Annotated in this window: 55 protein-coding genes and 2 pseudogenes (1 of these 57 cut by a window edge); 18 read left to right on the top strand and 39 right to left on the bottom strand. The window is 70.9% G+C overall.

Going from position 1 to position 55,822, the window contains the following annotated elements:
• Positions 1–357 precede the first annotated feature (357 nt).
• On the top strand, positions 358–1,446 hold the full coding sequence (locus HHX41_RS38395) for an AI-2E family transporter (RefSeq protein WP_182909874.1): 1,089 nt from the start codon (positions 358–360) through the stop codon (positions 1,444–1,446).
• Positions 1,447–1,600: 154 nt separating this feature from the next.
• Positions 1,601–2,011 (top strand): hypothetical protein, encoded by a 411-nt coding sequence (locus tag HHX41_RS38400; protein WP_169981886.1) that lies wholly within the window; start codon positions 1,601–1,603, stop codon positions 2,009–2,011.
• Positions 2,012–2,044: 33 nt separating this feature from the next.
• On the opposite strand, the gene HHX41_RS38405 is transcribed toward HHX41_RS38400, so the two are convergent.
• From HHX41_RS38405 to HHX41_RS38435, 7 genes are all read right to left on the bottom strand, one after another.
• A complete protein-coding gene (locus HHX41_RS38405; protein ID WP_182909875.1) occupies positions 2,045–3,418 on the bottom strand; it encodes a hypothetical protein in 1,374 nt (457 codons plus the stop codon).
• A 379-nt stretch (positions 3,419–3,797) separates the two neighbouring features.
• Positions 3,798–5,273, bottom strand: coding sequence for a carbohydrate-binding protein (locus HHX41_RS38410; RefSeq protein ID WP_182909876.1), 1,476 nt, complete (start codon positions 5,271–5,273; stop codon positions 3,798–3,800).
• 38 nt (positions 5,274–5,311) lie between these two features.
• On the bottom strand, positions 5,312–6,907 hold the full coding sequence (locus HHX41_RS38415) for a chitinase (RefSeq protein WP_182909877.1): 1,596 nt from the start codon (positions 6,905–6,907) through the stop codon (positions 5,312–5,314).
• Between the two features lie 5 nt (positions 6,908–6,912).
• Complete coding sequence (locus HHX41_RS38420; protein WP_182909878.1) at positions 6,913–8,247, bottom strand: cellulose binding domain-containing protein; 1,335 nt, start codon at positions 8,245–8,247, stop codon at positions 6,913–6,915.
• A gap of 562 nt (positions 8,248–8,809) precedes the next feature.
• On the bottom strand, positions 8,810–10,009 hold the full coding sequence (locus tag HHX41_RS38425) for a glycoside hydrolase family 18 protein (RefSeq protein WP_220504817.1): 1,200 nt from the start codon (positions 10,007–10,009) through the stop codon (positions 8,810–8,812).
• Positions 10,010–10,310: 301 nt separating this feature from the next.
• Positions 10,311–10,910, bottom strand: coding sequence for a hypothetical protein (locus tag HHX41_RS38430; RefSeq protein ID WP_169981893.1), 600 nt, complete (start codon positions 10,908–10,910; stop codon positions 10,311–10,313).
• A complete protein-coding gene (locus HHX41_RS38435) occupies positions 10,907–12,295 on the bottom strand; it encodes a selenium-binding protein SBP56-related protein (protein ID WP_169981894.1) in 1,389 nt (462 codons plus the stop codon). Before HHX41_RS38435 ends, HHX41_RS38430 begins: the two co-directional genes overlap by 4 nt.
• 121 nt (positions 12,296–12,416) lie before the next feature.
• Here HHX41_RS38435 and leuE point away from each other — a divergent pair, with 121 nt between their 5' ends.
• Positions 12,417–13,103: a leucine efflux protein LeuE gene (gene leuE / locus HHX41_RS38440; protein WP_182909879.1), complete on the top strand. Its 687-nt coding sequence runs from the start codon at positions 12,417–12,419 to the stop codon at positions 13,101–13,103.
• A 7-nt stretch (positions 13,104–13,110) separates the two neighbouring features.
• Here leuE and HHX41_RS38445 read toward each other — a convergent pair whose 3' ends face one another.
• Entirely contained in the window at positions 13,111–13,956 is an 846-nt protein-coding gene (locus HHX41_RS38445; RefSeq protein WP_169981896.1) for an LLM class F420-dependent oxidoreductase, read from the bottom strand.
• 285 nt (positions 13,957–14,241) lie between these two features.
• Here HHX41_RS38445 and HHX41_RS38450 point away from each other — a divergent pair, with 285 nt between their 5' ends.
• The gene (locus HHX41_RS38450; RefSeq protein ID WP_169981897.1) at positions 14,242–14,883 is read left to right on the top strand and encodes a VC0807 family protein; all 642 of its coding nucleotides are present in this window, start codon (positions 14,242–14,244) and stop codon (positions 14,881–14,883) included.
• Here the strand turns inward: HHX41_RS38450 and HHX41_RS38455 are convergent.
• Positions 14,880–15,341 carry a nuclear transport factor 2 family protein gene (locus tag HHX41_RS38455; protein ID WP_182909880.1) on the bottom strand — a complete coding sequence of 154 codons (462 nt, stop codon included), beginning with the start codon at positions 15,339–15,341 and terminating at the stop codon, positions 14,880–14,882. The genes HHX41_RS38450 and HHX41_RS38455 overlap by 4 nt on opposite strands.
• Before the next feature lie 44 nt (positions 15,342–15,385).
• Here HHX41_RS38455 and HHX41_RS38460 point away from each other — a divergent pair, with 44 nt between their 5' ends.
• The 3 genes from HHX41_RS38460 to HHX41_RS38470 all read left to right on the top strand — a co-directional run bounded on the left by HHX41_RS38460 (position 15,386) and on the right by HHX41_RS38470 (position 18,094).
• Positions 15,386–16,111, top strand: coding sequence for an SDR family oxidoreductase (locus HHX41_RS38460; RefSeq protein ID WP_182909881.1), 726 nt, complete (start codon positions 15,386–15,388; stop codon positions 16,109–16,111).
• 76 nt (positions 16,112–16,187) lie between these two features.
• The gene (locus tag HHX41_RS38465; protein ID WP_182909882.1) at positions 16,188–17,060 is read left to right on the top strand and encodes an aryldialkylphosphatase; all 873 of its coding nucleotides are present in this window, start codon (positions 16,188–16,190) and stop codon (positions 17,058–17,060) included.
• A gap of 164 nt (positions 17,061–17,224) precedes the next feature.
• Positions 17,225–18,094, top strand: coding sequence for an alpha/beta fold hydrolase (locus HHX41_RS38470; RefSeq protein WP_182909883.1), 870 nt, complete (start codon positions 17,225–17,227; stop codon positions 18,092–18,094).
• Here the strand turns inward: HHX41_RS38470 and HHX41_RS42550 are convergent.
• Both HHX41_RS42550 and HHX41_RS42555 read right to left on the bottom strand, forming a co-directional pair.
• Positions 18,057–18,242, bottom strand: a complete 186-nt coding sequence (locus tag HHX41_RS42550) for an ATP-binding protein (RefSeq protein WP_396795884.1) — start codon at positions 18,240–18,242, stop codon at positions 18,057–18,059. The genes HHX41_RS38470 and HHX41_RS42550 overlap by 38 nt on opposite strands.
• Before the next feature lie 25 nt (positions 18,243–18,267).
• Positions 18,268–18,870 (bottom strand): annotated as a pseudogene (locus HHX41_RS42555) (winged helix-turn-helix domain-containing protein); the annotation flags it as partial.
• On the opposite strand from HHX41_RS42555, the gene HHX41_RS38480 reads away from it, so the two are divergent.
• On the top strand, positions 18,809–19,234 hold the full coding sequence (locus tag HHX41_RS38480; protein WP_182909884.1) for a hypothetical protein: 426 nt from the start codon (positions 18,809–18,811) through the stop codon (positions 19,232–19,234). The pseudogene HHX41_RS42555 and the gene HHX41_RS38480 overlap by 62 nt on opposite strands.
• Positions 19,235–19,312: 78 nt before the next feature.
• Here the strand turns inward: HHX41_RS38480 and HHX41_RS38485 are convergent, their stop codons facing one another.
• The 6 genes from HHX41_RS38485 to HHX41_RS38510 all read right to left on the bottom strand — a co-directional run bounded on the left by HHX41_RS38485 (position 19,313) and on the right by HHX41_RS38510 (position 26,342).
• The gene (locus HHX41_RS38485) at positions 19,313–20,707 is read right to left on the bottom strand and encodes an FAD-binding oxidoreductase (RefSeq protein ID WP_169981905.1); all 1,395 of its coding nucleotides are present in this window, start codon (positions 20,705–20,707) and stop codon (positions 19,313–19,315) included.
• A gap of 55 nt (positions 20,708–20,762) precedes the next feature.
• Positions 20,763–21,548 (bottom strand): ABC transporter permease, encoded by a 786-nt coding sequence (locus tag HHX41_RS38490; RefSeq protein WP_169981906.1) that lies wholly within the window; start codon positions 21,546–21,548, stop codon positions 20,763–20,765.
• The gene (locus HHX41_RS38495) at positions 21,545–22,408 is read right to left on the bottom strand and encodes an ABC transporter permease (protein ID WP_169981907.1); all 864 of its coding nucleotides are present in this window, start codon (positions 22,406–22,408) and stop codon (positions 21,545–21,547) included. The genes HHX41_RS38490 and HHX41_RS38495 overlap by 4 nt, the downstream gene beginning before the upstream one ends.
• On the bottom strand, positions 22,405–23,622 hold the full coding sequence (locus HHX41_RS38500; RefSeq protein ID WP_182909885.1) for a spermidine/putrescine ABC transporter substrate-binding protein: 1,218 nt from the start codon (positions 23,620–23,622) through the stop codon (positions 22,405–22,407). Before HHX41_RS38500 ends, HHX41_RS38495 begins: the two co-directional genes overlap by 4 nt.
• A gap of 86 nt (positions 23,623–23,708) precedes the next feature.
• Positions 23,709–24,857: an ABC transporter ATP-binding protein gene (locus HHX41_RS38505; protein ID WP_169981909.1), complete on the bottom strand. Its 1,149-nt coding sequence runs from the start codon at positions 24,855–24,857 to the stop codon at positions 23,709–23,711.
• Positions 24,858–24,908: 51 nt separating this feature from the next.
• The gene (locus tag HHX41_RS38510; RefSeq protein ID WP_310742368.1) at positions 24,909–26,342 is read right to left on the bottom strand and encodes a gamma-aminobutyraldehyde dehydrogenase; all 1,434 of its coding nucleotides are present in this window, start codon (positions 26,340–26,342) and stop codon (positions 24,909–24,911) included.
• 224 nt (positions 26,343–26,566) lie between these two features.
• Between HHX41_RS38510 and HHX41_RS38515 the strand changes: the two genes are divergently transcribed.
• Positions 26,567–27,058 (top strand): Lrp/AsnC family transcriptional regulator, encoded by a 492-nt coding sequence (locus tag HHX41_RS38515; protein WP_169981911.1) that lies wholly within the window; start codon positions 26,567–26,569, stop codon positions 27,056–27,058.
• Positions 27,059–27,111: 53 nt separating this feature from the next.
• Here HHX41_RS38515 and HHX41_RS38520 read toward each other — a convergent pair whose 3' ends face one another.
• A complete protein-coding gene (locus HHX41_RS38520) occupies positions 27,112–27,765 on the bottom strand; it encodes a cyclase family protein (protein WP_169981913.1) in 654 nt (217 codons plus the stop codon).
• A 44-nt stretch (positions 27,766–27,809) separates the two neighbouring features.
• Positions 27,810–28,658 (bottom strand): nitrilase-related carbon-nitrogen hydrolase, encoded by an 849-nt coding sequence (locus HHX41_RS38525; protein WP_182909886.1) that lies wholly within the window; start codon positions 28,656–28,658, stop codon positions 27,810–27,812.
• 104 nt (positions 28,659–28,762) lie between these two features.
• Here HHX41_RS38525 and HHX41_RS38530 point away from each other — a divergent pair, with 104 nt between their 5' ends.
• A complete protein-coding gene (locus tag HHX41_RS38530; RefSeq protein WP_310742369.1) occupies positions 28,763–30,220 on the top strand; it encodes a PucR family transcriptional regulator in 1,458 nt (485 codons plus the stop codon).
• Positions 30,221–30,236: 16 nt separating this feature from the next.
• On the opposite strand, the gene HHX41_RS38535 is transcribed toward HHX41_RS38530, so the two are convergent.
• On the bottom strand, positions 30,237–31,652 hold the full coding sequence (locus HHX41_RS38535; protein ID WP_182909888.1) for a M1 family metallopeptidase: 1,416 nt from the start codon (positions 31,650–31,652) through the stop codon (positions 30,237–30,239).
• A 69-nt stretch (positions 31,653–31,721) separates the two neighbouring features.
• A complete protein-coding gene (locus HHX41_RS38540) occupies positions 31,722–32,549 on the bottom strand; it encodes a DivIVA domain-containing protein (protein WP_182909889.1) in 828 nt (275 codons plus the stop codon).
• An 89-nt stretch (positions 32,550–32,638) separates the two neighbouring features.
• Here HHX41_RS38540 and HHX41_RS38545 point away from each other — a divergent pair, with 89 nt between their 5' ends.
• Both HHX41_RS38545 and HHX41_RS38550 read left to right on the top strand, forming a co-directional pair.
• A complete protein-coding gene (locus tag HHX41_RS38545; RefSeq protein WP_182909890.1) occupies positions 32,639–33,397 on the top strand; it encodes an ATP-binding cassette domain-containing protein in 759 nt (252 codons plus the stop codon).
• Positions 33,394–34,065, top strand: a complete 672-nt coding sequence (locus HHX41_RS38550) for a hypothetical protein (RefSeq protein ID WP_182909891.1) — start codon at positions 33,394–33,396, stop codon at positions 34,063–34,065. Before HHX41_RS38545 ends, HHX41_RS38550 begins: the two co-directional genes overlap by 4 nt.
• A 7-nt stretch (positions 34,066–34,072) precedes the next feature.
• Here the strand turns inward: HHX41_RS38550 and rlmN are convergent, their stop codons facing one another.
• Positions 34,073–35,188, bottom strand: a complete 1,116-nt coding sequence (gene rlmN / locus HHX41_RS38555) for a 23S rRNA (adenine(2503)-C(2))-methyltransferase RlmN (RefSeq protein ID WP_169981920.1) — start codon at positions 35,186–35,188, stop codon at positions 34,073–34,075.
• A gap of 104 nt (positions 35,189–35,292) precedes the next feature.
• Here rlmN and HHX41_RS38560 point away from each other — a divergent pair, with 104 nt between their 5' ends.
• On the top strand, positions 35,293–36,327 hold the full coding sequence (locus HHX41_RS38560; protein ID WP_169981921.1) for a suppressor of fused domain protein: 1,035 nt from the start codon (positions 35,293–35,295) through the stop codon (positions 36,325–36,327).
• A 7-nt stretch (positions 36,328–36,334) separates the two neighbouring features.
• Here HHX41_RS38560 and HHX41_RS38565 read toward each other — a convergent pair whose 3' ends face one another.
• The 6 genes from HHX41_RS38565 to HHX41_RS41520 all read right to left on the bottom strand — a co-directional run bounded on the left by HHX41_RS38565 (position 36,335) and on the right by HHX41_RS41520 (position 42,838).
• Positions 36,335–37,174: a phosphatidate cytidylyltransferase gene (locus tag HHX41_RS38565; RefSeq protein ID WP_182909892.1), complete on the bottom strand. Its 840-nt coding sequence runs from the start codon at positions 37,172–37,174 to the stop codon at positions 36,335–36,337.
• Between the two features lie 360 nt (positions 37,175–37,534).
• A complete protein-coding gene (gene frr / locus HHX41_RS38570; protein ID WP_182909893.1) occupies positions 37,535–38,092 on the bottom strand; it encodes a ribosome recycling factor in 558 nt (185 codons plus the stop codon).
• A 9-nt stretch (positions 38,093–38,101) separates the two neighbouring features.
• Positions 38,102–38,872, bottom strand: coding sequence for a UMP kinase (gene pyrH, locus HHX41_RS38575; protein ID WP_169953526.1), 771 nt, complete (start codon positions 38,870–38,872; stop codon positions 38,102–38,104).
• A 53-nt stretch (positions 38,873–38,925) separates the two neighbouring features.
• Positions 38,926–39,759 carry a translation elongation factor Ts gene (gene tsf, locus HHX41_RS38580; protein ID WP_169981924.1) on the bottom strand — a complete coding sequence of 278 codons (834 nt, stop codon included), beginning with the start codon at positions 39,757–39,759 and terminating at the stop codon, positions 38,926–38,928.
• Between the two features lie 192 nt (positions 39,760–39,951).
• Positions 39,952–40,857, bottom strand: coding sequence for a 30S ribosomal protein S2 (rpsB, locus tag HHX41_RS38585; RefSeq protein ID WP_169981925.1), 906 nt, complete (start codon positions 40,855–40,857; stop codon positions 39,952–39,954).
• Between the two features lie 313 nt (positions 40,858–41,170).
• Positions 41,171–42,838: a CoA transferase gene (locus tag HHX41_RS41520; RefSeq protein WP_310742370.1), complete on the bottom strand. Its 1,668-nt coding sequence runs from the start codon at positions 42,836–42,838 to the stop codon at positions 41,171–41,173.
• A 307-nt stretch (positions 42,839–43,145) separates the two neighbouring features.
• On the opposite strand from HHX41_RS41520, the gene HHX41_RS38595 reads away from it, so the two are divergent.
• The 4 genes from HHX41_RS38595 to HHX41_RS38610 all read left to right on the top strand — a co-directional run bounded on the left by HHX41_RS38595 (position 43,146) and on the right by HHX41_RS38610 (position 47,701).
• Positions 43,146–43,499 (top strand): YraN family protein, encoded by a 354-nt coding sequence (locus tag HHX41_RS38595; RefSeq protein WP_169981926.1) that lies wholly within the window; start codon positions 43,146–43,148, stop codon positions 43,497–43,499.
• A gap of 1 nt (position 43,500) precedes the next feature.
• Complete coding sequence (locus tag HHX41_RS38600) at positions 43,501–45,057, top strand: YifB family Mg chelatase-like AAA ATPase (RefSeq protein WP_182909894.1); 1,557 nt, start codon at positions 43,501–43,503, stop codon at positions 45,055–45,057.
• Positions 45,057–46,403, top strand: coding sequence for a DNA-processing protein DprA (gene dprA / locus HHX41_RS38605; RefSeq protein WP_259401655.1), 1,347 nt, complete (start codon positions 45,057–45,059; stop codon positions 46,401–46,403). The genes HHX41_RS38600 and dprA overlap by 1 nt, the downstream gene beginning before the upstream one ends.
• 377 nt (positions 46,404–46,780) lie before the next feature.
• Positions 46,781–47,701 carry a tyrosine recombinase XerC gene (locus HHX41_RS38610; protein ID WP_182909895.1) on the top strand — a complete coding sequence of 307 codons (921 nt, stop codon included), beginning with the start codon at positions 46,781–46,783 and terminating at the stop codon, positions 47,699–47,701.
• 259 nt (positions 47,702–47,960) lie between these two features.
• On the opposite strand, the gene HHX41_RS38615 is transcribed toward HHX41_RS38610, so the two are convergent.
• The 10 genes and pseudogenes from HHX41_RS38615 to rpsP all read right to left on the bottom strand — a co-directional run bounded on the left by HHX41_RS38615 (position 47,961) and on the right by rpsP (position 54,469).
• Positions 47,961–48,662, bottom strand: coding sequence for a M23 family metallopeptidase (locus HHX41_RS38615; protein WP_259401656.1), 702 nt, complete (start codon positions 48,660–48,662; stop codon positions 47,961–47,963).
• A gap of 73 nt (positions 48,663–48,735) precedes the next feature.
• Complete coding sequence (locus tag HHX41_RS38620; protein ID WP_036327164.1) at positions 48,736–49,059, bottom strand: DUF2469 domain-containing protein; 324 nt, start codon at positions 49,057–49,059, stop codon at positions 48,736–48,738.
• Between the two features lie 54 nt (positions 49,060–49,113).
• Positions 49,114–49,839 (bottom strand): ribonuclease HII, encoded by a 726-nt coding sequence (locus HHX41_RS38625; protein WP_182909896.1) that lies wholly within the window; start codon positions 49,837–49,839, stop codon positions 49,114–49,116.
• 78 nt (positions 49,840–49,917) lie between these two features.
• Complete coding sequence (gene lepB / locus HHX41_RS38630; RefSeq protein ID WP_310742371.1) at positions 49,918–50,622, bottom strand: signal peptidase I; 705 nt, start codon at positions 50,620–50,622, stop codon at positions 49,918–49,920.
• A gap of 20 nt (positions 50,623–50,642) precedes the next feature.
• Positions 50,643–51,491, bottom strand: a complete 849-nt coding sequence (lepB, locus tag HHX41_RS38635; protein WP_169981930.1) for a signal peptidase I — start codon at positions 51,489–51,491, stop codon at positions 50,643–50,645.
• A gap of 108 nt (positions 51,492–51,599) precedes the next feature.
• Positions 51,600–51,965, bottom strand: a complete 366-nt coding sequence (rplS, locus tag HHX41_RS38640) for a 50S ribosomal protein L19 (protein WP_169981931.1) — start codon at positions 51,963–51,965, stop codon at positions 51,600–51,602.
• Between the two features lie 335 nt (positions 51,966–52,300).
• Positions 52,301–53,065: pseudogene (trmD, locus tag HHX41_RS38645) on the bottom strand (tRNA (guanosine(37)-N1)-methyltransferase TrmD); the annotation flags it as partial.
• Positions 53,066–53,074: 9 nt separating this feature from the next.
• On the bottom strand, positions 53,075–53,593 hold the full coding sequence (gene rimM / locus HHX41_RS38650) for a ribosome maturation factor RimM (RefSeq protein WP_182909898.1): 519 nt from the start codon (positions 53,591–53,593) through the stop codon (positions 53,075–53,077).
• A 176-nt stretch (positions 53,594–53,769) separates the two neighbouring features.
• Positions 53,770–54,012, bottom strand: a complete 243-nt coding sequence (locus HHX41_RS38655) for an RNA-binding protein (RefSeq protein WP_079320659.1) — start codon at positions 54,010–54,012, stop codon at positions 53,770–53,772.
• Between the two features lies 1 nt (position 54,013).
• Positions 54,014–54,469: a 30S ribosomal protein S16 gene (gene rpsP, locus HHX41_RS38660; RefSeq protein ID WP_169981934.1), complete on the bottom strand. Its 456-nt coding sequence runs from the start codon at positions 54,467–54,469 to the stop codon at positions 54,014–54,016.
• Positions 54,470–54,735: 266 nt separating this feature from the next.
• On the opposite strand from rpsP, the gene HHX41_RS38665 reads away from it, so the two are divergent.
• Positions 54,736–55,428, top strand: coding sequence for a DUF4232 domain-containing protein (locus tag HHX41_RS38665; protein ID WP_182909899.1), 693 nt, complete (start codon positions 54,736–54,738; stop codon positions 55,426–55,428).
• Between the two features lie 208 nt (positions 55,429–55,636).
• Here the strand turns inward: HHX41_RS38665 and ffh are convergent, their stop codons facing one another.
• Positions 55,637–55,822 carry the 3' end of a signal recognition particle protein gene (gene ffh / locus HHX41_RS38670; protein ID WP_169981936.1) on the bottom strand. 1,362 nt of this gene lie beyond the right edge of the window, so 186 of the gene's 1,548 nt are visible here — the last part of the coding sequence; the start codon falls outside the window, past its right edge; its stop codon occupies positions 55,637–55,639.

The raw sequence follows: 55,822 nt of genomic DNA on the forward strand, positions 1-55,822 counted from the left end.
CCACCGACCCAGACAACCCGGAAAGAGAGAAGGACACCGGCGACCAGCCCGCGCACAGCCAACACAACCACCGAAGTGATCGAAGAGGAGTGCGCCGAACCGCGCCGACACCACAAGATTACCAGGGCCTGCCGACAGCTTGGCCCGGCTAAGCTCCAACGCACCGGCCCGGAGACCTATTCCCGCAGGTCACCCATCAGATGGAAGTTCTGCGCCTGTGCCTGCGCTCCAACGGCATCGACCCCGGGCTTCATTCCCGTCACGACTCGCGCACGTGCACAGGGGTAGAGGGCCGTACGTGCTAGGACTTGATCCACCTTGCGCAGCCTTGCCAAGAAGAAGGGGTAGGAACGGGACGTGATTCGACAGGGGTTACCTCGCGCCCTGCTCGTGCTGGCCGGCACCGCCGCCGCGGTGATCACTCTCGCCGGTGTCCAGGCGGTGGGCTCCATCGTCGGCCCGGTCGTCCTGGCTCTGACCCTCGTCATCGCCGTCTCCCCGGTGCGCGCCTGGCTGGCCCGGCGTAAGGCCCCGGTGTGGCTGCAGGTCGCCGTCCCGCTCGCCGTAGTGCTCCTGGTCCTGCTCGGCATGGTCGCGGTCCTCAGCCTCGCCGCCGCGCAGCTCGCCATCCTGGCCCCCACGTACGCGGTCCAGTTCAACGCCATGGTGGCCGACCTCCAGCACTGGGCGGCGGGCCTGGGCTACGGCAGCGAGCAGCTCAACAAGGCGCTTTCGTCGCTCGATCCCGGCAAGTTCATCGGCGTCGCCCAGAGCGTGCTGAGCAGCCTGCTGGGAGTGCTGTCGAGCCTGTTCCTGATCGTCGTGCTGCTGCTGGCCATGAGCCTCGACGCCCCCGTGTTCGCCCGGATCGTGGACGCCGCCTCGGCCGAACGGCCCGCGCTCGCGCGCGCGCTCAAGACCTTCACCTACAAGACCCGCCGCTACCTGATCGTCTCGACCGTCTTCGGCCTCGTCTGCTCGGTCCTGGACGTCACCGCGCTGTACGTACTGGACGTGCCGCTCCCCCTGCTGTGGGGAGTGCTCGCCCTCATCACGAACTACATCCCCAACATCGGCTTCATCCTGGGCCTCATCCCGCCGGCGCTGCTCGGGCTGCTGGAGGGCGGGCCCAAAACCATGCTGCTGGTGATCGTGGCCTACATGGCGATCAACGTGGTGATCCAGTCGTTCATCCAGCCGAAGTTCCTGGGCGACGCCGTGGGGCTGTCGACCACGGCCACGTTCCTCTCGCTGATCGTCTGGGCGTGGGTGCTCGGGCCGCTCGGCGCGCTGCTGGCGATTCCGCTGAGCCTGCTCGTGCGTGCCCTGCTCGTCGACAGCGATCCGAACGGCACCTGGGCCGCCGCGCTCATCTCCGGGCGGTTGCCGGAACGCGCCCAGGCGTCCAGCGCCGACCCACAGCCGGAGCAGTCCGAGCCTCGGTGAGGCGGTCCGGCCGCCCGTGATCAGCGGTGCGGGCGGAGACGCCAGCGACCATGAGGGACGTTTCTGGCAAACGCCTGCCCGAGGGCCGTCGGACTGTCCTCGACACGGGACCTTTCGCGGGGTGCCGCGCGGCGCTCCGGCTTAGGGTCGGACCATGCGGCGATGGGACAACGACGAGCGGTTCACCGGGATCGCGGACGCCTCGGCGATGGAGCCACAGGTCTCCGCCCTGCTGGATGCGATGGCACGGGACGGATGGGTGACGGAGCAACCCGAGGCGCACCTGCTCCCCCACCTGCGCCGGGCATGTGGGCCGGAGTGGCTGCTGACCGGCGAACGCCTGCTCGACGACGGCGTGTACGAGGTGACGGTGTCACTCGCCGGCGACAGGGAGGGCGTCCACGTGCATCGTGACGTGATACGGCTGCTGTCGGCGATCGCCGAGACCGTCTTCTTCGTACGGCAGGCCGCGCCGGGCGTGTTCGAGTGCGTGACCGGAGTGCTCGACGGAGACCCGCCCGGTTTCGCGAGCCACGGTCACATGGTCCGCCTCATCGTGACCTGAGTTGCCCCTCCCGCGCGTGGGAGGGGCGCGGGCTCAGGTGGCGGGAACAGTCTCCTTCTCCTCCGGGCTTGGCGCCGGTGCGGTCTCCGTGTCCCTGCGCCGCCACGGGATGGCCGCGATCAGCAGCGGGAACAGCACCAGCGAGCTGATCGCCCACGGCGCGTGCAGCTCACCCCACTTGGCCCCGTGGAACTGGGTGAGCACGATGTATCCGATCGCCGCCCACAGCGAGCTGCCGAGGATCGCGGGCCAGGCCCAGCGGGTGGGGCGGGCGACCAGGAACGGCATGAACCACAGCAGGTACTGCGCGCCGAGACGCGGCGTGAAGATCATGAAGGACAGCAGGATGGCGATCGTGACGTCGACCGGGTCGGCTCTGCGCCACCAGATCAGACACGCGACGATCGCAGCGTAGATCATGTACTGGCCGATCCTCGCCGGGGTCGGGTCGAGGTTCCAGTTGCCGCCGCTGACCAGGGCGGTCCAGCCCCAGTCGCCCGTGATCGGACGGACGTCGCTGGGCCGCAGCCCGATGGTGTTGAGCACCTCGGGCAGCTGCCGCCACTCCGTCCAGCCGCCGATCGGGAGCGTCAGCAGGAAGAACACCGGCGAGACGCCGACGGCGACCAGCGAGACCAGGCGGCTGCGCAGCCCCGGCAGGAACATGAGCAGGGCCGGCACGAGGATCACCGGCCAGCTCTTCGCGCAGAGCGCGAGCCCCATGAGCAGGCCCGCCCACACGGCCCGGCCCGTCGCCGCGCGGTCCTCCTCCGACGGGCGCACGATGCGCCGCACGATCTCGCCCGGCGGGATCCAGGGCAGCGGCAGGTCACGGTTCGCGAGCCGCACCCTGGCCCACGGCAGCGGCACCGGCCGCCGCCAGTCGCCCGGGCCGCGCGCCACGACGTACGCCGCGACGGCGAAGACCAGGGAGACCGGCTCGACCTGGCCGTGCACGGAGGCGACGAGGATCGCGAGGGGGTTGCAGGCGTACTGGAAGGCGCGCAGCTTCTCGGTCCGGCCCCCGGCCAGCTTGCCGACCAGCGGGATCAGCACGACGTCCGCGACCACCGTGACGATGCGTCCGGCGTACTCCCACGGGATGCCGAGCCACAGCAGCAGCCCGTACATGTACGGGATCGTCGGGAGGAAGTGCCATCCGCCGTTGCTCTCGAGCACCGGGTCGCGGCCCTCCCGGATCGCCTCGCCGGCGGGCTGGAAGCTGTTGACGTAGTCGACCGGCTGCCAGTGGCTGTCCTTGGCCGACAGAACCATGATCAGCACGCGTACGGCGATGCCGAGCGTGAGCGTGACGGCCAGGGATGGCCGCCAGCCCTTCCATTGGGCGACGAGCGCGAGCGCGACGCCGGCGACGAGGACGATGCTGGTGGGGATCGCGTATTCCATGACGGTGCCAAGACTGCCTGACGAAGGGCACAACAGGCGACTCGATCCCCGATTCGGTGACCGCACCGTCGCGATCCGTCACGATTCGAGGTATTGTGACCACGGAGCGTTACATCCAGGAGACTTCGATGAAAATTCGCCTGTGGATCACCCTTGCCGTGGCCGTGATCGTCGGAATGCTGATCGGCCTGCTCGCCCCGACGCATGGAGGCGACCGGTCCGGCGGATAGGGGGGTCGTCCCCGCCGGACCGGCCGCCTGCTCATGGGCGCCCGGCTCGAAGCGGCGCGCGCCCGCGTCCCGGGCGCCGCGCGGCGACGGCGAGGGATCCGGCCCGGCGGGCCGTGGCCGGGTCCCTCTTACCGTGGGTAGGACGCGGGTCAGAAGCCCGCGGTGACCCGGGTGAAGTCCCAGTCGTTCTGCGCGATGCCGCTGCAGTTCGACACCACGCCGCCGCCCGGGCAGCCGCGGTCGCGGTTGACCGACCAGAAGGCGAGCCGGCCCAGCCCCTTCGACTTGGCCCAGTCGCGGATCTGCGTCCAGGTGGACAGCGAGGTCAGCTCCTGCTGGTCGGACAGGCCGTTCATGCCCGAGATGCCCATGTGCGCGTACGCCTGGGCGTCGCTCCAGCCCCAGGCCGCCTTGAGCGCGTTCTTCAGGCCCTCGGACGCGTTGACCGTGTTCTGGTACATGTTCGCGCCGCCGCCGAAGTCGAACGGCATAATCGTGTAGTTGTCGATGTCGACGCCGAGCGCCTTCGACTGGTTGATCAGCCGCGTGCCCCACCAGCTCGGGCCGGTCGTGCTGGTGCCGAAGGTGACGACGACCTTGACGTTCGGGTTGTTCTGCTTGACGATCTTCAGTCCGCCGAGGATCCGGTCCTGGACGGCCTCGTTCTCGAACTCGTCGCTGTTCTCGATGTCGAAGTCGACCGCGGCCGGGTTGTAGGCGTTGATGACCTGCTGGACGGCCGAGGCGAAGGCCGACGAGCTGGCGCAGTTGGGGCCGAGCTTGTTGCCCTGCCAGCCGCCGAAGGAGATCTGGACGTTGCCGCCCGCGGCCTTGATCTGCGAGATCGCGGTGGCGTCGGGGCTGCCGGACAGCGGGCGGGAGCCGTCCCACGCCGGGGTGCAGCCGCCGCCGGAGAGCATGAAGGCCATCGTGAACTGCTTGACCCCGGTGGCGTTCATGACCGTGGCCGGGTTCGGCGGGTTGCCCCAGCCCTCGTACAGGTACGGCGCGCCGGGAAGCTTGCCGCCGCTCTGGGGGCAGCCCGTGGTCGTGCCGGTCACCGCCCCGCTCGCCGCGGACTCGCCGTTCGAGTTGTACGCCTTGACCGTGTACGTGTGGCTGGTGCAGGTGCCGAGGCCGGAGATCGTGGCGCTGGTGCCGCCGACCGTCGCCTTGACCGAGGTGCCCTCGTAGACGCGGTAGCCGGTCACGGTGCCGCTCGACGCGGACCAGGACAGCGAGATCGACGCGTTCGTGGTGCCGGTGACGCTGGGGTTGCCCGGCTTGCCGGGCGCGCCGGACGGCGGCGTCGGCGACGGGCTCTGCGACGGGGTGCCGCCGCTGACCTGCTTCCACAGCGCCGGGACGATCGGCGGCTCCCAGCCGGTCAGGGACGTGTGCGCCTGGATGCACTCGTAGTCGGCGCCGTTGTAGGTCACCCGGGCGCCGACGGCGTACCAGGTGTTCGGGGCCCAGGCCGGGTAGGCCAGCATGACCACGCTGTTCGGGGCCGCCGAGGCGGACGCGGCCGTTCCCGCGACCAGTCCGGCGACGGCCAGGAGGAGGGAGGCCAGCAGGGCGACCAACGCCCTGGCGTGCCGGCCCGTACCGAAGCGAAGCTGCATTCTTCCTCGCAATGGTGGTTGGGGGGTGGGTGGGGGGATCACTTCAGGGCGTCGAGATACGCCCTGTGGGAGCGGGAGAATTCGGAGCCCGTGTACTTGTCCCAGTTGACGGACCAGGCCATGAGGCCGCGCAGGCCGGGGAAGACGCCGTGCGGCCGGTAGGCGCCGCAGCCGGTCCCCTTCGCCAGGCAGCCGAAGGCGCTCTGCACCTCGGCCGTCGTGGTGTAGCCGTTGCCGGCGTACGGCGCGGCGGGCAGGCCGATCGCGACCTGGTCGGGACGCAGCGGCGGGAAGGTCGCGCCACCGGCCACGGGGAAGCCGGTGAGCAGCATGTCGGTCATGGCGACGTGGAAATCGGCCACGCCCATCGTGTGGTACTGGTTGTCGAGGCCCATGATCGGCCCGGAGTTGTAGTCCTGGACGTGCAGCAGCGTGAGGTCGTCACGCAGTGCGTGGATCACGGGCAGGTACGCCCCGGAGCGGGCGTCGGCCGTGCCGTTCCGGCCGGGACCGTAGAACTGGTAGCCGAGCTGGACGAAGAACGTCTCGGGGGCCATGGTGAGCGTGAACTTCGCGCCGTACCTGGCCTTGAGCGACCGGATCGCGGAGATGAGGTTCACGACCACCGGAGTGGTCGGGTTGCGGAAGTCGCTGTCGCCGGGGTTCAGCGACAGCGAGTGGCCCTCGAAGTCGATGTCGAGGCCGTCCAGGCCGTACCTGTCGATGATCGCGGCGACCGACTGGACGAACGTGTCCCGGGCGGCGGTTGTGGTGAGCTGGACGATCCCGTTCTGGCCGCCGATCGAGATGAGCACCTTCTTGCCGGCCGCCTGCTTGGCGCGGATGGCCGCGACGAAATCGGCGTCGCTTTCGACGTTCGGGCACTCGGTGGCCGGGCAGCGGGTGAACCGGATGTCGCCGGAGGTGGGCGAGGTCGGCTCGCCGAAGGCCAGGTCGATGATGTCCCATGCCGCGGGCACGTCGGCCATCCGGACGTAGCCGGAGCCGTTGGCGAACGAGGCGTGCAGGTAGCCCGCCATGAGCCGCTTCCCGCCCGGCGGCGGGGGCGTGGGCGAGACGGACGGCGACGGGGACGGCGACGGGCTCGCCGGGGGTGACGCCGACGGAGAGGGGGACGGCGAGGGCGGGGCGCCCGGGCCGTCGAGGACGACGTCGTCGGCGTAGTAGGCGCCCTGGCCGTACCAGCCGTTGACGTAGATCGTCACACTCGTGGTGGACGACCCCGTCGTGAACGACGTGGACAACTGCGACCAGGACGCTCCCGGCGACGCCCATGTCTGGGCGTTCACGCCGGCGCCGGTCGCGCCCAGGAACACGTAGTTCCCCCGCACCCACGCCGACAGCGCGTACGTCGTGAACGGCTTGACGGTGATCGTCTGCTCGCACCGGGCGTAGTCACTGCCGGCCGGGGTCGCGGACAGGGCCCTCGACCCGCCGTGGACGGGACTCGACACCGCCTGAGCCGTGGACGCGCACGTCCAGCCCGACAGGCCCGACTCGAACCCCGGATTGGCGGCGATGTTCGCGGCACGGGCCGGGCCGGTGAACGTCGCCGTGAGCAGGCCGGCGAAGGCGACGGACGCCGCCGCGCCGAGGCCGATGAGCTTCTTCATGTGCGTCATCCCGTGTACGAAGCGAAGATCTTGGAGAACTCGTAGGGCGCCTGGGGGACGTTGGTGCAGGAGTAGAGCGCGCCGGTGCAGGCGTTGCGGTCGCGGGTCGTCTCCCAGAAGGCCAGCAGGCCGAGGTGCCTGTCCTTGGCGAAGGCGACCAGTTGACGGGCGTCGTCCTGGTTGTAGATCCGGCCGTCGTCGTTCTGGCCGAGCATGGGCGTGACCCCGACCATCCGCCACACCTGGGCGTCGGACAGGCTGGGATACAGGCTCTTGAGCTGCGCGAAGGTGCTGCCGGCCGCCTGGACCGCCGCGTCGCCGTAGTCGACGGACTGGTAGTAGTCCATGGCCATGACGTTGACGGCGTCGAGCCTGACCCCGGCGTCGCGGGCGGACCGCACCACGTTGAGACCGTCGGCGGTCAGGCCGTTCGGCAGGACGGGCAGCGTGAGGGAGATCTTCAGGTCGGGGTGGGCCTGCTGCAGCCGGGCGAGCGCCTGGGAGCGGCGGGCGATGGACGCGGGCTCGGCCGCCGCCGATCCCTCGATGTCGAGGTCGATGTACTTCAGGTCGTAGGCGCTGACGACGGCGTCGTACTCGGTGACCAGCGCTTTCACGTCCGTGCACGCTTGCGCGAGTTCGATGCCGGTCGCGCCGCCGAAGGACACCTTGACGTCCCCGCCGCCGGCCCTGATCGCGTCGATCTGGTCCTTCGCCCACTTCTGCCGCGGGTCGTACGCGTTGAACCACATCGCCTTGCAACCCGACGCGGTGACGAACGCGAGAGTGAAGCTCTTCAGGCCGGACGCCGCGGCCATCGCGCTCAGGCTCGGGGTCGGCCAGGCGCCCATGTCCACGTACGGCGCGGTGCGCAGGGCGCCGGGCGCGGGCGGCGGCGGACTGGGAGACGTGCTGGGGGATGCGCTCGGGGACGGGGACGGCGAGGTCGTGACGCCGTCACACGGGCCGCCGTTCAGCCGGCAGTTCACCGGTCTGCCGGGCCCGCTGTTGACCCAGCCGAACGTCGCCGAGGCGCCGGGGGCCAGGCCGCCGTTGTACTCGCGGTTCCTGAACGTGTAGTGGTCGCCGGAACGCGTCATCAGCGCGTCCCAGTAGGACCCGGCCGTCGAGCCGGCGGGGAGGTCGAACTCGACCGTCCAGCCGGAGAGCGCGGTGGTCCCCGTGTTGGTGACGGTGTAGCGGCCCTGGTAGCCGGAGCCCCAGTCGGAGTCGGCGGAGAAGACGGCCTTGACCGTGGCGGCCTCGGCGGGCAGCGCGACGAGAGCGAGCGCGAGTGCGGCCATCGCGGCGAGCGCACGCCAGACGTGCTTGATCTGCATGGACACAACCTCTGTCGGGGGGTGAACGGGGAGGTCATGGAATCCGTACGGCCGGCGCCTGACGGAGGCGGCCGATCAGAACGGCACCGGCCGTACGGCACTCAAGGGCGTCTGGTGACGGGACGCGGGGATGGAGAGGCTAGAGGTGAGGAAGGGCCATCGTCGGCTCCCGGGTCGTTCTTTTAGGAAAGTTTCCTAAGAGTTGTACGGATCGTAGCTTCGCGGTCGCGCGTCCACAAGACCCAATTCGACAGCGTTCTTAACGAACTTTGTCATCGCCGGTCGGCACGCGGTGACGTGTTATGCGCGCGTTAAGGGTCGACTGGCTGTCCGTTAAGGCGGTTCTGTCCCCCACACGCTCACTGGCGAGTCTCATCGGGCACGGCGCAGCCGCCGCGCGTCGGGCGCAGGCGGCGAGCGGGCGCGCCGCGGCGAAGCGAGGTCAGCGGCAGTAGAGCCGGGGCAGTGCGTGCCGAGGCCGGGGCCAGGCGGGGCAGAACCGGGGGCAGTGCGTGCCGAGGCAGCGCGGGTCAGCGGAGGGCCCGCGCGGGGCGACGCCGGATCAGCGCAGGACGGCACCCTCGCGCACGGCGTGCCGGCCGTCCCTCTGCACGTTCACGAAGTCGACGAGGCCGACCAGCTTCTCCAGTTCGAACCCGGCATCGATGCGGTCCGGGTCGGCGGGGAGGTAGACCGTGAGCAGATAGTGGCGGCCGGTGGCCGCGCCGAGCGCGTCGAGTTGCGCGCGGAACTCGGCCAGCAGGGCCGTCAAGGACCGCCTGTCGTCGACGCCGGTGTGGTTGCCCAGGTGCCCTTTGCCGCCGGGCCACTCCCAGTCGATGTCTATCCCGTCGAAGACGCCCGCCGCGCTGCCCGGCCCGCCCCTGCCGTCGACGCCCGGCAGGTCGCCCCTGATGTACGCGTCGAGACACGACTTGACGAACCTCTGCCGGCTGGCGGCGGTCCGCGCGACGTCGGAGAAGTACTTGGAATACGTCCAGCCGCCGATCGAGACCAGCGTTTTCAGGCCGCGGTGGCGGGCCTTCAGTTTCTTCAGCTGGTTGAAGTTTCCGGCGAGCGGGGCATCGGGGGGATCTGCCACGCCGTCCAGCGACTCGGCGGCCGTGAAGCCACGCTGGTAGTCGGCCCACGCGTCCCCCGCGCCGTCGCCCTGGTCGGGGTCGTTCGGGTCGGGCGCCAGCGGCCGGGTGACCCCGGTGAGACAGGTCAGCGATCCGGGGTCGATGTTCGCGAACGCGTAGAGGACGTGGGTCAGCCTGCCCGCCAGCCCGCCGGTCTCGAGGTCTCGCACGGTGGAGGTGGCGCCGTACGCGCCGCGCTGCGCGACGTACCCGACCCTGATGCGGCTCGGCGAGGGGGACGGCGACGGCGTGACGGTCACCGTGACCGTCACCTCCGGCATGGGAACGGCGTTCTGCACCGTCACGGCGTGCGCGGTCGCGGCGTGCGCGGTGCCCGCTTGCGCCATGCCTGCTTGCGCCATGCCTGCTTGCGCCGTGCCTGTTTGCGCCGTGGCTGCTTGTGCGGTTGCGGCTTGCGCGGTGCCCGCTTGCGCGGGGGCGACCGCTGCCCGCGCCGGCGCGGGGGCGGCCCGCGGTGCCACGACCCGTGACCTGGCCTCGCTGACGGCCGTCGTGCCGGTCTCGGTGGCGCGGGCCGGGCCGTACCAGGCGACGAACAACGAGGACAGCAGGGCGCTCAGGACCACGACGGTGAAGGCGCCACGCGTGATCGCTCCCATGGTGGGCTCCGAACAGTGACGAGCCTCCGCGGCGAGGCACGGAGGCGAGAAGAGGAATGCCGCGGGAGCGTAGTGACGTCACCGCCGGACCGACAAGCAGCGCAGTCTTAAGCCCGGATTATGCGTGCCTCATGTCGCAGGTGGGCGCGTTCCAGCGGCATCACCTGCGGTTACCCATGGTGTCGCCCTTCTCTGCAAGTTTCACCCCCCGCCCCCGGTGGCGAGACTGCCGGTGCCGTGCCGGCGCGGGCGCCGGGCGGCCGCACGGCGCCCCACGCCCCGGCCGCCTCAGGCGGCTGTCTCAGACGGCGCCGACCAGGGTGAAGACGCCCGCCCCCAGCAGTGCGAACGCCCACATCCTGTCGAGGTTGAACCAGGCCCGCCGCAGGACGGCGACGCCGAGGAACTCGTACACGACGACGGCGACGACGGTCGCCGTGAGGAACATCGCGAGCGTGTGCACGCCCGCGACGAGCATGCCGCCCGACAGGGCGTGCCCGTGGTGACTCGCCGGCATGCGGGTCAGCACGGGCAGCAGCATCAGGCCCGCGCCGTGCACCGACGACATCAGGAACGACCAGGCGGCCAGTTGCGGCAGCGACAGCCGCATGCCCACCCAGCGGAAGTGCCGCCGGGCGAGCAGGTGCCACAGGCCGAACCCGACGAGCACGACTCCCGCCCCGATCGCGAGGGCCGTGGCCGTCACCAGCGACCCGGTCGCCGACACGACGGCCACCACGAGGGCCACCGACACGAGGTGGCCCAGCGCGATGACCGGCAGCGACTGCAGCAGCAGGTCGCGGCTGCGCTCCTGCAACCCCCGCGCGACGGCGAACAGCCAGCCCATCGCGGGATTGATCCCGTGAAAGGCGCCGAGCAGGATGACGGCGGTCAGGGTCACGGGTAGCAGTAGGAGTCGGAGGACGCGTCGCCGCCCTGGAGCCGGGTCTGGTGCGGGCGCAGGCCGCGGAAGTCGTCGCCGTGCGGGAAGAACCTCTCGTCCAGTGTGAACGACTCGGTGTCGATCTTCGCCATCCAGGCGCCGACGCCGTCGGGATAGAACTGGTCGTCCCAGGCTCCGTACAGCGAGTTGGTGACGTAGACCCGGCGGCCGTCGCGGCTCACCTCGACCATCTGCGGCCCGCCGGCGAGCCGCTCGTCCGGCGCCGCCGGGTGCGCCTCGCGCCGCACGATGCCGCCGAGGCGGACCGAGCCGAGCTCGACCGGCTTGAACGGGTCGGACACGTCGTACTGCTTGAGCTCGCCGGTGCCCCAGCACGACACGTACAGCCGCTGGTCGTCGACCGACAGGTCGATGTCGGTGACCAGCGGCGGCACCGCGCCGAACGGCTTGAGCACGTCGGGCAGGTCGTCCGGCGAGGCCGGCTCGGCCGGGATCGTGATCACCTTCTCCGCCGCCCAGCGGGAGCCGTCCCTGTGCCACACCCACACGGAGGCCGACAGGTCCTCGACGCTGGTCACGACGCCCACGAAGCCGTAGGTCTTGGTCGGGTCGTGGGCGGGGCGCAGCTCCAGCGTCATCTGGTGCTGGTCGCCGAGGTCCACCTCCTGGACGTGCCTGCGCTTGCGCAGGTCCCAGAAGTGAATCTTGTGGCCGTACTTGCGGCCGAGCAGCAGCTCGCCGACCACCCCGTCCTCGACCATGGACGGCGTGCCCCACTCGGAGGTGACCAGGACGTCGTGGTTGATGTGCCACCAGAAGTCGTACGCGAGGTACTGCGGGCCGCGGTCGACCTCCCACCGGCCCAGGACCTCGAACGAGTTGTGGTCGAGGATGGCGATGCCGCCGGGCCCGTCGTCGCCGTACCCTCCGAGCGCGCTGACGTACAGGCCCTCGGGGCCGCAGTGGACGGTGTGCGGGCGGGAGTAGCCGGCCCGCTTGCCCAGCTCCTCGGGCTCGATGACCTTCACGAGCTCCGGGCTGACGCGGTCCTTGGTGTCGTACACGTAGATCCGCGACGACCGCAGGCCGGGCACGATCAGGTAGCGCCGCTCGACGTGCGGGTGCGGCGCGTAGGGGCACAGCGCGCTGCTGCAGGCGTTCCAGCCGAAGTGGTGCAGCTCGTCCCCCGTGTGCGGCAGGTCGGTCCAGCCGACCACGGTCCCGTACGCCGGGGACGCGGGATCGGTGTCGAGGACGGCGAGCGCGTCGGGCCGCTGGGCCGACCGGTCGAAGGCGGCCACGTAGGCCAGCTTCTCCGGCGGCGCCTCGGCGGCGTCGCGGGGCGAGGGGTAGAAGGTCGGATCGGGCTTCCACAGCGTCATGGACTCAAGGATTGTCCCTTATTACCCATAGGGTCAATAGGAATCTTCGGTCCCGCACCCTGCCGTGACCACAGACCGTGAAGAGCTATACCCTGACTTATCGCGCTTTACGGAGGCAGGGTTGTTCTTCGGGATCACCAACATCTGGACGTACATCGTCGGCTCGTTTCTGATCATCCTGCTCCCGGGGCCGAACTCGCTGTTCGTGCTGTCCACCGCCGCCCAGCGTGGCGTGCGGCAGGGTTACCGCGCGGCGGCCGGGGTCTTCGCCGGCGACTCGGTCCTCATGTTCCTGTCGGCCGCCGGGGTCGCGTCGCTGCTGAAGTCGACGCCCGTGCTGTTCTCGATCGTGAAGTACTCGGGCGCGGTCTATCTGGCGTGGATCGGCTTCGGCATGCTGCGCGGCGCCTGGCGCTCCCTGCGGGCCTCCCGGGCAGGGGCCCCGGCCCAGGTCACGGAGGCGGCGCAGGCCGTGGAGGCCGTGGAGGCGGCGATCCCGGCGGCGGGCGACCCGTTCCGCAAGGCGTTCACGATCAGCCTGCTCAACCCCAAGGCGATCCTGTTCTTCGTGGCGTTCTTCGTGCAGTTCGTGGACCCGTCGTACGGCGCGCCGGTGCTGTCGTTCCTGATCCTCGCGCTGATCGTGCAGGTCTTCAGCGTGGCCTACCTGAGCACGCTCATCTTCGGCGGCACGTTCCTCGCGAGCCACTTCCGGCAGCGCCGCAAGCTGTCCGCCGGGCTCACCTCGGGGGTCGGCGCGCTCTTCCTCGGCTTCGGCGCCAAACTGGCCACCGCGACGCTGAACTGAACGACGCTCACTCCCCGTGCAGGTCGGCGAGAGCGCCCTCGAAGGCGTCCATCGCCCGCTGGACGCGGTCGTATCCGGCCGAGGGCAGCCAGGCCATGACCCGGGACACCCCGGCCTTCTCGCACTGTTCCAGCGCGCCCGGGTCGGCCGGCGCGGACAGCATCAGGACCTCGACCTGCCTGCCCGCCTCCTCGGCCCGCCGGAACAACTCGGGAACGCGATCGAGGATCCCAGGGCCGTAGTTGGGCAGCCACGCGTCCCCGTAGGCGAGCACGCGGTCGAAGACGCGCGGCCCGACGCCGCCCACCAGGATCGGCGGGTATGGCTTCTGCGCCGGTTTGGGCCATGACCAGATTGGGTCGAAGGACACGAATTCGCCGTGGAACTCGGCCTCGTCACGGGTCCAGATCTCCCGCATCGCCCGGACGCGCTCGCGCATGACGGCGAAGCGGCGGGCCGGGTCGACGCCGTGGTGGCGCAACTCCTCGCGGTTCCATCCGGCGCCGACGCCGAACTCGAACCGCCCGCCGGTCAGGTTGTCCACGCTCGCCACCGTCTTCGCCAGGCCGATGGGCTCGTGCTCGGGCACCAGGCAGATGCCCGTCCCCACGCGCAGCCGGGTCGTCGCCGCGCCCGCGGCCATCGAGGCGACGAACGGGTCGTAGCTGTGCCAGTAGCGCCGGGGCAGGTCGCCGCCCCATTCGTCCTTCGGCGTCTGACCGTCCGGCGGCACCGGGATGTGCGTGTGCTCGGTGAACAGCAGCGCCGTGTGGCCGCGCTGCTCGACGAGCCGGGCCAAGGCATCCGGACGAACCGCATCATCTGTTGCGAAGTAGCCGAAACCTGAGTCCATGCCGTCAAAGTAACCCGCGCTCTCCGCGCGCCGGGGAAAGCGCCCCGCGGCCATCGGCAAAGCGCTGACCAGGGGTTTCCGCGAGCTCGTAAGCCGGGTGCGGCCATGCCGTACCGTTATGACCCAGCGATCGGCCCCGCGCATTCGGGCCCCGCAGGGGCGGCCGTCGGGTACCGTGAGCCACCGACAAAGAGCCTGCCCTCGGGCGTTTCCGCCCGCGATGTCCGGGTAGGCGCGTTGCCCAACCACAGCGTCGGTCTCCCCTGCCGGCCCGTTGGAGTTGCCATGAACCACACGCCTTTCGCACTGCCACGGCTCACCGCACTGATCAAGCAGGCGGTGCCCCGGCTCCTCGAAGGCGTGGTGGCTCCCCTCGTGGTCTTCTACGCGGCTCTCGCGGTGCTCGGCCTGCGCGGCGCGCTGATGGCCGCGGTGTCGTGGGTCTACCTGGGCGTCCTGTGGCGGCTCGTCCGGCGTCAGCCCGTTCCGGGGACGATGATCATGGCGACGATCGCGATCACCTTCCGCACCGTGATCGGACTGTGGACCGGCAGCCCCGTCCTCTACTTCATCCAGCCGGAACTGGGCACGATCTGCATCAGCATGGTGCTCCTGGCGTCGGTGCGGATGCGCCGCCCGCTGGTCCAGCGGCTCACGCTCGACTACATCCACCTGCCGTCGTTCGTGCTGCGGCACGAGCGCGTCCGCACCTTCTTCGCCCGGATCACCCTGCTCTGGGCGTTCGTGCTCCTGGTCAACTCGGCCATGAGCATCTGGCTGCTGCTGCACGAGTCGATCGGCGACTACCTGATCATCCGCACCGCCGCCGTCGCCGTCGTCACCGGCCTCGCCTTCCTCGGGTCGGTCTGGGCGTTCCGCCGGGTCCTGCGGCGCCTGCACACCGAGGCCCCGGCGATCACCGCTTAGCCCTCCAGCGTGTGGGTGCGCACCGCCTCGTCGCCGCGGGTGTGCCAGGCGTCGAACGCGAAGGCCACGACCTTCCACCCCTCGGCCTGCCGTACGAGCCGGAGCCGGTAGACGCCCCACACCTCGAACATGCCGCCGCCCAGCGCGGCGTCGAGCAGGTTGTAGGCGTAGCCCTTGGTGGTCACGTGCGCCTCGGCGCCGTCCACGGTCACCGCGAAGTTGCTCACCGTGTGGAAGCTCTGCTTACGGGCGTGCAGGCCGGTCCGCCAGCCGTCCACGAGGGTCTCGGCGCTGATCCGCGCGGGCTCCCCGCCGTTGAGGCTGGTGAAGTCGGCGTCCACCTCGCCGGCGAACAGCTCCCGGCACACCGGCCAGTTCTTGGCGTCCACGGTATCGAAGACGGCGGTGACGACGTCCACGATCTCGGCCCGGTCCACCAGTGCGGCGATCTCATCCATGGTCACCATCCTGCCCCACGCGATCTGTGATAGGCACGCTTGTCATGGGTACCGCACTGGTCACGGGCGCCTCACGAGGCCTGGGCGCCGTCATCGCCGAACGGCTCGCCAAGGACGGCTGGCACGTCGCCGTCAACTACGCCAACGACACGGGCGGGGCCTCCGCCGTCGTCGACCGCATCACCGCCGCCGGCGGATCGGCCCGGCCGGCCCGGTTCGACGTCACCGACGAGGAGTCCGTACGGGAGGGCGTGGCCGCGATCGGGCACGTCGACGTGGTCGTCAACAACGCCACCGGCCCGCAGCCGCTGATGCCGGTGGAGAAGCAGACCTGGGAGGACCACCTCGGCCAGCTCCGCTTCTTCGTCAAGGCCCCGCTGCTGATCCTGCAGGCCGTGCTGCCCGGCATGCGCGAGGCCGGGACCGGCCGGATCGTCAACGTGGGCAGCGAGGTCGCCGACCTCGGCAACGCGGAGTTCGGGCACTACGTCGCGGCCAAGGCCGCGATGCACGGGCTCACCCGGTCGTGGGCCCGCGAGCTGGGTTCGTACGGGATCACCGTGAACACCGTCGAGCCGGGCTGGATCCCGGTGGAGCGCCACGCGGACGTCCCCCCGGAGGACTACACCGACTACCTGCGCGACGTCCCGCTGGGGCACATGGGCGCGCCGGTGGACATCGCCGAGACGGTGGCGTTCCTCGCCTCTCCCGGTGCCCGTTTCGTCACCGGTCAGCGGCTCGCCGTCAACGGCGGCAAGACGATGAGCTGACCCCGCCCACGCCTCCCGGGTAAAGAATCACGTGATTCAGGAGCAGTTTAGGCAAAAAATCGGTTAATGTCCGTTCATGTCCGGCGCATATTTCCCTCGAATCCAGACCGTCACGGGCGCCGTCCCCGTCTCCGAGATCGACGGGCCGGTGCTCCCGTACGAGCATCTGCGCACCGACACCCGCTGGGGGGTCGGCGTGGACTCCGATCCCTGCCGGTGGCTGGACGAGGAGCGGTACGTGCTGGCCGAGGTCAAGCACCTCGGCAGGGAGCAGGCGCTGGGCCTCGTGGTGGAGCACAGCTGCATCGGCATGGCGCGTGACCCCGCCGCGCTCGCCCGGATCTCGATGGCCTCGCGAGTGCCGATCGTGGCCGCCACCGGTTTCGCGGCGCAGCCGTTCGCGGGTGAGGCCATCACGCGATACGGCGTGGAGGACCTGACCGCCGATCTGCTGCACGAGATCGGCGCCGGGCTGGACGGGACGGGCGCGCGGCCGGGGGTCATCGTCACCGCCTCGTGGGACGAGGCGCCCACCCCCGCCGAGGAGCGGGCCGTCACCGCCGCCGCCCGCGCCTCACTGCGCACGGACCTCCCGGTCGCGACGGGCGGTCTGGAGCTGCTGGAGCTGCTGCTCTCGCAGAACGTTCCCGCCGGGCGTCTCGCCGCCCGCACCGGCGACCCGCTGGCCCAGCGCAAGATCGCCGAGACCGGCGCGTACGTGAGCGTGGACGACGCCGAGGACGTCCTCACCCTCCTCGACGCCGGGCACGCCGAGCGCGTCCTGCTCAGCAGCGGCGTACGCCTGCGGGAGCACCTGTCCGGCTACGGCGGGCAGGGCTACGGGCGGCTGTTCTCGTCGGTCGTCCCGGCCCTGCGGGAAGCCGGCGTGGACGACGGCACCCTGCGCCTGATCACGCACGACAACCCCCTCCGCTGGCTCACCCCCTGACGACACGGGTGGAGCTGGTCGAGCACTACCGGCGGCTGCTGGGCGTGGCGCAGTGGCTGGGGACCCCGCAGCGCGAGATCGTCCCCCGGTCTTAGGGGCCGAACCCGGCGCTCATGGCGTGCCCGTGCGATTTCCCCGGGGCGCCACGGGCAGGGGCACGTGCCATGTTCGCCGGATTCGAACTCAGCTATGTCGAGGTCGGGGACGTGCGTCTCCGGGTGCGGCACGGAGGCCGGGGACCCGCAGTGCTGCTGGTCCACGGGCATCCGAGGACCCACACCACCTGGCACCTGGTCGCGCCCGCTCTCGCGGCCGCCGGATACACCGTCGTCTGCCCGGACCTGCGCGGCTACGGCCGGTCGACGGCGCCTCCCGACGAGCCGGACCATTCCCAGGCCGGCAAGCGCGCCATGGCCGGCGACCTGGTCGCGTTGATGCGGGAACTCGGCCACGAGCGGTTCCACGCCGTGGGCCACGACCGCGGCGGCTACGTCGTCCAGCGCCTCGCGTTGGACCATCCGCACCGCGTGGACCACGTCGTCATCCTCGGCGACGTACCGATCGGTGAGGCACTGGCCCGCTGTGACGCCCGGTTCGCCCAGGCTTGGTATCACTGGTTCTTCATGGGTCAGCCCGCACCGCTGCCCGAGCGGCTGATCGCCGCCGACCTGGACGCCTGGTACACGCTCGACCCGGCCCGGATGGGCCGGGAGAACCACGCGGACGTGGCCGCGGCGACAGCCGATCCCCGGGTGCGGCACGCGATGTGCGAGGACTACCGTGCCGGGCTGGGCGTGGACCGCGCCGCCGACGACGCCGACCGAGCCGCCGGACGGCGCATCACGAGCCCCCTGCTCGTCCTGTGGGGCGCCAGGGACGACCTCGCGGAGCTCTACGACCACGACGTCCTCGGTGTGTGGCGGCCGTGGGCCGCCGACCTGTCCGGTCACGCCCTCGACACCGGCCATCACATGATGGAGGAAGCCCCTGAGGCCCTCACCGAGGCCCTGCTCGCCTTCCTCCCCCGGCCATGAGCCCGGCGTCCGGCCCGCGCGGGCGGCGCAGGGTGAGACGGAAGGCGCAGCCCGGGGCGCCGGAAGTCCCGGACGTGACGGTGAGGTCGCCGCCGTGGGCCCGGGCGATCTGCCGGGCGATGGGCAGGCCGAGGCCGGTACCGGGCACGTCGCGGTCCCTCCAGCCGGTAACCGGCGGCGGTGACGGTGGTGATGACGGGCGGGTCGCCGAGCTTCCTGCGCAACCGGCTGAGGATCACCCGCACCGAGGTGGTGAAGGGGTTGGCGTTGGCGTCCCACACGTGCTCCAGCAGGTCCTCGGCCGACGGCACCCGGCCGGGGTGGTGCATGAAGTAACGGAGCAGGGCGAACTCGCGCGACGTCAGCTCCAGCTCGGCGCCCGCCCGCCAGGCCCGGTGGGTGACCGGGTCGAGTTCGAGGTCGCCCACCCCGCAGCAGCGAGCCGTGCTGGTCTCCGCGCCGGCCCAGCGCCCGCAGCCGGGCCACCAGCTCGGCGAAGTGGAACGGCTTGACCAGGTAGTCGTCGGCGCCCGCGTCCAGCCCCGCGACGCGGTCCCCGACCGCGTCGCGGGCGGTGAGTACGAGCGTGCGCCGGGGGCGGCACAGATGCGCGTCATCGGCGAGCGAAGGCCGCGAGCACATCGAGAACCGAGGGAATCCTCATGCGTATTCGCACACTCGTCACCGGCCTCGGCCTGGCCGCCGGCCGCCGGGGTGTCCACCCCCGCCCACGCCGTCACCGCCGCGACCGCCTGCGCCGTGGAGCTGAACTCCATCTACGCCGGCAACCTCGACGAGAAAGACGGACGGGACGAACTCCGCTTCCGCGTGGACGGCAACCTCTTCCCGCGCGTCAACTCCAAGTACTCGACGATGACGGCGGGCGACACCGACTACGGGTCGGACTTCGAGGACCCGACAACGATCGTGGACCCGACCCACTCCGCGTCCTTCAACCTGCGTGAGGTCACGCCTCCGGCCGCCGGTTCCGGCACCTCGCTGGGCAGCGCCACCGCGGACTGGTCCGACTGCGACACCCTGGATGTCGGCGAGTGGGTGGACCTCCCCTCGCAGAAGATCAGCGGCACCGACGAGACGTACTACGACTACCGCGTCGTCCTCAGGGTCACCGGCATCTGAGCCGACCGGCCTTCCCTACGGCAGGTCGCGGTTCCCCTCCGGTCCGCACGGCGGAGGGGAACCGCGGCCCGCGCATCCTCAGGAGTCGAAGCCGACGCCGAGGGCGTCGAGGGTGCGCAGCCAGGCGTTGCGGCGGCCCTCGTGCTCGTCGGCCCGGGCGATGGCCCAGCGGGTGAGCTGGATGACGCCGGACCGCACCGGCTCGGGCGGGAAGGGCATCGGCTTCTCCCGCACCATGCGCAGGTCCGTACGCTCGGTCACCCGGCCCTGCAGCAGGTCGAGCATGACATTGGCCCCGAACCGGGTCGCGCCCACGCCGAGGCCGGTGTATCCGGCGGCGTAGGCGAGGCGCGAGCCGTACGCGGTGCCGAAGAAGGCGCTGAACCGGCTGCAGGTGTCGATGACCCCGCCCCACCTGTGGGTGAAGCGCAGACCGTGGAGCTGCGGGAACGTCTCGTAGAAGTGCGTGGCGAGCTTCTCGAAGGTGGCGTCGCGCTGGTCGTACTCCGGTCTGACCAGGCCGCCGTTGTGATAGACGGCGTCGTAGCCGCCCCACAGGATCCGGTTGTCGTCGGTCAGGCGGTAGTAGTGGAACCGGTTGGCCGAGTCGCCGATGCCCTGGCGGTTCCGCCAGCCGATCTCCGCCAGCAAATGGTCCGGCACCGGCTCGGTCATCAGCGCGTAGTCGTACACCGGCACGAGGAAGTGCCTGAGCCGGCGCAGCAGCGGCGGGAAGGCGCCGGTGCCGAGCGCCACCCGCCCGGCCCTGACCCGGCCCTTCGGCGTGCCGAGTTCGAGCGCCATGCCGTCGTCGTGCAGGGAGCGCACCGGCGTGTGCTCGAAGACGCGCACGCCGAGCCGCACGCAGACGTCGCGCAGCCCCCACGCCAGCCGCGCCGGGTCGACCATGGCGACGCCCTGCCGGTCCCACACGCCGCCGAGGTACGTCGGGGAGTCCACCTCGGCCCGCACCTGCTCGCGGTCGAGCCGCTCCAGCGGCAGGCCGAGCGAGGCCGCCGCGCTCACCTCCTCGTCGAGCCCCGGGAGCTGCCATTCCTCGGTGGCGACCTGCAGCTCACCGGTCCGCTCGAAGGAGCACTCGACGCCGTACCGGGTGAGCGTGCTTTCGATCTCGTCGAGGTTCTCCCGGCCGAGCCGTTCCAGCGTCGCGATCTCCGCGGGCCAGCGGTCCTGCCCGTTGCCGAGCCCGTGGGTCAGGCTCGCCGCGCAGAACCCGCCGTTGCGGCCGGAGGCGGCCCACCCGACGGCGCGGCCCTCCAGGAGGACCACGTCGAGCGAGGGGTCGCGCTCCTTGGCCATCAGGGCGGTCCACAGGCCGGTGAAGCCGCCGCCGACCACCGCGAGGTCCGCCGTGACGTCTCCCGTCAACGGGGGCAGCGCCTCGGGTGCGATCGGCCGGTCCAGCCAGTACGGTTTGCGCTCCGCGTCAGCGAGAGCTTTCTGCGGACTCACACATTTCACTTCCCCTCGAGATCCCGGGGATCTCACAGGTTCTTACAGGGTGTCGTCAGTTCCGGCGGCGGGCCATGAGGGCGTTGACCACGGCGATCAGCACACCGGCCGCGAAGATTAGCGTGCCCATGACGTTGACCTGGGGCGGGATGCCCACGCGGGTGGCTCCCCAGATCCACAGCGGGAACGTCACGGTCCCGCCCGCGTTGAAGTTGGTGATGACGAAGTCGTCGATGGACAGGGCGAACGCCAGCATCGACCCGGCCAGCACACCCGGAAAGATCATCGGAAGGGTGACCAGGCGGAACGTCGTCCACGGTCCCGCGCCGAGGTCGCGGGCGGCCTCCTCGAGCGAGGAGTCGAGGGTCATCACCCGGGCCCGCACGGTCACGGCCACGAACGAGATCGAGAACATGACGTGCGAGATCACGATCGTCCAGAACCCGAGCGGCACGGCGAGCGTGACGAACAGCGACAGCAGCGACGCGCCCATGACGATCTCGGCGCAGGAGATGGCCGCGAACATGACGACGTTCATCGTCCCCGACCCGCGGAAGCGGTAACGGCCCAGCGCCAGCCCGATGAGCGAGCCGAGCACCCCCGCGATGATCATCGTCAGCACGGCGATGAGCAGCGAGTTCACCAGCGCCTGGGTGAGGTCGCCGATCTCGAACAGCTTGCCGTACCACTTGAGGGTGAAGCCCTGCCAGGCGGTGTTGTAGCGGCCGTGCGTGTCGTTGAACCCGAACAGGATCATGACCGCGATCGGCACGACCAGCCAGGCGACCACCAGCCAGGTGTAGATCTGGAGGCCGCGCCCCCTCAGCAGACCCTGTCTCATCGGGCCGCCACCTCCAGCACGTCGTCGGTGCCCAGCGCCCTGGCGTAGGCGAAGATGCCGACGAGCAGCAGCGCCATCAGCGTGAACGACAGCGCCGAGGCCGTCGGGTAGTCCTGCGTCACCAGGTACTGGTTCTGGATGACGTTGCCGATCATCGTGGTGTTCGTGCCGCCGAGCACGGACGCGTTGACGTAGTCCGACGTCGCCGGCACGAACGTCATCAGCACGCCGGCGAAGACGCCGGGCAGCGACAGCGGGAGCACCACGCGCAGGAACGTCTGGAACCGGCTCGCGTACAGGTCCTGCGCCGCCTCCAGGACGCGCGGGTCGATCCGCTCCAGCGCCACGTACATCGGCAGCACCATGAACGGCAGGAAGTTGTACGCGAGGCCGCCGATCACGGCGAACGGCGTGGCGAGGACACGGAAGCCCTCCGGCAGCAGCCCTATGTCCTTCAGCGGGCCGAGCAGGATGCCGTTGTCCGACAGCAGGAACTGCCAGGAGATCGTCCGCAGCACGAACGACACCAGGAACGGCAGCAGCAGCAGGAACAGGTAGACCGACTTGTGCCTGCCGCCCTTGAACGCGATCCAGTACGCCACCGGGAAGCCGATGACGATCTGCAGGACGGTCGAGGCGAGGCCGTAGAGCAGCGACCGGATGATCTGGTCGTGGTAGTTCGCCAGCCCGTCGGCGTACGAGTGCCAGTTGAAGGTGAAGGCGTAGCCGTCCTCGACGCTGCCCGACTGCAGCGACAGGGACAGCATGACGATCATCGGGACGACGAAGAAGATCGCGAGCCAGAGACCGCCCGGGAAGATCAGCGCGTACGGCGTGAGCGCCGCCCTCAGCCTGCTCATGACGTGGTGATGGGCTGGAAGATGCTTTCGAACTTCTTGTGCTCCTCGCTGTTGTCGAAGGTCACGTAGGTTCGCAGCTTGGCGTAGTCGTCGTCGCTCGGGAACACCAGCGGGCTGTCGGCGATCATCTGCAGGGTCTTTTTGTCGGCCCCGGACGCCTTGGCCGCGTCGGCGAGGATGGCGTCCCTGGCCGCCGGGACCGGCGTGACGTAGTTGATGTACTCCGCCAGGCTTCCCGCGATGTCGGGCTCGTAGAAGAAGTCGATCAGCGCGATCGCGTCGACCGGGTTGGCGGCGGTCCTCGGGATCATGAAGTTGTCGGTCCAGATCGTGGCGCCCTCCTGGGGGATCACGAACTTCAGGTCCGTGCCGTCGGAGAGGTTCTTCTGGAAGATGTCACCGGACCACGCCTGGCAGATCCAGATGTCGCCCTTGGCCAGCGGGTCGATGTACGACTGGTCGTAATATTTCCGGACGATTCCCGAGTCGCGCTGCTCGGTGAGCTTCGCGGCCGCCTTCTCCCAGTCGGCCGGGGTGGACTTGTCCGGGTCGATGCCGAGAGCGAACATCGCGAAGTTCGCGATCTCCTGCGAGTCGGCCATCATGCCGACCTTGCCCTTGTACTTCGGGTCCCACAGGGCCGAGTAGCTCGTCGGCGGCGTGTCGATGTACTTCGGGTTGTAGGCGATGCCCGTCATCCCGGACGCCCACGGGACGGTGAAGACGTTGCCCGGGTCGAAGGACTCCTGGGTGTACCGCGCCCCGACGTTCTTGGTGAAGTTCGGCAGCCGGTCGTGGTCGAGCGGCACCAGGTAACCGAGCTTGATGAGCTGGGTGAGCTGGACGCTGTTGGTGAAGACCATGAGGTCGTAGTCGATCGACTGGCCGGCGGCGAGCTGCGGCTGGATCTTGGCGTACCAGCTCGTGGTCTCCTGGATGACCTCCTTGTAGGTCACCGTGATCCCCGTGCGCTTGGTGAACTCCTTGAGTTCGGGCTTCTTGGGGTCCATGTAGAGCGGCCAGTTGGCGAAGTTCACGTGGCCGTTCTTCGCCTTGCCCGACCAGAACTTCTCCACCTCGGACTGCACCTGGGCGGAGGATGTGGGCCGGGCGGTGCCCTTGCCCTGCACACCGCAGGCGGCGAGGGCGAGCCCGGCGGCCGACAGTCCCGCGAGCCGGAAGGCGTCGCGCCTGCCGAGCCGGCGCTGGGTCATGCCACGGAGGATGGCGGGGTCCTGCCTGTATGGGTGGTTCATTGGGGTTCGGTGCTCCGGGTTCTATGTACCGGTGGTTCGGGGTGTTACCGCAGGGCGTAGGAGTGCCAGGGCTGCCAGGAGAGCCAGACCGAGTCGCCCCGCTCGGCGGTGATCGTGCTGTCGTGCGCGTTCTGCTCGAACACCGTGATCTCGGCGCCGTCGCCGAGCACCACGACGTAGCTGTTGGAGGTGCCGAGGTAGACGACCTCGGCCACGGTCCCCCGCACGACGCTGAGATCGCCCTCGGGCCGGTCCTTCGCGATCTTGATCTTCTCCGGCCGGACCGTGAGGTCGACGGTCTGGCCTGCCGAGAGCGTGCCGTCCGAGGGGATGAGGATCCGGTCGCTCTGGCCGAGGGCGAGCACGGCGGTGGCTCCGCTGACCTGTTGCACCGTTCCGCTCAGCAGGTTGGAGGTGCCGATGAACCCGGCCACGAACTTGCTGGCGGGCCGCTCGTAGATCTCGCGGGGTTCGGCGAGCTGCTCCACGAGGCCGTCGTTCATGACCGCGATGCGGTCGCTCATCGTCAGCGCCTCGCTCTGGTCGTGCGTCACGTAGACGAACGTGATGCCGACCTCGCGCTGGATGCGCTTGAGCTCGATCTGCATGGCCTGGCGGAGCTTGAGGTCGAGCGCGCCGAGCGGCTCGTCGAGCAGCAGCGCGCGGGGCCGGTTGACCAGGGCGCGGGCGAGCGCGACGCGTTGCTGCTGGCCTCCCGACATCTCCTTCGGCCGGCGCTTCTCGCGGCCGACCAGGTCCACGACCTCCAGGATCTCGCCGACGCGGCGCTTGATCTCCGCGTCGGGAACCTTCTTGCGCCTGAGCCCGAACGCGACGTTGTCCCACACGTTCATGTGCGGGAACAGCGCGTAGGACTGGAACACCATGTTGATGTCACGCTTGTTCGGCGGGACGTTCGTGACGTCCTCCCCGTGGAGCCTGACGACCCCCTGGGTGGGGTCCTCGAACCCGGCGATCATTCGCATGTTGGTGGTCTTGCCGCAGCCTGAGGGGCCGAGGAGGGAGAAGAACTCCCCCTCCGCGATGGCGAGGCTCACGCCCTTGACCGCCCGTACGACCTCGCCGTGCGAGACGTACTCCTTCACCACGTTGTCGAGCTCGATGGCGGGCACGTCTCCTGATACGGGGGCAGCCGCGACGGCTGCCCCCGGGCCCGCCTGGATCTCTGTCATTCCAGGCTTATCCCTCTTTTTCGATAGGTGCCCGGCCGGAGCCGGAGGCACCTATTCGCCGATGTAGTGCATGACGTGCTTGACGCGGGTGTAGTCGTGCAGGCCGAAGACGGACAGGTCCTTGCCGTAGCCCGAGTGCTTGAAGCCGCCGTGCGGCATCTCGGACACGAACGGGATGTGGGTGTTGACCCAGACGATGCCGAAGTCGAGCCGCTTGGACATCCGCATCGCGCGGCCGTGGTCGGTGGTCCACACCGAACTGGACAGGCCGTAGCGGACGCCGTTGGCCTTGGCCAGCGCGTCGGCCTCGTCGGTGAACGTCTGGACGGTCATGACGGGACCGAAGATCTCGTCCTGCACCATCTCGTCGTCCTGCTTCAGCCCGTCCACGACGGTCGGAGCGAAGAAGAAGCCCTTGTCGCCGACGCGGGTGCCGCCGGTGAGGACCTTCGCGTGCTCGGGGAGCCGCTCGAAGAAGCCCTCGACCCGGGCGAGCTGGTTGGCGTTGTTCAGCGGCCCGAAGTAGGCGTCCTCCTCGTCGAGGCCGCCCAGCTTGGTGGCGGCGGCGGCCTCGGCCAGCGCCGCGGCGAACTCGTCGTGGATGCTCTCCTGCACGAGCACGCGGCAGGCGGCGGTGCAGTCCTGGCCGGCGTTGTAGAGGCCCGCCCCGGCGATCTCCTCGGCGACGGCCTTGATGTCCTTGACGTCCTCGAAGACCACGACCGGGGCCTTGCCGCCCAGCTCCAGGTGGACCCGCTTGAGGTCGTCGGCGGCGGTCCTGGCGACGGCCATGCCGGCACCGACCGAGCCGGTGATCGCGACCATGTCGGCGTCGGCGTGCCCGACGACCAGGGCGCCGGTCTCCCGGTCGCCGGTGACCACGTTGAAGACACCGGCGGGCAGGACGTCACCGAGGATCTCGGCCAGCTTCAGCGTGGAGACCGGGGTGGTGTCGGACGGCTTGAGCACGATCGTGTTGCCGGCGGCGAGAGCGGGGGCGATCTTCCACACCGCCATCATCATCGGGTAGTTCCACGGCGTGACCTGGCCGATGACGCCGATCGGCTCGTGCCGGATCATCGAGGTGTGGTCGGCGAGGAACTCACCGGCGGTGGGGCCCTCCAGGGTGCGGGCCGCACCGGCGAAGAAGCGGAAGTGGTCGGCGGCGACCGGGGTCTCGTCCTCGGCCATGCGGGCGCGGGGCTTGCCGGTGTTGCGGCACTCGGCCTCGTTGATCTCGTCCGCGCGGGCCTCGATCGCGTCGGCGACCTTGAGCAGCAGCGCCGCGCGCTCGCCCGGCGTCGTCTGGCCCCACGTCTCGAACGCGGCCGTCGCGGCGGCGTAGGCGGCGTCGACGTCCTCCTGACCCGACACCGGCGCCTGGGCGTAGACCTCGCCCGTCGTAGGGTCTACGACGTCGGAGAAACGGCCGCTCGCGGCGTCGACGAACTTCCCGTTCACGAAGTTCTGGAGACGGGTGGTCACCGTTGACCTCCTGTTGAGGTGGCTGAGATGTCGCGACTCTGGCAGAGCAAAGAGCCATAGACAAGGGATTTCGTCGCTAAGATACCAAATTGCTACGGAATCGCTTGACACGAGCGACTCAGCTGACAACATGTCAGACCACGATCGCAACATGTCAAAAACGGTGCTGTAACACCAGGTCGCTACGACGGCCGAAGCCCGCCAAGAGAGGACACCCCCCGAGGATGACGACTCCCCCCAAGGCTCGCGCGGCTGCCGCTAAGGGTGGGCCGGTGGTGCTCGACGAGATCTCCAAGCAGATCATCGAGCAGCTTCAGATGGACGGGCGAAAGCCGTACGCCGCCATCGGCAAGGCGGTGGGGCTGTCGGAGGCCGCGGTGCGCCAGCGCGTGCAGCGCCTGCTCGACCTCGGCGTCATGCAGATCGTCGCCGTCACCGACCCGCTCACCCTGGGCTTCCCCCGTCAGGCCATGATCGGCATCAAGTGCGAGGGCGATCTGGAGCGGGTCGCCGACGAGCTGGCGCAGATCCCCGAGATCGACTACGTGGTGCTGACGGCCGGGTCGGTCGACATCATGGTCGAGGTGGTCTGCGAGGGCGACACCCACCTGCTGGAGATCCTGGGGAAGATCCGGGCGATCTCCAGCGTGCGGGCGACCGAGACGTTCGTCTACCTCAAGCTGCACAAGCAGACGTACTCGTGGGGGACGCACTGACGACGCCCGGCACGGCCGTCAGCACGGCGAGCAGCGGGGCGGTGGACAGGCCCTCAGCCGATCCTGGCGACGGCGCGTACGGGCGCGCCGTCGGCCCCGGTCAGGCGCAGCGGGAGCAGCGAGACCTCCACCCGGCGGCCGGCTGCCTGGGCCTCCAGCAGAGGGCCCAGGTTGCGCAGGTTCTCGGCGATCACCGCGTGCGCCCCGCACAGGGCCCGGTGCGCCGGCAGGTCGGCCGGAGCCGGCGTCGGGTCGACGCTGAGGGCGTCGATGCCGACCGTACGCACCCCCGCGGCGACGATCAGGCGGGCGGTCTCCTCCGCCAGGTACGGGTGGGCCTGGTAGTCCGGCGTCCCCCAGTGCTCGTCCCAGCCGGTCGCGACGAGCAGGACGGTTCCCGGCCGCAGCCGTCCCGCCACCGCCTCCAGCGTCCCGGGGGTGACCGGCGAGCGCGGCGGCAGGCCCCGGACGTCGAGGACGGCCGCGGGGCCGAGGAACCGCTCCAGCGGCACGTCGTCCAGCGTCGGCAAAGTGTCGTCGATGTGGAACGGCGCGTCCACGTGCGTGCCGGACTGGGAGCCGAGGTGCAGGCCGAGGACGTTGACGCCCTCGGCCGCCACGGTGAGGGCGGGCGCGATCTCGACCTCGGGGTCTCCGGGATAGACGGGCATGCCGCTCACGACGGGCACCGACAGGTCGACGATCACGGCTTCTCCCCTGGCCTCAGGCCTCCCCGGCGCGGGCGGGCCGATCAGATCGTAGGCCACGGGTAGAGATCGGTCCGCCGGTCGCGGTGGACGTCGTTGCGCGGGCCGGTGGCCTTGTCCCTGGCGCGGGCCAGGTCGCAGTCGGCGACCAGCACGGCCGGCCCGTCCCTGAGCACGGGGCCCGCCAGCGGGTATCCGTTCGGTCCGATCAGCGACGTCCCGCGCACCCAGTCCACGCCCCGCTCGGCCGCGCACCGGTCGGCCACGGCGACGAACATGCGGTTGGCCGCGGCGGCGATCTGGGCGTACGCGACCAGCACCGGGCGCTCCCCGGCGGGAACGGGCGAGGCGGGCCAGTTGGTGGAGACGGCGAGGAGGTCGGCCCCGGCCAGGCCCACGGACCGCACCCACTCGGGGAACTCCAGGTCGTAGCAGACCATCATCCCGACGCGGCCGATCTCGGTGTCCACGACGGGAGCCGGCGCGTCGCCGGGCGTGAACACGTCCTGCTCGTCGTGCCACAGATGGGCCTTGCGGTAGACGGCCCTGGTCCCGGTGGCGTCGACCATGACCTGACTGTTCCGCAGGACGCCGTCGGCCAGCTCGCAGAATCCGCCCACGATCACCAGGTCGTGGGCGCGCGCCAGGCGGGCCCAGGCGGTGACGGTCGGGCCGTCGGCGGGCTCGGCGAGGCTCTTGGCCTCCTCGGCGCCCGAGAAGACGTAGCCGCTGTTGACGAGCTCGGGCAGCACCACCAGCCGGGCGCCGGCCTCGGCCGCCTCCGCGATCGCCGCTTCGGCGGCGGCACGGTTCGACTCGGGCTCGCCCACCCGCAGCGGGACCTGCGCGACCGCGACCCGCGTCACGGCCGCGCCATCGTCCGCCGTCGTCATGCGTTCCTCCAGGTCATGGGGAGAGCGTCATGGGGAGAGCGCTTCAGCACGCTCACCCTCCAATCAGGACAATTAGGGATATCACGGGAAATAGGCTGACCGCTGTGGACGGGCACAACACCGTGGAGGACCTGCTGCGCTCCCCCGCGCTGCAACTGCGGGTGCTGGCGGGCGAGCGCGGCCTCGGCAGGTCGGTCTCCTGGGCCCATGTGAGTGAGCTGGAGGACCCCACGCCCTGGCTGCTCGGGGCCGAGGTCATCATGACGACGGGCATCGGCGTCCCGCGCGCCGCCGCCGCCCAGCGGGCGTACCTGGAACGGCTCGACGACGCGGGGGTGGCGGCGCTCGCGCTCAGCGCGGGCCTGCACGTCCCCCCGCTGCGCCGGGCCTTTCTCGACGCCGCCGAGGAGCGCGGGTTCCCCGTGCTGGAGGTGCCGCTGGCCGTGCCGTTCATCGCGATCGCCCAGGAGGTCGCGGCGGCGGTGCAGGAGGACGCCCGGCAGCGGCTGGGGGCCCAGCTGCAGGTGTTCGGCGCGCTGCGCTGGCTCGCGTCCGAGGGGCTGGACACGGCGGGGCTGTTCCGGCGGCTCGAACGGCTGTCGGGCTACGAGATCTTCCTGAGCACGCCGCAGGGCCGCCCGCTGCTGCCGGGCGTGCCGGCGCCCCCGGCGTCCGTACGGCTGCCCGCCTCGGCGGACGCGCCGCCGACGATCCCCGGCGGCTTCGCGCTGCCGGTGCCCGCGCCCGGCGGGCCGGCCGGGTTCCTGGTCGCCTTCGAGCGGGAGGGCGCCCGCCCGGCCGGGCTCGCCGTGGTCCAGCACATCGCGACCGTCGCCGCCCTGCGGGTGGCGATGGTGCGCAGCGAGCGCGAGACGCTGCGCCGCCAGGGAGCGGAGACGCTGGCCGAGCTGCTGCAGGACGTGCTCGACCCGGAGACCGCCCGGCGCAGGCTCGCCCTGATGGGCCTGCCGCCGGATCGCGACGTCGTTCTCCTCGTGGTGCGCGACGCCGCCGACGACGCCGTGGTCCGGGCCCTCGCCGAGCATCCGCACCTCATGCTCCGCCGGCATCGGGACCTGTACGTGCTGACGGCGGCGGCCGTCGCCACCGCGGAGCTGGAGGCGGTGCCCGGCATCGCGGCCGGAGTCAGCCGCCCCGTCACACCCGGGTCATCGCTGCGCGTCGCGCAGCGGGAGGCCCTGTGGGCGGCCTCCCGCGCCGCCGAGGCGGGCCGGCCGCTGGTCGCCTACGGCGAGGACACCACCGGCCGGTGGCTGCCGGACGACGTGGGCGTGCTGGCCGCCCTGGTCGAGCACGTGCTCGGCGACGTCCTGCGGTACGACGCCGAACACGGATCGGATCTCATCACGTCGGTCCGCACGTGGATGGAGCGCGACCGCCGCGTCGACGACGCCGCGCGAGCCCTGCATGTGCATCCCAACACGCTGTCGTACCGGCTGCGCCGCTTCGGCGCGCTGACCGGGCGCGACCTGTCGGCGACCGGCGACTTCGCCGAGGTGTGGCTCGCCATCCGGGCGGCGGCCCAGCTCGGCGGGCTCTAGTTCACGCCCGGACGGGTCACAGCTTCGGCTTGGCCGCCCGGTACAGCCACGCGTCGAACAGGTCGTCCAGGTCCCGGCCGGACAACCGCTCCGCCAGGGCGATGAGGTCCTTCGTGGTGACCGTGGAGTGCCGGTTCTGCCTGGCCCAGGTGCGCAGCAGCGTGAAGAACGTCTCGTCGCCGATCTCCTTGCGCAGCGCGTGCACGGTCATGGCGCCCCGCACGTAGATCGCGTTCCAGTCGAACATGCCGTCGCGGCCCGGGTCGCCGGTCTTGAGCTTCCAGAAGTCGCCGCCGGCCCTGTGCCTGTACTGCTCGGCGAAAATCCGCTCGGCGGAGGGGCCGCCGTGCTGCTCCTGGTACAGCCACTCGGCGTACGACGCGAAGCCCTCGTTCAGCCAGATGTCCTTCCAGCTGCGCAGGCCGACGCTGTCGCCGAACCACTGGTGGGCCAGTTCGTGCACGATCACGAGCTCGTCCGACATGACCTTGTCGTACACCGGCCTGCCCTGCGTCTCCAGCGCGTAGTCGACGTCGAGCCGGTCGGCGACGCCGCCCGTGGAGGAGAACGGGTAGTCGCCGAAGACCTTCGACTCCCACCTGATCGCCTTGGCCGTGGTGCTGTGCAGGCGCTTGAACTCCTTGGCCAGCGAGGGGTCGTACGCCGTGATGTTGGGCTTGCCTCCGACGGTGCCCCGGGTGACCGTGAACTTCCCGATCGCGACCATGGCGAGGTACGGCGCCATGGGGTGGCGCATCGTCCACTTCGAGGTCCGGTAGCCGTCGCGCGGGCCGGCGACGCCGGAGTTGTCCGGCTCGCCGTTGGCCAGGACCGTCAGTCCCTCGGGCGCGGTGACCTCGAAGGTGAAGGTGGCCTTGTCACGCGGGTGGTCGTTGGCCGGGAACCAGCTGCGGGCGCCGTCCGGCTCGGCCACCGCGACGGCGCCGTCCTCGGTGTCGATCCAGCCGGCGACGCCGAGCGCCCTGTCCTTGATCGCCTTCGGCCGGCCGGCGTAGGACACCTCGACCGTGAACTTCTTCCCCGACGGCAGCCCGTGCCGGGGTGTGACGACGAGCTCCTGGCCCTTCCGGACGTACGACGCCCGCCGGCCGTTCACCTCGACCTCGCTGATCGCCGGCCCGGAGAAGTCGAGGTCGAACCGGGACAGGTTCTTCGTCGCCGTCGCCGTGATCGTCGTCGTGGCGCTGAGGTGGCGGGTCTGCGGGGTGAACCGCAGCCGGATCGCGTAGTGGGCGACGTCATAGCCGCCGTTGCCCGCGAGGGGGAAGTACGGGTCGCCGAGACCGGCCGAGCCGGGGGTGTAGGCGCCGGAGCCGGTGCTCGCCCGGGCCGCCGGCACGGTCGCCAGGGGGATGACCGCGGTGAGCCCGGCCGCGACGAGCCCCGGCCAGGGGGATGATCTGCGAAGCATGATCCCTATCGTGGTGTATTGCTCCACGAAAATTAGGATTTATGCGCTTTTAGCGGGGTGCCGATTGGATCACGGGCGGCGTTCCAGCACGCTCGCCATCTCGGCCAGGAAGCCGTCCACCTCGCGGATCGCGTAGCCGGGCCGGAACACGACGGTGGCGAACGTGGCCTTCCTGACCTGCTCCGCCGTCAGCGGCTCGGCCGTCGTCCCGCGCAGCGTCGCCACCACCCGGTCGAGGAACTCGTCGACCTCCTCCTCCCGGTAGCCCATCCCGAGCCGTCCGGGGTGGAAGGCCACGCGTTCGACCCGGACCGCCTGCGCCTCCAGCCAGGACTCCGTGCCCGGCTCCGGTGGTGGCGTGCCCGTCTTCCCGGCGGCGTTCACTGGGGCCGCTTCCGATCCCGTGCGCTCCCCGTCCCCCGTACGGCGCGCCGCGGCCCGGGCGGCCGGCGCCGCGACGAGGGGCTGCGTCACGGCGGTCTCCGCGGCGGCGGCCCCCGTGGTGGCGGCCCCTGTAGTGGCGGGCCCTGTCACGGCGGACTCTTTGGCGGCAGGCTCTTCGGCGGCGGACCGTGGAGTCGCGGGCCCGGGAGCGCCGGTCGCGAGCCGCGCCCGCGAATCGTCGCCCTGACCGGCTCTGGCCTCGACAGCCACGATGAACGCGTCGAGCGCGAAGTCCACCGCCGTCTCGTTGTAACCCCCGAGTTTGACGGCGAACCTCGCGTTCCTGATCTCGTCGGCCGTCACCGGCGGCCCGTCGGCCGGGCCACGTCCGAGCGTCGACTCGATCCTGCGCACGAAGTCGTCGACCTGTTGGGGGTCATAGCCCAGGCGCACGGCCATGACGCGGGGAAAGCGGTTCACCAGACCTCCGGCCCACTGCTCATGCCCGACCATTTTGACGGGAGTCCCAACAGAAAGGCGAGACCCAAAGATCGCCCGATGTCGGTACGCCTGGAGGAACATCCCGATAAGCTCCAGAAACTATGCGGATCGCCAGTCTCTCCTTCCGGTACGGACGGCGAGCCCCCTGGGTCTTGCGGGACGCCGGTCTGGTCCTCGATCCGGGAGACGTGGTCGAGGTCACCGGGCCCAACGGCACCGGCAAGTCGACCCTGCTGCGGCTCGTCGCCGGGCTGCTCAGGCCCGTACGCGGAAGCGTCGAGGACCGCCCCCGGGTCGTCGGATACGCCCCCGAGCGGTTCCCCGCGGACCAGCCGTTCACCGTGGCGTCCTACCTGCGGCACATGGCGGCGGTCCGGAGGGTGAGCACGGACGCGATCGGCCGGTGGAGCGAACGGCTCGGCATGGACCACCTGCTCGGACAGCGCCTGCCCGATCTGTCCAAGGGCAGCGCGCACAAGGTGGGCCTCGCGCAGGCGCTGCTCGCCGAACCGGGGTTGCTCGTGCTCGACGAACCCTTCGCCGGTCTCGACGCCGCCACCCGGGCCGAACTCCCCACGATCATCGAAGAGGTCGGCGCGCGCGGCGGGATCGTGATGGTGAGCGACCACCAGGGCGATCTGCGCGCCTTTCCCGGCCTGCGCCGCTGTGAGGTCCGCGACCGCGCCGTACGGGAACTCGAGCCGGTCGAGGAGACCGGCGAGTCCGCTCTGACCGTGCTGGAGGTGGCGGTGACCGCGTCGCGGGCGGCGGACCTGGCCGAGCGTCTGCGTGCCGAGGGCTGCACGGTACATGTCACGGGCCGCATCACGGCCCGCGCCGCCGGGGAGGCCGCCGGATGACGTCCGTGATCGCGCTGGCACGGTTCCGCGTCGCCGGCTACGTCGCCTCCCACCGGGCCCTGCAACCGCTCATCGGACTGCTGGCGCTGCTGGCGATCCTCTACGCGACCGCCGTCCCCGCCGGTCAGGAGATCGCGGCCACCGCGGACTCGGCGGCCATGCTCGTGCCGGTGCTCGCCTGGGCCGCGCGCGGCCTGCTCGACACCGAACCCGACGAGCAGCGCAGCGTCGCCCTGTCCGCGCTGGGGCCGAGAGAGCTGGTGAGCGGGCTGCTGGCGGCGTTCTCCTCGCTGCTCGTCCTGACCGCGGTCGCCGAGGCCGCGCTGCTCGCCCGTCTCGCCGCCTCTCCCACGCTCACCGTGCTCCTCGCCGGGGTGTGGCTGCACCTGCTGTCGGCGGCGGCGGGGCTCACACTCGGGGCGCTGACCAGCCGCCCGATCCTGCCCTCACCGGCGGTCTCCACCATCGCCCTGATCCTCGGCTACCTGTCGATGCTGGTGATCAGCCTGGCCGGGGGCCGCTGGCTCACCGTGCCGGTCATGGGCTGGATGCGCGACGCCCACCACGGCGTGCTGCTCACCGGGCTGCCCCTGCTCACGGTGCAGTCAGTGCTGTGGCCCGCGATCGGCCTGGCGGCCTACACCTGGCTGCGCCGCACCCGGCCCTGAACCGGGATCAGGGCGCAGGCGCGGCGGCGAGCTGCCCGCACGCCCCGTCGATCTCCCTGCCCCGGGTGTCCCGCACGGTGACGGCGACGCCGTGGGACTCCAGGCGGCGTACGAAGGCCCGCTCGTCCTCGGGACGGGAGGCCGTCCACTTCGAGCCCGGAGTGGGGTTCAGCGGAATCAGGTTGACGTGCACGAGCTTGTTCTTGAGCAGGCGGCCGAGCAGGTCGGCCCGCCACTCCTGGTCGTTGATGTCCTTGATCAGCGCGTACTCGATGGACACGCGCCGCTTGGTCTTGGCCGCATAGCTCCACGCGGCGTCGAGCACCTCCGCGACCTTCCACCGGGTGTTGATCGGCACCAGTGTGTCCCTGAGCTCGTCGTCCGGGGCGTGGAGGGAGACGGCGAGCGTCACCGGCAGTCCCTCGTCGGCGAGCTTGCCGATCGCCGGCACCAGGCCGACCGTCGAGACCGTGACCCCGCGCGCCGAGATGCCGAGGCCCTCCGGCGCCGGGTCGACCAGGCGGCGTACCGCGCCGATCACGGCCTTGTAGTTGGCCATCGGCTCGCCCATGCCCATGAAGACCACATTGGTCACCCGGCCGGGACCACCGGGGACCTCGTCGCGCGCCAGCGCCCGCGCTCCCGCGACGACCTGCTCGACGATCTCGGCGGTGGACATGTTGCGGGTGAGCCCGGCCTGGCCGGTCGCGCAGAACGGGCAGTTCATGCCGCACCCGGCCTGGGAGGAGACGCACATCGTGACGCGGTCGGGGTAGCGCATGAGGACCGACTCGACCAGCGAGCCGTCGAACAGCTTCCACAACGTCTTACGCGTCATGCCGCCGTCACAGGTGATCTCGCGTACGGACGTCAGCAGCGGGGGCATGAGCTGCTCGACCAGCCGCTCGCGCAGCGCGCCCGGCAGGTCGGTCATCTGCTCGGGAGAGCCGGTCAGCCGGGTGAAGTAGTGACGGGAGAGCTGATCGGCGCGGAACGGCTTCTCCCCCAGCTCCGCCACCGCCGCCCTGCGTTCGGCCATGGTCAGGTCGGCCAGGTGGCGCTGCGGCTTGGCCCGGCGGGGCGCCACGAAGGTCAGCTGCCCGGTCTTCGGCTGCTCGCTCACGCAAAACCCTTTCCATCTCCCGCCGCCATGGTCTTAACGACTGGCGCGCGCGGTTTTACATTCTGTCTGGCGGTCGAATCCCGGAGGCGTACGAGAGGTGAGGTGTGGACACCACTGTCGTGCTCACCAGCCCCAACCCCTACGGGAGCCGCACACTGACGATCGAAGCCGACCGGACCTCCTCCGTAGCTTACCTTCGCGACGCGAAGGGGATCGTCCACGGAGCGGTCTGGCTGGCCAACCACGTCCCCGCGCCCGCCGAGGCCGATCTCGCCCGGGCAGGCGCCGGGCTGCCGCCGGTGATGCCCGAGGCGCACACCGCGCACCCCTCCGGCCGGCCGCCACTCGACGCGGAGTCGCTGTCGGTGCTGTGGTTCGAGGAGGGCGACGGCGTCGCCCTGTACGAGAACGACACGCTCCTGGCGGTCATTCCGGCGTGGGCCGACCTGGAGCGCGGCATGCCCGGGTACGCGCGGGACGCCGTCGGGGAGTCGCCGTTCGCCTGGCCGCTCGGCGAGGCGCTGGAGGGCCTGTCCCCCCGGGTGGCCAAGGCCCGCGCGTACTGGCAGTGGCGGCAGGCGGAGGGCAGCTGGGCCACCTACCAGCAGTTCGTGCTCGGCCACCTCGACGGCAGGCTCGGGCCGCCGGGCCGATACTGGGACGTCGGCGGCGGCCGGTTCCCCATGGTCGGGGTCAGCGAGCGGCCTGCCACGTTCACCCGGGACTACACGGTGCTGTCCACCGTGGGCATGAGCTGCCAGCGGATGCCCGCCGCGGAGATGTACGACACGGCGTGCCGCGTGGAACTCGCGCTGGCGACCAGGCAGGATCCGAGGGTCGCCGCACGGCTGTTCGCCTGGCTCGGGCAGTATCCGTGGCGGTCGGTGACATGGCTGGGACACGGGCACACGGCCCGCTGGTTCCAGAACCCGCTCACGTTCCCGTTGGACGGCGGGCACCAGGGAGTGCTCATGCTGACGGACCCGCCCGGCCTGCCGGACATGTCAGGATTCGTCTTCGGCGGTGACGCCGTACGGTGGCTGTGGTTGCTCCCGCTCACCGAGTCCGAGCTGCGCCTCGTGGCCGACCACGGCCATCGGGCGATCAGCGAACGGCTGGCGATGACCAGCCGGCTCTGACAGGCTGTCAGGCGACCGGGACCAGGAGCGTGAGCAGCAGCCACACGGGGACGAGCGTGAACAGCAGCGAGTCGAGCCGGTCCATGGCCCCGCCGTGCCCCGGCAGCAGCGTGCCCATGTCCTTGATGCCGATGTCACGCTTGATGACCGACTCGACCAGGTCGCCGAGCGTCGCGCACACCACTCCGGCCAGGCCGACGACGGCGCCTTCCCAGTACTCGCCCCGCAACAGGAAGTGGACCAGTAACGCGCCGCCCACGACGCAGGCGAGGGTGGACCCGGCGAAGCCCTCCCAGGTCTTCTTCGGGCTGATGAGCGGGGACATCCGGTGCTTGCCGAGGAAGATCCCGGCGAAGTAGCCGCCGATGTCGCTGCAGACGGTGACCGCGACGAAGACGATCACGCGGTCCGGCCCGTCCTCGGGAGCCAGCAGCAGCGGCACGAAGCCCGCCAGCAGCGCCGGATAGACCGCGACGAACACCGCGGCGGTCGCGTCCCTGACGAAGCCTTCGGTTCCCTGGAACATGCGCCAGGCCAGCAGCACCATCACGGTCACGCCGAACGCGCCGACCAGGAACGTCGTGCCGCCCCAGTAGGGCCCGAGCACCATGGCCGCCATGCCGGCCAGCAGGGGCGGCAGCGGCACCCGGATGCCGAACCCGCCGAACGCCTTGACGATCTCGTGTATGCCGACGCCGACGGCCAGCAGGACCACGACCAGGAAAGCGACCTTGACGGTGTAGAGCGAGCCGATGACCGCCGCGCCGAGCGCGACGCCGACCCCCACGGCGGCCGGGAGGTTGCGGCCCGTACGGCCCGACGACTTCTTGGCGGCGTCACCCTGCATGCCCGAAGCACCGGTTCCTTCCGGGTCCCCGAGACCGCCCGGCGTGGATGCCGTGCCCGCACCGGAACCGGCGTCCCCGCTCTGGGCGGCGCCACGGTCCGCGCCGGCACCGGCGAGGCCGTTCGACGCGGAAGCCTGCCCGGCGCCCGGACCGGCGCCGGTGCGGCCACCCGACTCGGGACCGTGTCCGGCACCTGTGGGGCCCGCCGGGCCCCCCGCCGGGTTCCGGTCGCCGGCGGCAGCAGTTCCGTCCACAGCGTCCCACTCTCTATATACGCGTGATCCTTGTGCCGCCCGCTCTCGCGGTGCGGCACAAGGATCACGGTCGTGCCTTGCGGGCCCGGGTGCCGGGCCGCGTCGTCAGACCTCGAGCAGCTCGGCTTCCTTGTGCTTCAGCAGCTCGTCGATCTTCGCGACGTGCTTCTGGGTGAGGTCGTCGAGCTCCTTGACCGCGCGATGGACCTCGTCCTCGCCCGCCTCGCCGTCCTTGACGAGCTTGTCGAGGATCTCCTTGGCGTGCCGGCGGATGTTCCGTACCGACACTCGGCCGTGCTCCGCCTTGTTGCGGGCGACCTTGATGTACTCCTTGCGGCGCTCCTCCGACAGCTCGGGGAACACCACGCGGACCACGGTGCCGTCGTTGCTCGGGTTGACGCCGAGGTCGCTGTCGCGGATGGCCCTCTCGACCGCGTTCAGCGAGCCCTTGTCGTACGGCTGCACGAGCACCATGCGCGCCTCGGGGACGTGGAACGACGCGAGCTGCTGGATCGGTGTCGGCGACCCGTAGTAGTCAACGGTGATTTTGTTGAACATCGAGGGCGTGACGCGGCCGGTGCGGATGCTCGCGAAGTCATCCTTGGCGACCGTCACCGCCTTGTCCATCTTCTCCTCGGCCTCGAGGAGGGTTTCGTCGATCACTGCGGCTCCCTACTTCCCTGCCGGACTCACCAGCGTGCCGATCTTCTCACCACGAACCGCCCGGAGGATGTTGCCCTCGCCCATGAGGTCGAAGACCACGATGGGCAGGCCGTTGTCCATGCACAGGCTGATCGCGGTGGCGTCCATGACCCCGAGACCCCGCGTCAGCACCTCACCGTACTCAAGCTGGTCGAACCGGACCGCGTCGGGGTTCTTGCGCGGGTCCGAGTCGTACACACCGTCGACCTGGGTGCCCTTGAGCAACGCCTCGGCGCCGATCTCCAGCGCGCGCTGCGCCGCGCAGGTGTCGGTCGAGAAGAACGGCGAGCCGAGGCCCGCGCCGAAGATCACCACGCGCCCCTTCTCCAGGTGGCGGATCGCGCGGCGCGGCAGGAACGGCTCGGCGACCTGCTGCATCGTGATCGCGGTCTGTACGCGGGTGTCGATGCCGCGCTTCTCCAGGAAGTCCTGCAGGGCGAGGCAGTTGATGACGGTCCCGAGCATGCCCATGTAGTCGGCCCGGGCGCGGTCCATGCCGCCCTGCGACAGCGCAGCGCCGCGGAACATGTTGCCGCCGCCGACGACGACCGCCACCTGCACGCCCTCACGGACCGCTTCGGCGACCGAGTCCGCCAGCTGGGCGACGACACGCGGGTCGATGCCGAGCGACTCGCCGCCCGCGAAGGCCTCGCCCGACAGCTTCAGCATCACCCGCTTCCAGCGCAGCGTCCCGTCGTACGACGAAGCCGCCGGCGTGGCGGGTCTGGTGTTCTCCTGCACGGCGGCGGCCTCCTCGGTAGTCAGCGCGGGTCGAAAAGCTCCTGGCAGTAAGCCTAAGCCTGGCCGACCTTGTAACGGGTGAAGGCCAGGACCTTGACGCCGGCCTCCTCCGCGACCTTCTTGATCGTCTTCTTGTTGTCCTTCACGAACGCCTGCTCAAGCAGGGTGAAGTCCTTGTACCAGCCGTTGATCCGGCCGTCGACGATCTTCGGGATGGCAGCCTCGGGCTTGCCCTCCTCGCGGGTCATCTGCTCGAACAGCGACCGCTCCTTCTCCACGACCTCGGCGGGCACCTCAGCGGGGCTCAGGTACTTCGGCGCCATGGCGGCGGTGTGCTGGGCGATGTCCTTGGCGATCTCGGCGTTCGGCGTGTCGAGCTGCACGAGCACGCCCACGGCCGGCGGGAGCTGCGGGTCGGTCTTGTGCATGTAGGAGGTGATGAAGCCACCCTCCAGCAGCGAGAACCGGCGAATCTCGATCTTCTCGCCGAGCGCCGCGTTGGCCTCGTCGAGCAGCTCCTTGACGGTCTTGCCGTTCAGCTGGGACTCGAGCAGGGTCGGCACGTCGCCGGGCTTGGTCGCGACGATGTGCCCGACGATCTCGGCCGCGAGCTCCTGGAAACGCTCGTTCTTGGCGACGAAGTCGGTCTCGCAGTTGAGCTCCAGCAGCGCCGCGAGGGAGTCGCCCTCGTGCTTGACGGCGACCAGGCCGTTCGAGGCGGTGCGGGCCTCGCGCTTGCCGACGTCCTTGGCGCCCTTCAGGCGCAGGATGTCGACGGCCTTGTCGAAGTCGCCCTCGGACTCCTCGAGCGCCTTCTTGCAGTCCATCATGCCGGCGGCGGTCAGCTCACGAAGGCGCTTGACGTCGGCCATGTTTACGGAAGCCATTGTCCAATTTCCTCTTCGGGACCCGGATGAATCGTCTGGGGGGTGGGCACCCGTGCCGAGCGCCCACCCGGTGAAGCCCTCAGTGCGGGGGGTGTGTCCCTACCGCACCGGAACCAGGTCGCTGCCTGGGAGATCCCCGCCCGTCGCGGCCGGCCGGAGGCGCCGCGCCCGGCGGGGACCCATGGTCGTACCTCAGGCCTGCTCGTCCTGCGCGGGCTGCTCGGCGGCCGGAGCCTCAGCGGCCGGAGCCTCAGCGGCGGGGGCCTCGGCGGTCTCGGCAGCGGGAGCCTCGGCGGTCTCGGCGGCCGGAGCGGCCTCGCCGCCCTCGAGGAGCTCGCGCTCCCACTCGGCCAGCGGCTCGGCGGCGGCGACGCCCGCGGGCTTCTCGTCACCGCGGCCGGCGCCCGCACGGGTCATGAGGCCGTCGGCGACGGCGTCGGCGATCACGCGAGTGAGGAGGCTGACGGCGCGGATCGCGTCGTCGTTGCCCGGGATCGGGTAGTCGACCTCGTCCGGGTCGCAGTTGGTGTCCAGGATCGCGACGACCGGGATGCCGAGCTTCTTGGCCTCGTTGATCGCGATGTGCTCCTTCTTGGTGTCCACGACCCAGACCGCGCTCGGGACGCGGGCCATGTCACGGATACCGCCGAGGGTGCGCTCCAGCTTCTCCTTCTCGCGGCGGCGCATCAGGAGCTCCTTCTTGGTGAGCCCGGAGCCGGCCACGTTGTCGAAGTCGAGCTCCTCGAGCTCCTTCAGCCGCTGGAGCCTCTTGTGCACGGTGGAGAAGTTGGTGAGCATGCCGCCCAGCCAGCGCTGGTTCACGTACGGCATGCCGACGCGCGACGCCTGCTCGACGATCGACTCCTGCGCCTGCTTCTTCGTGCCGATGAACATGATGGTGCCGCCGTGCGCGACGGTCTCCTTCACGAAGTCGTAGGCACGGTCGATGAACGACAGCGACTTCTGCAGGTCGATGATGTAGATGCCGTTGCGCTCGGTGAAGATGAAGCGCTTCATCTTCGGGTTCCACCGGCGGGTCTGGTGGCCGAAGTGGACGCCGCTCTCCAGCAGCTGCCGCATCGTGACGACAGGGGCCATGGTGATGGTCCTCCATGGTCGTGTGCCCTCGGGCACGGTCTCGGTTGGTCACGCGGGCGTCTTGCCCGCGCCCTGACGCCCCGAGCCGCTTCCACCGGACGTGGTCCGGACCGAGAAGGCGGCTCGTGAGTGGGCGTGCGAATTCGGCCCGCCTAGCAGGCCGTCGAATAGTCTACCCGGATCCGCTCCTTCAGTTGACCCTTGCCGGATCAGCACCCCGTCTCGTCACCACGCGCCTCGACGGCCACGCGGCTGCCTCCACATCAAGGCGCCGGGATTCCGGAGGCCGACGCTCAGGAGCAGGACTCGGGAATCAGGACTCAGGAGACCGGGGCTTCAGGAGACCCGGGGCCCATGAGGCGGGGTGCTCCCCCTGCCGGGGCGGCGGACTCGTCCAGTGGGGCCGCGCGCCGTCCGCGGCGCCGGGCGGCCTCACATAGGTGAGCGTGCCGAAGTGGCTGTCCATCGTCGCCAGCAGATCGTCCACCGGGGGCTGCCGCACCCCCTCCGCGTCGATCCTGCCGAGCTCGTCGAGCCACGCCGCGGTCCTCGCCAGCGACACCTCGACGTGCCAGGAACCGCCCTCGGCCGCCCTCCTGAGCAGCGCCGCGACCGCGCCGAACGCGGCCAGGTAACCGGTGCCGTGGTCGAGTGCCTGCGCGGGCAGTGGGCTGGGCCGCAGGCCGTCGCCGTTCTCGTGGGCGATTCCGCACGCCATTTGGACGAGGCTGTCGAATCCTCTCCTCGAGGCCCACGGCCCGCGCCCGCCGTACGCGGAGATGTCGACGCAGACGATGCCCGGCCGCAGGGCGGCGAGGTCGTCCGGCCCGAAACCCCTGGCCCGCAGGGCCCCTGGCCGGTACGCCTGCACGACCACGTCAGCCTGGCGGACCAGGTCGCGCAGCCTGTCCGCCTCCGACCGCAGATCGATGTGGCACGACCTCTTGCCGAACGCCGTCTCCACCACGAGCCCCGGCACCTCCGGCAGGTGCGCGGCGCCCACACGCAGCACGTCCGCGCCGTACGCCGCGAGCGCCCGCGCGGCCACCGGTCCGGCGATCACGCGGGTCAGGTCGAGCACCCGTATGCCGCTCAGCGGTCGATGCGGCCCGGCCGGGAGGCCGGTGGCGGGGTCCGCAGGCATCTCCCCGGCCCATGCGCGGCCCTCCGTGGAAGGGCCGGTCCGGCTATGGCCGGTCCCGCCACCGCTCCCGCCGCGGCAGGTTCCGCTGCGATCAGACTCGCTCCGGCCGGTTCCGCTGCGGCCGGCCTCGCTGCCGCCGCTCCCACCGCCGGTTCCGCTGTGGCCGATCTCATCGCGGCCGGTTCCGCCTCCGCGCGGCCGGCCGTCCCCTTCCCCGTCGGGCCGCCGGGAGACGCCGACAAGAGGAAGACCGGCCAGCGCCCGTGCCTGCGGGTGCGCGAGCCACTCCGCCCTGCTCCGCATCGCCGCCGCGCAGCCGCCCGCGCGAATCACGGCTTCCTCGATGTCGACCGCCGCACGGCCGGCACACGCCCTTGCGACGTCCTCCTTGCCCGAACCCGGGGGCAGCCCGAGCGCGCGCACGGCGGCGTCGCGGTGGTGATCGAAGTTGCAATGGAGCCGCACCCAGCCGTCCGATGCGCGGTAGTCCCCCGAGAGCGCGGCCCAGACGTCCATGCCCTTCCCGTCGGTGCGGAAATGCCGCTCGCTCTGGAAGGCCACGGCGGCATGGCGGACATCGATGGTCACGTCCAGGTCATGGTGGGCACCGCGAGACCCTTCCGGGCCACAGAGCCCTTCCTCGTCCTTCCCCTCGGTCCGCACGACAGTTCGCGCGGCGTACGCGGCGACGGCGGCGGTGAGGGCGCCGGCCGAGGCCGCGGCCATCGTGCCGATGGGGAAGACGGACGGCAGCACGGGATCATCTCCGGTGACCCGGACATCCGGCAGGGCGACCCCGGCGCTCGCGCCCAGCTCCCTGATCAGTTTCGCGGTCACTGCCGTCTCCTCACTTCCGATGCCCGGCGGCATGCTCCGTCGAAGCGGAGCCGCCATCCGCCTCCGGGGGACCCGGGCAAGTATTCATGCCCGTCGCAGTCTGCCCGCGGCCGCCCCTCCGCTTCCGCCCCTGGCCTCGCCTGTGGACGGCAAGAGCGCTCTCTCCCTGCTCACCTGCGGCTTTCTCCGCCCGTCCACAGCCACCGACCCGCGTGCCGCGCTTGTCCCCCGCGCTTGTCCACAGAAAGAGGTTCGGTGGCACGGGCGGGAGGCCGCGTCGGCGATCGTCTGCGCCGGAGGTGGTCCCATGGCGGCGAAGGATCGGCTGGGCAGGCAGGGCGAGCAACTCGCCGTGACCTTTCTGACGGCGAAAGGCATGCACGTACTCGACCGCAATTGGCGCTGCGCGGAGGGCGAGATCGACATCGTCGCCCGCGACGGCAACGCGCTGGTGATCGTGGAGGTGAAGACCCGCTCCGGGCGCAGCCACGGCACCGCGTTCGAGGCGGTGACCGGCGCGAAACTGCTGCGCCTGCGGGTGCTGGCCGGCAGATGGCTCGCCACGCGCACCGAGCGCTTCGACACGATACGGATCGACGTGATCGCGATCGAGCGGTTCGCCGGCGACTTCTCTCTCCGGCACGAACGCGGGGTGGTCTGAGATGCCCGTCGCCCGGACGCACTGCGTCGGCCTCGTGGGCGTCACCGGGCGCCTCGTCGAGGTCGAGGCCGATGTCGGCCCCGGCGTCGCCGGAACGCACTTCATCGGGCTTCTCGACACCGCGATCAGCGAAGCCCGGGGCCGTGTGAGATCCGCGCTGATCAACAGCAGGTTCGCCTGGCCGGACGCGCGGGTCACCGTGAGCCTGTCCCCGGCCACGCTGCCCAAGCGGGGGTCGCTCTTCGATCTGGCCATCGCGATCGCGGTGCTCGGCGCGGCCGGCGCCGTGCCCGCGCAGCGGATCGCGGCGCCGATGTTCCTCGGCGAGCTCGGTCTCGACGGGCGGGTCCGTCCGGTCCGGGGCGTGCTGCCGGCCGCGCTCGCCGCCGCCGAGGCGGGGGTGCGCACGGTCGTGGTGCCCGCGCTCAACTCCGCCGAGGCCGCCCTCGTGCCCGACCTCACCGTGGTTCCCGTCGCCACGCTCGGCGAACTGGTGGGATGGCTCCGCTCGGGCGACCTGCACCGGCTTCCGGTCGTGGCGGAAGCCGCCTCACTGTCGCGGGACGCCGAGCACATCGCGCCCGCCGGGGGCCCGCCGGGGCCGGACCTGTGCGATGTGGCCGGGCAGCCGATGGGCCGCAAGGCGCTGGAGGTGTGCGCGGCCGGCGGGCACAACCTGTGGATGCTGGGCCCACCGGGGAGCGGCAAGACCATGCTCGCCGAGCGTCTGCCCACCCTCCTTCCGCCGCTCGACCAGGAGAAGGCGCTTGAGGTGTCCGCCATTCACTCGGTGGCCGGAACGCTTCCGGCGGGGCGCCCGCTGCTCACCCGGCCCCCCTTCATGGCCCCGCACCACAGCGCGACGATGGCGGCCGTCGTCGGCGGTGGAAGCGGAGGCGTCGTGCGGCCCGGAGCGGTGTCGCTCGCGCACCGGGGCGTGCTCTTCCTCGACGAGGCCCCGGAGTTCGCGACCACCGTGCTCGACTCCCTGCGGCAGCCTCTCGAGTCCGGAACGGTGACGATCGCACGGGCTGTCGGCGCGGTCACGTTCCCCGCCCGGTTCACGCTGGTCCTGGCGGCCAATCCGTGTCCGTGTGGCCTGCAGGGAACGGTTGGACACCCCTGCAGGTGCACCCCCGCGGGGCGGCGCCGCTATCTCGACCGGCTCTCGGGTCCGCTGCTGGACCGCGTCGACGTGAAGATGAAGATCGGCCGGGCCACCCGTGCCGAGTTGCTCGCGGACCGGCACTTCGTGGAGACCAGCGCGACCGTGGCCGAGCGGGTGAGACTGGCGCGCGAGCGGGCCGCCAGGCGATTATCCGGCACCCCCTGGCGCACCAACGCCGAGGTGTCCTCGTCCGCGTTGCACCGCGACCTCCGCCTGCCCGACACCGCGATGGCCCCGCTGCACCGGGGCCTCGACGTAGGCACGCTCAGCGCACGTGGCCTGGACCGCGTGCTCCGCGTCTCCTGGACGCTCGCGGATCTCGCCGGGAAAGACCGTCCGGGCCAGACCGAGACTTCGGCGGCCCTCGCACTATGGCTCGGAGTGGACTGATGGAAGCGACCGAATTCCCCGCCGCCGACGACGTGCCGTCCGGCGACGCCCTCGCCCGGGCGGCGGGCACGCCCGGCACGGCCGGGAACGTCGATGGCCCAGCCGGGAACACGACGGACGCGGTTGAGAACGACGACCTGGCCGGGAACATGGATGGCTCGGCCGGGGACGACGCGGGCGGGCCGGGCAGGGCGGAGCGGCTGGCCCGGGTGGCGATCATGCGCATGGCCGAGGCGGGCGACGCGGTGATGGGCCGCTTGATCGCCCGCTACGGTCCGGTGGGCGCGATGCGGCAGGCGAGACGCGGCGTGCTGGATCCCGGCTTCGCGCGCGACGAGAAGGACCGCGCCGACGCTTCCCGGCGCCCTGTCGATCTCGGCCGGCATGCGGCCGCCTGGGCGGCCCGCTACTCCGACCCCGCGGCCGACCTGGCACAAGGCAGGCAGCGAGGAGCGCGGCTCGTCGTCCCGGGTGACTCCGAATGGCCGACTCAGCTCGACGACCTCGGGGACGCCCGGCCGTTCGGCCTGTGGGTGGACGGACGGGCGAACCTGCGGTTCTCCTGCCTGCGCTCGGTGTCCGTCGTCGGGGCCAGGGCCGCGACCGCGTACGGCACGACCGTGGCGGCCGAGTTCGCCATGAGCCTCGGCGGACGTGGGTGGACCGTGATCAGCGGGGGTGCCTACGGGATCGACGGCGCCGCCCACCGGGGCGCACTGGCCTCCGGGACCCCCACGGTCGTCGTGCTCGCCTGCGGGACGGACGTGTGTTATCCCAGCGCCCACGAAGACCTGTTCCGTGCCGTGCGCGAGCAGGGCGCGGTGATCAGCGAGTGGCCGCCGGGCGCTCACCCCACCCGGCTGCGGTTCCTCATCCGCAACCGGGTCATCGCGGCCCTGTCGCGGGGAACCGTTGTCGTCCAGGCGGCCGCGCGCAGCGGTGCGCTCAACACGGCCACTCACGCCTGGGGCCTGAACCGGCATCTGATGGCCGTTCCCGGCCCCATCACCACCGACGTCTCCGCGGGTTGCCACGTCCTGATCCGTCAGGGCAAGGCCGTCTGCGTCACAGCGCCCGAGGAGATCGTCGAACTGGTCGGCTTCATCGGTGACGACCTCGCACCGGAGCGACGCGGACCCGTGCGGCCTCGTGACGGACTGAACGACGAGACCAGGCGTGTGCTCGAAGCGATTCCCGCACGGCGTGCCACGGGTCCCGCCGCGATCGCCGTCGCCGCCGGTGTGGACATCGGAACCGCGCTCGCCTGCCTCGGCGCCCTGGCCGCCGCGGGGTTCGTCGAGAACGTGGACCGGGGGTGGCGGCTGCGGCCCGAAGCACGCGAATGAACCGGCGACACCGCGCCGAAGCGGCCGGCGCTCGGGGATGGACCGGCGGCGCCCGGCGCTCCGGGATCAATCTGCGAGACCGCACGCCGAAGCGACCGATGCCCTGGGACGAACCTCCGGCACCGCGCCGAAGCGGCCCGCCCGGGAACGAGGCCCGTGTATAGCATGCGGGTCGTGGCTGTGTTCCTTCCCCATGGCGTGCGGGAACGAGACGCTCATGCGCATCGGATGCCGCTCGTGGGCAATAGGACCACAAGAGGTGGGACCCGGCCGGTCCGTCGCCGCGGCACCGGGTTACGAGAGTCACCGGGTTACGAGGCGCCCGCGGGCGGCGGCGACCGTGCCCATCGAGCGGGAAACGAGGGGAAGGACGCGCCGTGGCAGCGGGCGAAGGGCAGGGGCTCGGGGAGTTCGACGCCGTCCTGGAGCGGTTCGAGCGGCATCTGCGTCTCGAACGCGACCTGTCACCGCACACGACCAGGGCGTACCTGGGAGACATCTCCTCGCTGATCGCGCACATGAGGGCCGCCGGGCACGAGAACGTGTCCGGTCTCGACGTGGCCGTCCTGCGCGACTGGCTGGGAGACCAGCACCAGGCCGGACGATCGAGGGCGACGCTCGCCCGCCGTTCCGCCTGTGTCCGCGTCTTCACCGCCTTCTGCCACCGGCGGCGGTGGCTGGCGAGTGACCCCGGGTTGCTCCTCGGCACGGCGAAGGCCGAACGCCGGCTGCCGAAGGTGCTGGACCAGACGGAGGCCGAGGCCGTCCTCAGCACGCAGGGACCTGGCGACCCCAGGGACCTGCGCGATCGGGCGATGCTGGAGCTGCTGTACGCGACCGGCATACGGGTGAGCGAGCTGTGCGGCCTCGACGTCGACGACGTGGACCGGGACCGCCGTACGGTCCGCGTGCTAGGGAAGGGACGCAAGGAGCGGACGGTGCCCTTCGGGCTGCCCGCGCTGCACGCCCTGGACGCCTGGTGCGTCCGGGGCAGGCCCCTGTGGGTGCGCGAAGGGAGCGCCCCCGCGCTCTTCCTCGGCGTACGGGGAGGCCGGATCGACCAGGGGACCGTCAGGCGCGTCGTGCACGCCCGTCTGGCGCAGGTCGAGGGGGCACCCGACATGGGCCCGCACGGGCTGCGCCACACCGCCGCCACGCACCTGCTCGAAGGCGGGGCGGACCTACGATCCGTGCAGGAGATGCTCGGGCACGCGTCCCTGGCCACCACACAGATCTACACGCATGTGTCGATCGAGCGGCTGCGGACCGCCTACCGCCAGGCCCATCCCCGCGCCTGACCATCGCGGACGCGTGTCGTCCGTCAGCCCGCCGGGAACCTCCTGCGGCTGCCGGAACCTTTCGCCCGTCAGCCCGAACCGTCACCAGGGGCCGGGCTTCCCCGGCCCCCACGCCCCACCGGTGCTCCAGTGCGCACGCCAGGCGAACCAGGCCCGCCGCGGCCGGAGGCACCCGTGCCCGCGACCGGCCGAAGCGAACGCCGGAACACCGCCGGAACACCGCCGGGGCGCGTCCGGCCGCCCAGGAGGCCGAACCGGCTCACCGTGGAATCGGACGGGCTCCGCCGACGGACCATCGGGGCAGGAGGCGGACCTGCCCCCGGCCGAACAGCAGGAGCGGGTCCAGGTAGAGGCGCCCGCGCAGAAGTCCCCAATGCAGGCAGGAGGCGGCGCAGTGCGCGGCGCCGTCCTCCTCGACGGTGCCGATGACCTGACCGGCCGCGACGACGTCACCTGGCCGGACCAGGGCACGGACCGGCAGGTAGGTGGTGCGCAGGCCACCGGGATGGAAGATCGTCACGACTCCTCGGCCGGCGATCCGCTCGGCCAGGCCGACGGTTCCCGCTCCTGCGGCCATCACCTTCTCCCCGGGCCGTGCGGCCAGGTCCACGCCCCGGTGACCGGCCAGCCACCGCTGCGCGGGCGGATCGAAGCGCCTGATCGGACGTGCGCGCCCGGAAAGCGGCCACCGCCACTCGGGCGCCTCATGCTGCCCGGTCCTGCCCGGCGCGCCGGGCGTGACCTGCAGGGCCGGGGCGTCCTGCAGGTCCGGCATGACCGGCTGCGTGACGCCACGAGGCCGGGCCGCCGCGGCCTCCTCGGTCCCGCGCGCTCTCGCCTTCCCGACGGCCGCGTGAGGCCCCATGAGGACCGGGGCGGCGACCGGCACGAGGGCATCGCGGGGACGCGTGAGGGCCACGGTCAGCATGGACAGCACGAGCACGTACGCGACGAGACGCATGCCGCGACGATGACGCCCCGCAGGCCTGCACAGAGCGGCCGAACGCCGTTCTGGGGACAGGCCCCGGGCATGGTCAGCTCGAGAAGCCCTCCTTGGGCATCTCGAGGTCGGGCTTGGCCAGTTCCTCGATGTTGACGTCCTTGAAGGTCACAACCCGAACGTTCTTCACGAAACGGGCAGGGCGGTACATGTCCCAGACCCAGGCGTCCTGCATCTTCACATCGAAGAAGACGTCACCGTTCTCGGCGGTGCGCACGTCGAGATCGACGGAGTTGGTGAGATAGAAGCGCCGCTCGGTCTCGACCACGTAGGTGAACAGGCCGACCACGTCGCGGTACTCCCGGTAGAGCTGCAGCTCCATCTCGGTCTCGTACTTTTCGAGATCTTCCGCGCTCATCCCGGTCCTCCTCTTCCACGCCCCGTCGAGATCCCCCGCAGGCACCCGCCCCGTTCAGACGACACCGGCCCCGACCTCATTCTCGCGCATGTCCTCATCCTGCCCCGTCCACAGGCCCTCGGCCGGGATCCGTGTCCCACGAGTCACCCTGGCCACCGTCACGAACGAGAACCGATGGTGGGGGCTCGGGCCGTGCCGGGCCAGGGCCCGCCGGTGGCCGGGAGTCACGTACCCCTTGTGCAGGGCGAAGCCGTACTGCGGATAGATCTCGTCGAGGCCGTACATCAGCCGGTCCCTCGTCACCTTCGCCACGATCGAGGCCGCCGCCACACACGCGGCGACCTGGTCGCCCTTCCACACCGCCAGCGACGGCGCGGGCAGCCCCGCCACCGGGAAACCGTCCACGAGGACGTAACCGGGGACGAGACCCAGCCCGGCGACGGCCCGCCGCATCCCCGCGACGTTGCACTTGTGCAGGCCGCGCGCGTCGATCTCCTCGGGAGGGATCACGACCACGTTCACGGCCCGGGCGGTCGCCGTGATCCGCTCGTAGAGGCGTTCACGGACGGCCTCGGTCAGGAGCTTGGAATCGCTCAGTCCGTCGATCTCCCGCCCCAGCACCACCGCGGCTACTACCAGGGGTCCGGCGCAGGCGCCACGCCCGGCCTCGTCCACCCCGGCGACCGGCGTGAACCCCCGCCGGGCCAGGGCCCGCTCGTAGCCGTAAAGTCCGGAGTCCCGTCGTACGACACTCGGGCGCGGGCGATAGACAGCTGTCATGACGACTAGCAGATTACGCCCCATTCAGGACCGGCGATACGGCCGGAACCGTCATCGGCGGCAAAGCCGCAGGTGAGATCAGCGTACGGCGGAGAAAGTCTCGGGCCGGGACAGGAACGAGATCCGGTTCAGCGGCCAGTAGCGCAGGAACGCCCGTCCGATCACGTCGTCCTCGGAGACCGTGCCCTGATGCCCGTCCTCCATGTTGGAGCGCGAGTCCGCCGAGTTGTTCCGGTGGTCGCCCATCAGCCACAACCGCCCCTTGGGGACCTTGACGTCGAACTCGCGGCCGGAGGGATAGACCCCCGGGTAGAGGTACTTGTTCTCCTCGTCCAGCGGCGTCCCGTTCACCGTGATGCGGCGCTTGGCGTCGCAGCACTTCACGTGGTCGCCGCCGACGCCGATCACCCGTTTGATCGTGTCCTCGCCGTCCCAGCCCTTGAAGACCACGATGTCGCCGCGCTCCACGGGGCCGAGCTTGTACGCCAGCTTGTTGACCACCACGTAGTCGTCCACCAGGAGCGTGTTCTGCATCGACTCCGACGGGATGTAGAACGACTGCAGCAGGAAGGCGTGGACCAGCAGGGCGACGACGACCCCGCCGAGCACGTACAGGAGGGTCTCCAGAAGGCCGGAGCCCTTCTTCTTCGCGGGCCGGCCCTTCTCGTCGCCGGTGGTCCGCTCGTCTTCTCCCCCGGCCCGCACCGCCGCCGCCTCCGGAACGCGGTCCGCCGCCCCGGCCGGCCCTGCGGTTCCTAAGCGACTCTCGTCGGCGTCTCCCACGGCTGTCTCCTCCGGCTCTGTCACGTCCGCCTCGCCAGCCGCCTGCGCAGGGCCACCAGCGGCACGGCCCCCGCGAGGCCCGCGACGAACGGCGCCGCCCCGAGGGCCGCCTGGAGCGCCGGCTGCGCGAACGTCTCCGGAATCGGCAGGATCTTGGCCCGGTCGAACGGCCAGACGATGACGAAGGCACGGCCGATCACCTTGTCGGCGGGGATGGTGCCGCCACCCGGGTCACCCATGTGCAGGCGGGAGTCCCAGGAGACCGAGCGGTGGTCGCCCATCACCCACAGACGGTCCGGCGGGACGGTGACCTCGAACTCGCGCCCGGACGGCTCGTCACCGGGATACAGGTACGACTTCTCCTCCAGCGGCACGCCGTTCACCGTGACCCGGCCCTGCTTGTCGCAGCACTTGACCTTGTCGCCCGGCACGCCGATGACGCGCTTGATGTAGTCCTTCTCCCCCGGCACGACCCCGAACGCGTTGCCGAGCCAGCGCAGCCCCGCCGCGATGGGGTTGGACGGCTCCTCGAGCTTCACCTCGGGGTCCCAGGAGTCCACCCCGGAGAACACGACGATGTCACCGCGCTCGATGTCGCGTACGTGGTAGACCAGCTTGTTCACCAGCACGCGGTCGTTGATGAGGAGCGTGTTCTCCATCGACTCGGACGGGATGTAGAACGCCTGGACCACAAAAGACTTGATCAGCAGGGCCAGGGCGAGGGCGACCACGATCAGAACGGGCAACTCCCGCCAGAACGAGCCTTTTTTCTTCCCGTCCTCGGCGTTCTGCTTGACGTCTTCGGCGACCACGTCCACCCCGTCCTCGGCAGGGCGGCGCGTGCCCGGCCCCTGTCCCTCGCTAGCCATCGCTGCTGAGCCTAGATGATGTCCACGACGGCGAGCGTCGGGGACACCGCATCACCGGCAAAAAGAAAGTGGCCCGCGCCTGGGGCACGGACCACGATCTTCAAAGCCTTACTTGCCGGCCGGCTGCGCCTCGCGCTTCTCGCGGATGCGCGCGGCCTTCCCGCGCAGGTCACGCATGTAGTACAGCTTGGCCCGGCGGACGTCGCCGCGGGTGAGCACGTTGATCTTCTCGATCACGGGGCTGTGAACCGGGAAGGTGCGCTCGACGCCGACGCCGTAGCTGACCTTGCGGACCGTGAACGTCTCACGGATGCCACCGCCCTGGCGGCGCAGGACGAAGCCCTTGAACACCTGGATGCGGGACCGGTTGCCCTCGACGACGCGGACGTGGACCTCCAGCGTGTCACCCGGGCGGAAAGCCGGTACGTCGCTGCGAAGGGCAGCCTTCTCGATCTCCTGGATCTGCGTGTGCATGGCGTCGGTTCCTCATTGACATGGGCACACGGAGGTCCACCCGGCCGGGCCGGAGGCTCGGCGACGAGGGGGACACGCGTGCTTGGCTTGATACGTCTTGTCTGCCGCGTCCAGACCGGGACGCACCCGGCCATGCCGAAGTAGGCAGCAGCGATTCAGTCTGCCATACCTTCCGGCCCTGCGCGAAACGCAGTGCCGGATTCGGCGGCGGAACGGCACCCCTCAAGGCGCCCTTCAAGGCGCTCCTCACGACGTTCCTCACGAGGTTCCTCAGGGCGCTCTTCGCCGCACTTCCCACGGCGCTCCTCAGGGCGCTCCTCAGGGCGCTCCTCGAACTCCTCGATGACGCGCCGGTCGTGCTTGTCGAGGCCGTCCCGGTCGAGCCGGGCGGCCAGTTCCGGCCTCCTGGCCAGCGTGCGCCGCAGGGCCTCGTCGCGCCGCCAGCGGGCGATCCTGCCGTGATGGCCCGACAGCAGGATCTCCGGCACCTCGTGCCCCCGCCAGACGGGCGGCTTGGTGTAGACGGGGCCTTCCAGCAGGTTGGCCATGGCACCGGGCGCGAAGGAGTCGTCGGCGACGGAGCGCGCGTTGCCGAGGACCCCCGGCAGCAGCCTCCCCACGGCCTCGACCATCACCAGCACGGCCGCCTCTCCCCCGGCTAACACGTAGTCGCCGATGCTCACCTCGTCGGCGCGCAGACGCTCGCCGTACTCGGCGACGACGCGGGAGTCGATGCCCTCGTAGCGGGCCGGGGCGAACAGCAGCCACGGCTCTTCGGCGTACTCCAACGCCACTTTCTGCGTGAACGGCCGGCCGCTCGGCGTGGGCACGATCAGCCGGGGCAGCGCGTCCTCCCCGGAGGCGGCTCGCCCGTTCTCGATCACCGCGTCGAGGGCCTCACCCCAGACCTCCGGCTTCATCACCATGCCGGGGCCCCCGCCGTACGGCGTGTCGTCCACGGTCTTGTGGACGTCCCGCGTCCAGTCCCGAAGCTGGTGGAGGTGGATGTCGAGGATGCCGCGCTCCCGGGCCTTGCCCATGAGGGACACGTCGAGCGGGGCGAAGTACTCCGGGAAGATCGAGACGATGTCGACGCGCATGTGCGGCCCCTACTCCGCCTCTGCGGCGTCGAGCAGGCCGGGCGGTGCGTCGACGACGAGGATTCCCTTGCCGAGGTCGACCTCGGGCACGAGCGCCTTGACGAACGGGACGTACGCCTCGTCACGGGACGGACGGGCCACCACGAGCAGGTCCTGTCCGTGGTGGAGGACGTCGCTGACCTCGCCGACCCGCTCCCCCTCGGTGGTGACCACCGTGAGGCCGATCAGTTCGTGGTCGTGGAACTCGTCGGGGTCCTCGATCGGCGGCAGGTCCGCGGAGTCCACGACGAGCAGCGTGCCGCGCAGCGCCTCCGCGGCGTCCCTGCCCTCCACACCGGCCAGGGTCAGCAGCAGGATCCCCTTGTGCCACCGGGCCCGCTCCACGGTCAGCGGCCCGGCCGAGACCGGGTCGGTGGCCAGCGTCGCCCCGGGGGCGAAGCGCAGATCCGGCTCGTCGGTGCGCACCTCGACCGTGACCTCGCCCCGCACGCCGTGCGGGCGGCCGATCCTGCCCACGACTAGCTGCACTTGTCGCCTACCTCCGCTACCGCTTTATCGCGACTTCTACGCGACTTCTCCGCGACGGTTCGGACGCCACCGTCCGAACCGCCTGTCCCCGCGAACCGCCCGGATGAGACCGATCCTGAGCCGGAAAACACGCCGGGGGACCCCTGTGCGGGGTCCCCCGGACGCGTCAGTTCGGCTCAGCGCGCCTCTTCCAGGTCGACCAGGTCGATCCGCACGTACTTGCCGTTCGACAACGCGTTGACGACGGTGCGCAACGCCTTGGCCGTACGGCCGCCACGGCCGATGACCTTGCCGAGGTCGTCGGGATGAACCCGGACCTCGAGAACGCGCCCGGTGCGGATGCGCCGCGCGCGGACCCGGACGTCGTCCGGATGCTCGACGATGCCCTTGACCAGGTGCTCGAGGGCCTCCTCGAGCACCTCAGGCCTCGCCTTCCGGCTTCTCCTCCGCGGCCGGGGCCTCGGCGGTCTCTTCGGCCTTCACGGTCTTCTTGGCCTTCTTCGGCGTGGTCGCGGCGGCGCCGGTGTCACCCGAGAGCGACTCCTTGGCGGCGGCCTCGTACGCGGCGTGCCGGTCGGGCTTGGGCTCGGCGACCTGGAGCGGCGTGGCGGGGGCGGGCTCGCCCTTGAACTTCTGCCAGTCGCCGGTCAGCTTGAAGATCTTCAGAACCGGGTCGGTCGGCTGCGCGCCGACGCCCAGCCAGTACTGCACCCGCTCGGAGTTCACCTCGATGCGCGAGGGGTTCTCCTTCGGGTGGTACAGGCCGATCTCCTCGATGGCACGGCCGTCCCGCTTGTTCCGGGCGTCGGCGACGACGATGCGGTACTGCGGGTTGCGGATCATTCCGAGCCGCTTGAGCTTGATCTTGACTGCCACGGGTGTGGTCTCTCCTGCATTAGAGCGTGGGTGAGCGGTGTCTCATCGAGTGGGGCACGACGGGAGCCCGCCCGAGGGACAGGCGCGACCGGCGGGGGTGAGAGGGCACCCGCCTGGTCACGATGTTCCAGCCTGACATTCTGCCAGATGATTCCCCATGCTCCGCCAAGGACGGTTCCACCGCCGCCCTGATTTCGGCACGGATGTGCCCATGTCTCCGGAACGGGCATGCGAACTGATCGCGCTGGTGAGCCGTCCAACCGGACATGCGAGTCACCACGAGCAGGACCCTGGCGGCGGGGGCGGCGGCCCTCGCCCTGCTGGCCACCGGCTGCGCGACGAGCGCCGCGCGCTCCGCGGCCGCCGCGCACCCCGTCACACAGACGCCCCCGCGACCGGCAGCACAGACGGCACCGCACACGACACCACAGACGACACGGCACGCCACAGCGGCCACACCGGACACCGCCGCGGACGCGGGACGGGCCACCGCGGCGGGCGCGGCATCGGTCCGGTACGGCGCAGCCGCACGCACCGCGGGTGCCGCCCCGGCGCGGTGCCGTACGACCGGCTTGCGGGCCAGGGTGGGACGGCAGGACCCGGCGGCGGGCAACCGCTACGCGCCGCTGGTGCTGACCAACACCTCGGCGAAGACCTGCTGGGTGTACGGCTTCGTCGGGCTCGTCCTCATCGACGGCCGGGGCGACGTGCTGCGGACGCGCACCCGCCGCGAGAGCGTCACCCCGCATCGGGTCACGCTGCGCCCCGGGGCCAGCGCGCATGCCCGGCTCCACTGGACGGTGGTGCCGAGCGGGCACGAGACCCGCTGCCCCGCCTCGGCCCGGTTGATGATCATCCCGCCGGACGAGGTGGCGCACCTTGAGGTCCCGTTCAGCGCGACGGTGTGCGACGACGGCAGGATCGACGCCAGGCCGATGGCCCCGGGCGCGAGCCTCTGACGCACCGCGCCAGCCTCTGAGGGGCACCGCGCGAGCCTCTGAGGGCACTTCGCGAGCCTTCGACAGGCACCGCGCCGGCCTCCGACGGCCCTGCGCCGGCCTGCCGACGACACTGCGCGTGCCCCTGACGCAGGCACTGCGCGCGGGCCGGCGGTGACGCGGGACCCGCCGGCCGGGAACGGCGGGCGGGTCCGGCTGCCGGGGTCCGTCAGTTCTGGCCGGGCAGCTTCAGCTTCGACGGGTCGAAGCCGGGCGGCAGCTCCAGGCCGGGGGGCAGCTGGCCGCCGCCGAGGTTGCCGAGCATGCCCTTGGGCAGCTTCGGGGCGTCCTGCGACGACGCGTTCGCGCCGGCCTTGCCGAGCGCGGCCTTGCGCGGGTCGCCGCTGACGCGACG

Origin of the sequence: Microbispora sp. H13382, assembly GCF_014161445.1 — a bacterium.
In the GTDB taxonomy this organism is placed as follows: Bacteria; Actinomycetota; Actinomycetes; order Streptosporangiales; family Streptosporangiaceae; genus Microbispora.

Coding starts and splice junctions, on each gene's coding strand:
- HHX41_RS38400 (WP_169981886.1), top strand. CDS start 1,601: ATGCGGCGATGGGACAACGACGAGCGGTTCACCGGGATCGCGGACGCC.
- HHX41_RS38405 (WP_182909875.1), bottom strand. CDS start 3,418: ATGGAATACGCGATCCCCACCAGCATCGTCCTCGTCGCCGGCGTCGCG.
- HHX41_RS38410 (WP_182909876.1), bottom strand. CDS start 5,273: ATGCAGCTTCGCTTCGGTACGGGCCGGCACGCCAGGGCGTTGGTCGCC.
- HHX41_RS38415 (WP_182909877.1), bottom strand. CDS start 6,907: ATGAAGAAGCTCATCGGCCTCGGCGCGGCGGCGTCCGTCGCCTTCGCC.
- HHX41_RS38420 (WP_182909878.1), bottom strand. CDS start 8,247: ATGCAGATCAAGCACGTCTGGCGTGCGCTCGCCGCGATGGCCGCACTC.
- HHX41_RS38425 (WP_220504817.1), bottom strand. CDS start 10,009: ATGGGAGCGATCACGCGTGGCGCCTTCACCGTCGTGGTCCTGAGCGCC.
- HHX41_RS38435 (WP_169981894.1), bottom strand. CDS start 12,295: ATGACGCTGTGGAAGCCCGATCCGACCTTCTACCCCTCGCCCCGCGAC.
- HHX41_RS38445 (WP_169981896.1), bottom strand. CDS start 13,956: ATGGACTCAGGTTTCGGCTACTTCGCAACAGATGATGCGGTTCGTCCG.
- HHX41_RS38450 (WP_169981897.1), top strand. CDS start 14,242: ATGAACCACACGCCTTTCGCACTGCCACGGCTCACCGCACTGATCAAG.
- HHX41_RS38455 (WP_182909880.1), bottom strand. CDS start 15,341: ATGGATGAGATCGCCGCACTGGTGGACCGGGCCGAGATCGTGGACGTC.
- HHX41_RS38460 (WP_182909881.1), top strand. CDS start 15,386: ATGGGTACCGCACTGGTCACGGGCGCCTCACGAGGCCTGGGCGCCGTC.
- HHX41_RS38465 (WP_182909882.1), top strand. CDS start 16,188: ATGTCCGGCGCATATTTCCCTCGAATCCAGACCGTCACGGGCGCCGTC.
- HHX41_RS38470 (WP_182909883.1), top strand. CDS start 17,225: ATGTTCGCCGGATTCGAACTCAGCTATGTCGAGGTCGGGGACGTGCGT.
- HHX41_RS38490 (WP_169981906.1), bottom strand. CDS start 21,548: ATGAGACAGGGTCTGCTGAGGGGGCGCGGCCTCCAGATCTACACCTGG.
- HHX41_RS38495 (WP_169981907.1), bottom strand. CDS start 22,408: ATGAGCAGGCTGAGGGCGGCGCTCACGCCGTACGCGCTGATCTTCCCG.
- HHX41_RS38500 (WP_182909885.1), bottom strand. CDS start 23,622: ATGACCCAGCGCCGGCTCGGCAGGCGCGACGCCTTCCGGCTCGCGGGA.
- HHX41_RS38505 (WP_169981909.1), bottom strand. CDS start 24,857: ATGACAGAGATCCAGGCGGGCCCGGGGGCAGCCGTCGCGGCTGCCCCC.
- HHX41_RS38515 (WP_169981911.1), top strand. CDS start 26,567: ATGACGACTCCCCCCAAGGCTCGCGCGGCTGCCGCTAAGGGTGGGCCG.
- HHX41_RS38525 (WP_182909886.1), bottom strand. CDS start 28,658: ATGACGACGGCGGACGATGGCGCGGCCGTGACGCGGGTCGCGGTCGCG.
- HHX41_RS38535 (WP_182909888.1), bottom strand. CDS start 31,652: ATGCTTCGCAGATCATCCCCCTGGCCGGGGCTCGTCGCGGCCGGGCTC.
- HHX41_RS38540 (WP_182909889.1), bottom strand. CDS start 32,549: ATGGTCGGGCATGAGCAGTGGGCCGGAGGTCTGGTGAACCGCTTTCCC.
- HHX41_RS38545 (WP_182909890.1), top strand. CDS start 32,639: ATGCGGATCGCCAGTCTCTCCTTCCGGTACGGACGGCGAGCCCCCTGG.
- HHX41_RS38550 (WP_182909891.1), top strand. CDS start 33,394: ATGACGTCCGTGATCGCGCTGGCACGGTTCCGCGTCGCCGGCTACGTC.
- HHX41_RS38565 (WP_182909892.1), bottom strand. CDS start 37,174: ATGCAGGGTGACGCCGCCAAGAAGTCGTCGGGCCGTACGGGCCGCAAC.
- tsf (WP_169981924.1), bottom strand. CDS start 39,759: ATGGCTTCCGTAAACATGGCCGACGTCAAGCGCCTTCGTGAGCTGACC.
- rpsB (WP_169981925.1), bottom strand. CDS start 40,857: ATGGCCCCTGTCGTCACGATGCGGCAGCTGCTGGAGAGCGGCGTCCAC.
- HHX41_RS38595 (WP_169981926.1), top strand. CDS start 43,146: ATGGCGGCGAAGGATCGGCTGGGCAGGCAGGGCGAGCAACTCGCCGTG.
- HHX41_RS38600 (WP_182909894.1), top strand. CDS start 43,501: ATGCCCGTCGCCCGGACGCACTGCGTCGGCCTCGTGGGCGTCACCGGG.
- dprA (WP_259401655.1), top strand. CDS start 45,057: ATGGAAGCGACCGAATTCCCCGCCGCCGACGACGTGCCGTCCGGCGAC.
- HHX41_RS38615 (WP_259401656.1), bottom strand. CDS start 48,662: ATGCGTCTCGTCGCGTACGTGCTCGTGCTGTCCATGCTGACCGTGGCC.
- HHX41_RS38620 (WP_036327164.1), bottom strand. CDS start 49,059: ATGAGCGCGGAAGATCTCGAAAAGTACGAGACCGAGATGGAGCTGCAG.
- HHX41_RS38625 (WP_182909896.1), bottom strand. CDS start 49,839: ATGACAGCTGTCTATCGCCCGCGCCCGAGTGTCGTACGACGGGACTCC.
- lepB (WP_169981930.1), bottom strand. CDS start 51,491: ATGGCTAGCGAGGGACAGGGGCCGGGCACGCGCCGCCCTGCCGAGGAC.
- rplS (WP_169981931.1), bottom strand. CDS start 51,965: ATGCACACGCAGATCCAGGAGATCGAGAAGGCTGCCCTTCGCAGCGAC.
- HHX41_RS38665 (WP_182909899.1), top strand. CDS start 54,736: ATGCGAGTCACCACGAGCAGGACCCTGGCGGCGGGGGCGGCGGCCCTC.